This window comes from Nonomuraea sp. NPDC004186, from assembly GCF_053603495.1.
In genome coordinates this window covers 1-57,671 of the sequence record NZ_JBSGFQ010000026.1, presented here as the reverse complement: position 1 = coordinate 57,671, position 57,671 = coordinate 1, and the positions used below count along the sequence as shown (strand labels likewise).

General features: G+C 68.4%; 36 protein-coding genes, 1 tRNA gene and 4 pseudogenes (1 of these 41 running past the window's edge). 29 read left to right on the top strand and 12 right to left on the bottom strand.

The window, feature by feature from the left end; translation table 11 throughout:
• From ACWEPL_RS21975 to ACWEPL_RS21940, 8 genes are all read left to right on the top strand, one after another.
• Positions 1-946, top strand: partial view of an amidohydrolase family protein gene (locus tag ACWEPL_RS21975; RefSeq protein ID WP_452437292.1) — the 3' portion only. Its footprint begins 125 nt before the window's first position; the window shows 946 of its 1,071 coding nt (coding positions 126-1,071); its start codon lies off the left edge, out of view; the stop codon is at positions 944-946.
• Positions 947-957: 11 nt separating this feature from the next.
• On the top strand, positions 958-1,251 hold the full coding sequence (locus tag ACWEPL_RS21970; protein WP_452437291.1) for an iron-sulfur cluster assembly protein: 294 nt from the start codon (positions 958-960) through the stop codon (positions 1,249-1,251).
• Between the two features lie 283 nt (positions 1,252-1,534).
• Positions 1,535-2,755 (top strand): cytochrome P450, encoded by a 1,221-nt coding sequence (locus tag ACWEPL_RS21965; protein ID WP_363969103.1) that lies wholly within the window; start codon positions 1,535-1,537, stop codon positions 2,753-2,755.
• Positions 2,755-2,952, top strand: coding sequence for a ferredoxin (locus tag ACWEPL_RS21960; protein ID WP_355205604.1), 198 nt, complete (start codon positions 2,755-2,757; stop codon positions 2,950-2,952). The genes ACWEPL_RS21965 and ACWEPL_RS21960 overlap by 1 nt, the downstream gene beginning before the upstream one ends.
• A gap of 90 nt (positions 2,953-3,042) precedes the next feature.
• Entirely contained in the window at positions 3,043-3,789 is a 747-nt protein-coding gene (locus ACWEPL_RS21955) for a glucose 1-dehydrogenase (protein WP_452437290.1), read from the top strand.
• 149 nt (positions 3,790-3,938) lie between these two features.
• Entirely contained in the window at positions 3,939-4,739 is an 801-nt protein-coding gene (locus ACWEPL_RS21950; RefSeq protein WP_452437289.1) for a hypothetical protein, read from the top strand.
• A 2-nt stretch (positions 4,740-4,741) separates the two neighbouring features.
• Entirely contained in the window at positions 4,742-5,365 is a 624-nt protein-coding gene (locus ACWEPL_RS21945; RefSeq protein ID WP_452437288.1) for a cytochrome c oxidase subunit 3, read from the top strand.
• A 10-nt stretch (positions 5,366-5,375) separates the two neighbouring features.
• The gene (locus tag ACWEPL_RS21940; RefSeq protein ID WP_363969096.1) at positions 5,376-5,654 is read left to right on the top strand and encodes a cytochrome C oxidase subunit IV family protein; all 279 of its coding nucleotides are present in this window, start codon (positions 5,376-5,378) and stop codon (positions 5,652-5,654) included.
• A 983-nt stretch (positions 5,655-6,637) separates the two neighbouring features.
• Here the strand turns inward: ACWEPL_RS21940 and ACWEPL_RS21935 are convergent.
• Together ACWEPL_RS21935 and ACWEPL_RS21930 are read right to left on the bottom strand one after the other, a co-directional pair.
• Entirely contained in the window at positions 6,638-7,210 is a 573-nt protein-coding gene (locus ACWEPL_RS21935) for a hypothetical protein (RefSeq protein ID WP_452437287.1), read from the bottom strand.
• Positions 7,211-7,285: 75 nt separating this feature from the next.
• A complete protein-coding gene (locus ACWEPL_RS21930) occupies positions 7,286-14,173 on the bottom strand; it encodes a DNRLRE domain-containing protein (protein ID WP_452437286.1) in 6,888 nt (2,295 codons plus the stop codon).
• Positions 14,174-14,740: 567 nt separating this feature from the next.
• On the opposite strand from ACWEPL_RS21930, the gene ACWEPL_RS21925 reads away from it, so the two are divergent.
• Positions 14,741-16,048 (top strand): site-specific integrase, encoded by a 1,308-nt coding sequence (locus ACWEPL_RS21925; RefSeq protein WP_452437285.1) that lies wholly within the window; start codon positions 14,741-14,743, stop codon positions 16,046-16,048.
• 72 nt (positions 16,049-16,120) lie between these two features.
• Here ACWEPL_RS21925 and ACWEPL_RS21920 read toward each other — a convergent pair.
• Together ACWEPL_RS21920 and ACWEPL_RS21915 are read right to left on the bottom strand one after the other, a co-directional pair.
• Positions 16,121-16,215 (bottom strand) — tRNA-Leu (locus ACWEPL_RS21920).
• Positions 16,195-18,780 (bottom strand): annotated as a pseudogene (locus tag ACWEPL_RS21915) (BTAD domain-containing putative transcriptional regulator); the annotation flags it as partial. The gene ACWEPL_RS21920 and the pseudogene ACWEPL_RS21915, both read right to left, overlap by 21 nt.
• A gap of 964 nt (positions 18,781-19,744) precedes the next feature.
• Here ACWEPL_RS21915 and ACWEPL_RS21910 point away from each other — a divergent pair.
• Positions 19,745-22,627, top strand: a complete 2,883-nt coding sequence (locus ACWEPL_RS21910) for a BTAD domain-containing putative transcriptional regulator (protein ID WP_452437284.1) — start codon at positions 19,745-19,747, stop codon at positions 22,625-22,627.
• A gap of 317 nt (positions 22,628-22,944) precedes the next feature.
• Here the strand turns inward: ACWEPL_RS21910 and ACWEPL_RS21905 are convergent, their stop codons facing one another.
• The 4 genes and pseudogenes from ACWEPL_RS21905 to ACWEPL_RS21890 form a co-directional block, all read right to left on the bottom strand.
• A complete protein-coding gene (locus ACWEPL_RS21905) occupies positions 22,945-26,610 on the bottom strand; it encodes an nSTAND1 domain-containing NTPase (protein ID WP_452437283.1) in 3,666 nt (1,221 codons plus the stop codon).
• Positions 26,611-26,959: 349 nt separating this feature from the next.
• Positions 26,960-27,097 (bottom strand): hypothetical protein, encoded by a 138-nt coding sequence (locus ACWEPL_RS21900; RefSeq protein ID WP_452437341.1) that lies wholly within the window; start codon positions 27,095-27,097, stop codon positions 26,960-26,962.
• 22 nt (positions 27,098-27,119) lie between these two features.
• A pseudogene (locus ACWEPL_RS21895) lies at positions 27,120-27,302 on the bottom strand (tetratricopeptide repeat protein); the annotation flags it as partial.
• Positions 27,303-27,839: 537 nt separating this feature from the next.
• On the bottom strand, positions 27,840-28,103 hold the full coding sequence (locus ACWEPL_RS21890) for a hypothetical protein (RefSeq protein ID WP_452437282.1): 264 nt from the start codon (positions 28,101-28,103) through the stop codon (positions 27,840-27,842).
• A gap of 753 nt (positions 28,104-28,856) precedes the next feature.
• Here ACWEPL_RS21890 and ACWEPL_RS21885 point away from each other — a divergent pair.
• The 11 genes from ACWEPL_RS21885 (at position 28,857) to ACWEPL_RS21835 (ending at position 42,553) form a co-directional block, all read left to right on the top strand.
• Positions 28,857-29,129: a hypothetical protein gene (locus ACWEPL_RS21885; RefSeq protein ID WP_452437281.1), complete on the top strand. Its 273-nt coding sequence runs from the start codon at positions 28,857-28,859 to the stop codon at positions 29,127-29,129.
• A gap of 137 nt (positions 29,130-29,266) precedes the next feature.
• Positions 29,267-30,562 carry a YcaO-like family protein gene (locus tag ACWEPL_RS21880; protein ID WP_452437280.1) on the top strand — a complete coding sequence of 432 codons (1,296 nt, stop codon included), beginning with the start codon at positions 29,267-29,269 and terminating at the stop codon, positions 30,560-30,562.
• An 8-nt stretch (positions 30,563-30,570) separates the two neighbouring features.
• Entirely contained in the window at positions 30,571-31,194 is a 624-nt protein-coding gene (locus ACWEPL_RS21875; protein WP_452437279.1) for a TOMM precursor leader peptide-binding protein, read from the top strand.
• The gene (locus tag ACWEPL_RS21870) at positions 31,191-32,075 is read left to right on the top strand and encodes a hypothetical protein (RefSeq protein WP_452437278.1); all 885 of its coding nucleotides are present in this window, start codon (positions 31,191-31,193) and stop codon (positions 32,073-32,075) included. Before ACWEPL_RS21875 ends, ACWEPL_RS21870 begins: the two co-directional genes overlap by 4 nt.
• Positions 32,076-32,157: 82 nt before the next feature.
• Entirely contained in the window at positions 32,158-32,391 is a 234-nt protein-coding gene (locus ACWEPL_RS21865; protein ID WP_452437277.1) for a thiomuracin/GE37468 family thiazolyl RiPP peptide, read from the top strand.
• Positions 32,392-32,614: 223 nt separating this feature from the next.
• On the top strand, positions 32,615-35,011 hold the full coding sequence (locus ACWEPL_RS21860; RefSeq protein ID WP_452437276.1) for a lantibiotic dehydratase: 2,397 nt from the start codon (positions 32,615-32,617) through the stop codon (positions 35,009-35,011).
• A gap of 1 nt (position 35,012) precedes the next feature.
• Positions 35,013-35,882 (top strand): thiopeptide-type bacteriocin biosynthesis protein, encoded by an 870-nt coding sequence (locus tag ACWEPL_RS21855; RefSeq protein WP_452437275.1) that lies wholly within the window; start codon positions 35,013-35,015, stop codon positions 35,880-35,882.
• A 95-nt stretch (positions 35,883-35,977) separates the two neighbouring features.
• A complete protein-coding gene (locus ACWEPL_RS21850) occupies positions 35,978-37,216 on the top strand; it encodes a SagB/ThcOx family dehydrogenase (RefSeq protein WP_452437274.1) in 1,239 nt (412 codons plus the stop codon).
• Positions 37,213-38,922 carry a hypothetical protein gene (locus tag ACWEPL_RS21845; RefSeq protein ID WP_452437273.1) on the top strand — a complete coding sequence of 570 codons (1,710 nt, stop codon included), beginning with the start codon at positions 37,213-37,215 and terminating at the stop codon, positions 38,920-38,922. Before ACWEPL_RS21850 ends, ACWEPL_RS21845 begins: the two co-directional genes overlap by 4 nt.
• Positions 38,922-40,841: a TOMM precursor leader peptide-binding protein gene (locus ACWEPL_RS21840; protein WP_452437272.1), complete on the top strand. Its 1,920-nt coding sequence runs from the start codon at positions 38,922-38,924 to the stop codon at positions 40,839-40,841. Before ACWEPL_RS21845 ends, ACWEPL_RS21840 begins: the two co-directional genes overlap by 1 nt.
• Positions 40,842-40,900: 59 nt before the next feature.
• Positions 40,901-42,553 (top strand): ABC transporter ATP-binding protein, encoded by a 1,653-nt coding sequence (locus tag ACWEPL_RS21835; RefSeq protein ID WP_452437271.1) that lies wholly within the window; start codon positions 40,901-40,903, stop codon positions 42,551-42,553.
• A gap of 831 nt (positions 42,554-43,384) precedes the next feature.
• Here ACWEPL_RS21835 and ACWEPL_RS21830 read toward each other — a convergent pair.
• The 3 genes from ACWEPL_RS21830 to ACWEPL_RS21820 form a co-directional block, all read right to left on the bottom strand.
• Positions 43,385-44,956, bottom strand: a complete 1,572-nt coding sequence (locus ACWEPL_RS21830; RefSeq protein WP_452437270.1) for a hypothetical protein — start codon at positions 44,954-44,956, stop codon at positions 43,385-43,387.
• Positions 44,957-45,404: 448 nt separating this feature from the next.
• Entirely contained in the window at positions 45,405-45,557 is a 153-nt protein-coding gene (locus ACWEPL_RS21825) for a hypothetical protein (RefSeq protein ID WP_452437269.1), read from the bottom strand.
• An 843-nt stretch (positions 45,558-46,400) separates the two neighbouring features.
• The gene (locus tag ACWEPL_RS21820) at positions 46,401-48,326 is read right to left on the bottom strand and encodes an FG-GAP-like repeat-containing protein (RefSeq protein ID WP_452437268.1); all 1,926 of its coding nucleotides are present in this window, start codon (positions 48,324-48,326) and stop codon (positions 46,401-46,403) included.
• Between the two features lie 301 nt (positions 48,327-48,627).
• On the opposite strand from ACWEPL_RS21820, the pseudogene ACWEPL_RS21815 reads away from it, so the two are divergent.
• The 3 genes and pseudogenes from ACWEPL_RS21815 to ACWEPL_RS21805 all read left to right on the top strand — a co-directional run.
• Positions 48,628-49,947 (top strand): annotated as a pseudogene (locus ACWEPL_RS21815) (BTAD domain-containing putative transcriptional regulator); the annotation flags it as partial.
• Between the two features lie 875 nt (positions 49,948-50,822).
• Positions 50,823-51,050: pseudogene (locus ACWEPL_RS21810) on the top strand (tetratricopeptide repeat protein); the annotation flags it as partial.
• A 96-nt stretch (positions 51,051-51,146) separates the two neighbouring features.
• Complete coding sequence (locus ACWEPL_RS21805) at positions 51,147-51,329, top strand: hypothetical protein (protein WP_452437340.1); 183 nt, start codon at positions 51,147-51,149, stop codon at positions 51,327-51,329.
• A 151-nt stretch (positions 51,330-51,480) separates the two neighbouring features.
• On the opposite strand, the gene ACWEPL_RS21800 is transcribed toward ACWEPL_RS21805, so the two are convergent.
• Positions 51,481-51,936 carry a hypothetical protein gene (locus ACWEPL_RS21800; protein WP_452437267.1) on the bottom strand — a complete coding sequence of 152 codons (456 nt, stop codon included), beginning with the start codon at positions 51,934-51,936 and terminating at the stop codon, positions 51,481-51,483.
• 155 nt (positions 51,937-52,091) lie between these two features.
• On the opposite strand from ACWEPL_RS21800, the gene ACWEPL_RS21795 reads away from it, so the two are divergent.
• From ACWEPL_RS21795 to ACWEPL_RS21775, 5 genes are all read left to right on the top strand, one after another.
• Positions 52,092-53,423, top strand: a complete 1,332-nt coding sequence (locus tag ACWEPL_RS21795; protein WP_452437266.1) for a LamG-like jellyroll fold domain-containing protein — start codon at positions 52,092-52,094, stop codon at positions 53,421-53,423.
• 87 nt (positions 53,424-53,510) lie between these two features.
• A complete protein-coding gene (locus ACWEPL_RS21790) occupies positions 53,511-54,350 on the top strand; it encodes an AfsR/SARP family transcriptional regulator (RefSeq protein ID WP_452437265.1) in 840 nt (279 codons plus the stop codon).
• The gene (locus ACWEPL_RS21785; RefSeq protein WP_452437264.1) at positions 54,334-55,482 is read left to right on the top strand and encodes a hypothetical protein; all 1,149 of its coding nucleotides are present in this window, start codon (positions 54,334-54,336) and stop codon (positions 55,480-55,482) included. Before ACWEPL_RS21790 ends, ACWEPL_RS21785 begins: the two co-directional genes overlap by 17 nt.
• Positions 55,479-56,102 (top strand): tetratricopeptide repeat protein, encoded by a 624-nt coding sequence (locus ACWEPL_RS21780; protein WP_452437263.1) that lies wholly within the window; start codon positions 55,479-55,481, stop codon positions 56,100-56,102. The genes ACWEPL_RS21785 and ACWEPL_RS21780 overlap by 4 nt, the downstream gene beginning before the upstream one ends.
• Before the next feature lie 245 nt (positions 56,103-56,347).
• A partial coding sequence (locus ACWEPL_RS21775; protein ID WP_452437262.1) for an FG-GAP-like repeat-containing protein occupies positions 56,348-57,671 on the top strand: 1,324 nt, incomplete at its 3' end.

The window sequence follows — 57,671 nt, the reverse complement described above, 5'->3', positions numbered from 1 at the left end:
CGAGGAGCACCGGGACTTCCAGCTCGGCCGGGAGGAGTTCTTCTCGGACTTCCCGTACGAAGCCGTCGCGGACGCGCTGTTCGTTGAGAGCCCGGTCGACCTGGCGGTCATCCACGCGCTGCCGAACCTCGGCTTCGCGAAGGGGCACGTGACCGACCCGGAGCGGGCGGCGGCGTTCCGTGACCGCCACCCAGATCGGTTCCGGCTGTACGCCACCGTGGACACCCCCGTGACCGATGCGGCGATCGCTCAGTTGGAGCGGCAGGTTCGCGAGTTCGGCGTGGACGGGCTGAAGCTCTATCCCGCGTTCTTCTACGGCGGCAGGGGAGAGGGCTGGCGGATCGACGGGCCCGACTTCGCCACACCGCTGCTGGAGGCGGCGCGCGACCTCGGCGTCCGCCATGTGGCCGTGCACAAGGCACTCTGGCTACCGCCGGCGCCGCGCGGCGCGTTCGACGTGGACGACCTGGAGGCCGCGCCGGCGTGCTTTCCCGAGCTCACGTTCCAGATCGTGCATGCCGGTGCGGCGTTTCTGGACAAGACGGCGGCGCTGCTGGCCCGCCACCGCAACCTGTACGCGACGCTGGAATCGGTGTTCGCCTACGCGGTGGTCCGGCCGGACGCGTTCGCCAAGATCCTCGCCACGCTCGTCGGCGCGGCCGGCGTCGACCAACTGCTGTACGCGAGCGGCGCCAACCTCAGCCACCCCGCGCCCCTGCTCGCCGCGTTCGACGGGTACGAGTTCCCCGAGCGTGTGCTGGCGGAGCACGGCATCCCGCAGCTGACCGCCGCCGACCGGAAGAAGATCCTCGGCGGCAACGCGCTGCGGATGCTCGGGCTCGACGAGGACGAGGTACGCGAGCGGACGGCGGCCGACGAGTTCGCCGCGCGGCGGGTGGCCGGACCTGGGCCGTGGAGCCGGCTCCGCGTTCCGAGCGGGCGGTGAGCGTTGTGGCGATGCCGTCGGAGGAGACGATTCGCGCCCAGTTGAGCAAGATCCCCGAGCCTTGCGGGGTTCTCATGCGCATGCCGCTGGACATATGCCAGATGGGACTGGTGGACAAGGTCGAGTGCGCGGACGGCCGTGTCCGGGTCGAGCTCGTGCTGACCGACTCGTCGTGCGTGCACTTCACCGGCCTGCGCCGCTACATCGTCGACGTCCTGCGTGAGCTGCCCGGGGTTGAGACCGTCGAGGTCACCGTGTCGACGACCACGTTGTGGACTCCTGATCGGCTCAAAACAAACAACTGATTGTTGTTGTCGGCGGTGTCGGCCATCGAGTCGGCGGCAACGCGATGTTCGCCGATCTGCGATGCCGTACGCAAAGATGCACGTCACTGCCCCAGCGGGCGACTCGACCTCGGCTCTGCCCGAGTCTCCCATGGGCCCAAGTCGCCCGGCCGCTATTGACACGACCTTAGCCCTAGACAAACATTTGTTTCGAGCATGTGACACCCGCCACACCCCGGCCAACCGGTACGCCGGCGGGGCGAGCACCGGCATCTCCATGTCGAGAACCCACGGAGGGCTCCTCGTGACCGCGACTCAACCACACTCGACCCGAGACCACTTCCATGACTTCGACCTCGACTCGCCGGAGTTCAACGACGACTTCGTCGAGGTCATCGACGACCTGGTGCAGCACTGCCCCGTCGCGAGGAGCAACGTCGGGCACGGCTACTACGTCGTCAACCGGCAGGAGGACGTCCGCACGGTCGGCCAGAACTGGGAGACGTTCAGCAGCGCGGAGGGTTTCCAGCCGAACCGTCCTGAGGGAATGCCGTTCATGTACCCCGAGGAGTCCGACCCGCCGTACCACAACCGGTGGCGCAGCGCCCTCAACGGCTACTTCAGCCCGCGTGCCGTGCGTTCTTACGAGGGGTCGATCCGCGAGCACGCCAACCACCTGATCGACCAGTTCGTCGAGCGCGGAGAGTGCGACTTCGTCGCGGACTTCGCCGCCACCCTGCCGGGCCGCGTCTTCTTCTCCAGCTACATGGGCGTGCCGCTGGACGACCTGCCGCCGCTGATCAAGGCGATCGACGACGCTCTGTTCGGCCCGCTCGAGGGCCGAGCGCAGGGCTGGGGCACGGCGCTGGGCTATATCAACGCCTACCTTGAGCGCCGCCTGGGGGAGGAGCCGAGGGGCGACTTCGTCGACGCCGTGCTCAAGGGCGTGCAGCTCGACAGCGGTGAGCCGTGCCCCTGGCAGCACAAGGTCAGCGTCGTCACCGACCTCCTGGCCGGCGGCCTGGGCACGACCACCTACCTGCTCGCCGGCATGACCTACCACCTCGCGACGCACCCGGATGACCGGGCCCGCCTCGCCGCGGATCCGGCTCTGCATGACAAGGCGATCGAGGAGTTCGTCCGCGTGTACGCGCCCGTCGTGGCCCTCGGGCGCACGGTCAAGGAGGAGGTCGAGGTCGGCGGGCACACCTTCAAGAAGGGCGACTGGGTGATGCTGAACTACGCCGCCGCCTGCCGGGACCCCCGCGCCTACGAGAACCCGAAGACGGTCGACATCGACCGGGACCTCCCGGTGAACGCGGCATTCGGATTCGGCCCCCACCGCTGCATCGGCTCCCACCTCGCCCGGATCGAGGGCAAGGTCGTCATGCAGGAGCTCCTGCGGCGCATCCCGGACTTCTCCCTGAAGCCGGACGCCGAGATCACCTACACCACCGGTCTCACCCGCGCGATGAACAACCTCCCACTGGTGTTCGAGCCCCGCCGCCGGGAGGACGCGCTCTGATGAAGTACGCGGTTGACGGGTCTCTCTGCTCCGGGCACGGCCGCTGCTACATGCTCGCGCCGGAGGTCTACGAGTCGGACGACGACGGGTTCAACCTCCATCTCGACGAGCCCGTCGAGGTTCCCGCCGGCCGGGAGACGGCCGCCGCCACCGGGGCCCGCGGATGTCCTGAACGGGCCATCACCGTTCACGCCTGACCGCCGGGCACGCGGCGTACGCCGCCTGAACCGACAGAAAGGGGCCGCCCCGAACGCGGCGGTCCGTAATCCAGCAAGGAGAGGCACACCATGGGCAAGCTCGATGGCAAGGTGGCCATCATCACCGGCGCCGCGCAGGGCATGGGCGAGGCGCACGCGCGGCGGTTCGTCGCCGAGGGCGCGAGAGTCGTGCTGACCGACGTCAACGAGGAGCGCGGGCAACTGATCGCCAAGGAGCTCGGGGACAACGCGCTGTTCATCCGGCACGACGTCACCTCGCCGGCCGACTGGCAGCAGGTGCTGCGGCAGGCCGAAAGCACCTTCGGGACAGTGACGATCCTGGTGAACAACGCCGGGATCCTCGGCCCGATCTCCGGGACCGCCGAGCTCGACGAGGCCGAGTACCTCAAGGTGTGCGCGGTCAACCAGCACTCCCAGTTCTACGGCATGCAGACGGTCATCCCGTCGATGCGCAGGGCCGGCGGCGGCTCGATCGTCAACATCTCCTCGATCGCCGGCATCGTGTCCATCGTCGGCTCGCCGAACCTGGCCTACGTGGGCAGCAAGTTCGCCTCCCGGGGCATGACCAAGCACGTCGCCGTCGAATGCGGCCCCGACAACATCCGGGTCAACTCGGTGCATCCGGGCTACATCAAGACGCCCATGATGGTCGCGGCCACCGACGAGGACGGTGGCGGCATCACCGATCAGGTCCCGCTGCGGCGCATGGCCGATCCGGACGAGGTCTCCAGCCTGGTGCTGTTCCTCGCCTCCGACGACTCGTCGTACATCACCGGTCAGGAGCACGTCATCGACGGAGCGCTGACCGCGCAGTAACGAGAAGACCGCGCACGAGCACGTCTGCCGCCGAGCGGCATCCGCGTACCAGGGCCGAAGTGCCCTGCCTCGCACGCCGGAGGGCAGGCCTCGATCGAGCACCACCCAGGTCTGCCCGCGCAACAGTCGACCGAGGGAAGGAGAACCTCGTGAGCGCCGCCGATCTAGCCCCGACCTCCGCAGGAAGGGACCCAGGGGCACTGGTCTCGACAGAGGCCGACCGTCGCAGTATGAGCCGCAACTCGCAGCTGCTCATCGCATGGTGCGGCCCGGCCATGGTGGTCCTGTTCCTGATCGGGAGTGTCTGGCTCGCCAGATACTTCCCGCCCGCGATTCACCCGAGCGATTCCGCTCAGCAGGTCGCGCAGTATTACCAGGAGAACGCCACCGCTATTCGCGTCGGGCTCGTTTTCTCGTGTCTGGCGTACGCGCTGATGGGCGTCTGGGGGGTCTGCATGGCCGTCCAGACGCGCCGTAAGGAGGGGCTCTTCCCGGCTCTGACCTACGTTCAGCTGACGTGTATGGCTGCGGGCACCGCGCAGATCGTGGTGAACTGCGGCCTGTGGGCGACCGCCGCCTTCCGGGCCGGCGAAGTGTCACCGGAGATCACGCAGGCGTTCAACGATGCGGCGTACATCATCCTGCTCGGCACCTGGATGCCGTTCACGATCTGGGCCGTCGCGCTCGGGCTGAACATCCTGCTGGACAAGACCGACGCTCCGGTGTTCCCCCGGTGGACGGGCTACTTCAGCATCTGGGCCGGCGTGTGCTTCATCCCGGGCGGCACGGTCTGGTTCTTCAAGGACGGACCGTTCGGCTGGACCGGTGTGGTGTGCCTGTGGGTGCCGTTCGTCGTCTTCGGTATCTGGGTGCTGTACTTCAGCTACCTGTCGATGCGGAACGTCCGGGGCGGCTTCGTCCACGAGCAAGAGCCGGCCGCCGATTCATGACCATGAATGCCTGGCCGGCGGACCCGTTCGCCTCCAAGCCCCCGAGGGCGCCGAGCCGGCGCCTTCGGGAGCCCGGCCACGTACCAGGCGAGATCGGCATCTGGGTCTTCATCTTCGGAGACCTGCTCATCTTCGCCCTGTTCTTCGGTGTGTTCGTCTATGAGCGGTCGCGGAGTGCCGGACTCTTCGAGCAGGCCCGCGAGCACATGAACCTCATGTTCGGCGCGGGGAACACCTTCCTGTTGCTGACCGGTTCGCTGTTCGTCGCGCTGAGCCTGAACTCGTTGCGTCAGGGCGCCTCCGGCCGCGGCTCCCGAATGATCCTCGTGACCTTGCTCTGCGGTGCCGGTTTCGTCGTCAACAAATTCCTGGAGTACTCGAGCGAGCTCGGAGCCGGTCACACGCCGTCGACGAACAGCTTCTACATGTACTACTTCGTCTTCACCGGCATCCACCTGTTGCACCTGCTGCTCGGCATGGTCGCATTGGTGATCATGTACCTGATCGCTCGCAAGCCTTCCCTGGGAAGAAGGGATCTGCGAAACCTCGAGGCGGGAGCATGCTATTGGCACCTCATCGACCTGCTCTGGATCGTCCTGTTCGCCCTGCTCTACCTGATGAGGTGATGAGGTGCCCATGCCCTCCGAGACTTCGAGCAGCGCGAACCGGGCGGTTGTCGCCTGGCTCGTCCTCATGGGTGCGACCGCGGTCTCCTGGTACCTCGGGGACGGCCACGGGGCCCGGCAGTTCGCCACCGTGGTCGTGCTCGCTGTCGCGTTCGTCAAGGTCTACCTCGTCGGACGGTACTTCATGGAACTGGGACAAGCCCCTCGAGCGCTCCGCCTGCTGTTCGGCGGGTGGATCGTGGTGGTGTGTGCGGCTCTCATGACGATCTTCATCGTCGCCGGCCATTGAAGCGTCACTGAGCCCCTGTTCAGAGCCGCGGCCGAGGGCCGTCCGGACACACTTGCCATTGACATTCGGCACTCTGCCCATCCTCTCGCCAGTGTGGGTGGACGGGGACCTGGAGGGCGTTGCATAGCCGCTGAAGTTCGAGGCCGGACGCGGTGGGGTTGGCGAGGCGAGTAGATCTGGCCGATAGGGCGACGTGCGGGTAAGGCCGCGGCGGCGTCACCCCTACGCTCGCACGACGTGCTGGAAGAGAAGAACAAACAAGCTCAAGGCCCGGATCTGGGAGTTGGAACAAGAGCGTGACACCCTACAGCGGGCTGCGTCGGGCCTCACGCCCGCCAGGGCTTGCCAGGCGCCCTTGCCCGCTCGCCACTGGGGGAACTCGAAAGCCCAGGCAGGCCGTGGCATCTGTTCCGGGCCGGACTCGCGAAGCAGGATGAACGACCAGCGGACTGAAAGTCCGCTCGGCCACGACGGGAGCACGGACGACGTGGTATTGAAGAGTAGGGCGGGCGGGACTTGAACCCACGACCCACGGATTATGAGTCGGTTCGATTGGTGCCGCTTGGTGTCGCGGGATGATGTTTTCTATCGCTGTGTCCGAGATCATCCCTGGCATCGTGCCGGGAAGTGACGGTGGATGCCGCGCCGTACCGCGTACACGCGAGCAACCACCGAGCAACCATGCGCCCTTGACCATCGCGATTATGTGCCATTTGCCCACCATCGCAGTACGGCTGTCATAGGCCGGGATCTCGTGACCAGGCCCCAGCCCCACTGTAGATCGAACGACTGCGAGCAACCGTCGAGCAGCCATTGGCCGACGTGGCGCCCACGAGTCCGCGCGACGTCTTCTTGGCCTCCCTATTCGTCGCCGAATCCGCCGAGTTCTGGCTCGGCTCCTCATCTCTGCTGCCAATTCCGTCTACCATGTGCCGCTTTCTGGCCCTTCACTCAACCAGCCCGTGTGTACGGGTGGGAGAGGCTCACCAGCGAGGCCAGGCGCCCTTCGGAATGCGGTAGAGGACCCGCTGCGCCGCGAACCATTCCCGGTCAAGGAAACGACCCGTGATCCGCCCTGCGAGTATGAGGTAATTCTCCACCTCCTCCTGAAAGCTGGTGTACGAGTCCAGATCGCGCGCGTATTCCTGGAACCCCTGTACCCCGATTATGCCCATGAACTCTCCATCGTGGTAATAGATCATTCCCTCATCGCCGGTCTCGCCCAGTTCGGCCATGTGCCAATAACTGATGATGAGCCTTCCTTGCGAGCTCGCCCCCTCCCGGAGTGTGAAACTGCCGTCCATGGTGATCGCGACGGACCAGCCCGGGGAGTGCGTCCCGATCCACACGAGACTGTCTTGCTGGTTCTCGTATGCCAGTTGGAATGCTGCGCTGAGATCGCAAGGGATTCCGGAGCTCGGATCTGCACGGAAACGCCCGGCGATCTCCTCGACGTCCTCCGTGTCGATCCATGCCGCATCGAAGCGGGCGTTCAAGGCGTACTCGTCCAGCAGATCCCACTGGCTCTCAGTGGGCAGTGCCCGCGTCATGTCCATCGTCTTGCTCCTTTGGCTTTCTCAACGGCATGGGGTGGGGACGATCATACGATCATCCCCACCCCGCAGACTTGACTAACTCACGACTTTGACCCAGAACTCTTCCCCGGGCACGACCCGGTAGTCGGAATAGAATCTATTGAGAGCGTCCCCGTGGAGGAGATTGTCATCTTTGGCAACCGCTTGAATGGAGTAGTTGCCGTCCTGCTTGCCGGCGCCTTCCTTGGTCGACGCGAACGGATATTCGTCACAATGAATCCAGCCTGCCTGCGGAACCCCGTGGAGCCATCTCGTCGTTACCGCGTACGTGTCGAAGAAGTGGTACTTGCAGTAGTTCACTCCCCTGAGCTCTCGTTCCGGCACCTCGACGTCGTCATCGACGTCCGGCCAGCGTTGCTGGTTGGTGGCGCCCTTGTCCGTGATGAACCGGAGTCCGGAGAACTGCCTTCGGTTGATACCCGCGTCGTTCGTGTTCACCTTGGTCAGTGGCTTGCTGGAGATATTTGACCAGTCTCCGGGGATCACCTTGTTCACGGGAGTCGCGATGCTGATCTTCGCGGGCGGCAGCTCGGGCTTGGTCCAGTCGTGGCCGGGTCGTTTCGGTGGGGAGGTGTCCGCGTTGCTCCGCTGCTTGAGCGCCTTCTCGATGTGATTGATGACTTCGACGAAGTCCGCGTTCCTGCTCTTGGACATCACGAACACCCGGGGGGCAGAGGGGATGATGCAGCCCCCGATTCGGGTGGGGGTTCTGGGCCCTCCGAGCTTTTGCCAGTCGCACTGGACCTCAGGCACCAGCTCTGTGTACGGATAACCGTCCCAGTCGCTGACGGGAATTCCCGAGCCGTGCCGGAGAATCTTGTCCTGTTCGAGAATGTAGCGGGTGTCGACGAGTTTCCGGTTCCAGAGCGGGATGGCCAGGCCCGTTCCCGTGTCCTCGCCCGGGATGAAGGCGACGACGCCGACCTCGCATCGGTGGACCTGGTCCTTGGCGATCCCGTCCGGCCACCCGAACAGGAATTCAGCGTCGGGGGTGTCATGCCATGCGGAGACGTCCCGCTCCTTTCTCGGCCCGCTCTGGTAACGGCATGCGCCCATGCCCTGGCCGGGGTGGGACGCGATCTCGATCCCGCTCAGGTCACCCGACGGCACCTTCACGCCACCGTCGCTGTCGACGACCGCGAACTGGTCGAGCCGGGTGAACACCTTGAACGACGTCGCCGACAGCTGACCCTGGGAAAACTCCTTTCCTCCGGTGCCACCGAGATAGGTGTGCATGACCCAGGTGGCGCGGAACCGGAACGCGTCGTCGTCTTCGACCTCGACCGCCTGCCCGTTCCTCGTCTTCGCCTTCTTGAGCAACGACCGCTTCGCGGACCTCACCATTCCGCCCGTGAACGGGTTCTCGGCGAACTCCAGGACGTAAATGTAGGACGACCAGCAGTAGTTGTAGGTGGATTCATGGATCCGGGACTGGCCGAAGGCGTACTCCCCCTTCATCCAGGTCACGTAGCTGTCAGCCGTGTCCCCGTCGTAGTTGTCGTCCAGGGCCAGGCAGTCCTCCAGCTTGACCCGCTTGTAGAAGTCGTCGTCGCTGGCGACGGACGAGGCGCCCGCCGTCGTGGTGGGAGCCGGACGGGCCGGGGTCGGCTCCGCAGAAGGCGCTGCCGGAGACGGGGTGGGCTGGGGCTGGGTGAACAGCTCGGCGACTCCTGTCCCAGAAAGCGGCCGCTGGTAGATCCTGACCTCGTCGATGCCGCCGGCCACTGCTGCGCCGATCAGCAGCGGGGCCTGTGCGTCCCAGGCGGGGAGGGACAGCTGTGCGGTCCCGGCCTGTGCTCCGTTCAGGTACAAGGTGGCCGTCCGGGTGGCTGCGTCGTACACGCCCGCCAGGTGGAACCACTCATCGACCGGCGGCTCCACCCCCGACCGGAGTCCCTCGACCGTCGCGTCCGCGGCGTCGGCGTTGGTGAAGGTGAACACCAGACCGTGTTCGGCGGTGTTGCCGAGCCGGAACGGCGCCTGGTGGGTGCCCTTCTGTTCGAGGACGGTGTAGTCGCCGTCCTTGTTGCTCCAGCGCAGCCACGCGGCGGCGGTGAAGCTCTGGTCGGTGCGGATCACCGCGCTGGCCGTCTGGGCCAGGGGTTCCTCGCCCGGCTGGATGATGTCCACGGTCACCTGCTGCCAGTCCGACCAGGCCGAGGAGGTGTCGCCGACGACCGCGCGGAGTCGCCAGCGGACCTTCCACCCGTCGGCCAGCTTGCCGACGGGAACGGCGATGCTGGACTGGGTTCCGGAAGCGACGTTGTCCACGCTGCCGGTCCAGATCTGGCCGGTACCCTGTCCGGTTGCGGTCGGGTCGTGCTCGACTTCGGCTTCGGCGCGCAGGGCCTGGCCGGTCGGGTGGGTAAGGGTGGCCTGCAGCGCGGGAGTGAGCGTGTCGGTCACCGTCACTCCGTCCACCACTTTGGAGGGAGCGATGGTCAGGCCGGTAACGGTGGGCTTGGGCAGGTTGATGGTGAAGGTCTGCCAGTCCGACCAGGCCGAGGTGGCGGTGGCCGAGACGGCGCGGGCCCGCCATCGCACCTTCCACCCGTCGGTGAGTGTGTCAGCTGGGACGGCGATGCTCGCCTGTGTACCGGCCGGTACGTTGTTCACGGCGCCGGTCCAGATCTGGCCGGTGCCCTGGCCGTCGGGTGCGGCCGGGTCGTGCTCGATCTCGGCCTCGGCGCGCAGCGGCGTGCCCGCCGGGTCGCTCACCTGGGCGAGCAGCGCCGGGGTGCGGGTGGGGGTGACGGTGGTGCCGTCCACCTGTTCGGACGGGGTGACCTGCAGCGCGCCGACGGCTGGTTCGGAGACCGGGTCCGGCACATCGATGGTCACGGCCTGCCAGTCCGACCACGGCGAGCCGACCGTGGTGGTCGTGTTAACCGCGCGGACACGCCAGCGCACCTTCCACCCGTCGGTGAGTTTTCCGTCGGGGATAGTGGCCGTGGCTTGGGTGCTGGAGGTGACGTTGTCGAGGGCGCCGGTCCAGATCTGGCCGGTGCCCTGCCCCGCGGGTGCGGTCGGGTCGTGCTCGATCTCGAACTCGGCCCGCAGCGGTTGCGCGGCGGGGTCGGTGACCGTGGCCCGCAGGGCCGGGGTCAGGCTGGTGGCCACGGTGATGCCGTTGATCACCTGGGAAGGGGTGGCCTGGAGGGCATCGGCGGTCGGGTTTGGTACGTCCACGGTGGCCGTCTGCCAGTCCGACCACGCCGAGGCGGCCGTGGAGGAGACCGCGCGGGCCCGCCAGCGGATCTTCCAGCCGTCGGTCAGCTTCCCGGCGGGGATGCTGACGGTGGCCTGGCCGCCGGAGGCGACGGCCGGCGAGGTGGCGGCCCAGATCTGGCCGCTGCCCTGCCCAGAGGGAGCGGCCGGGTCGTGCTCGACCTCGAACTCACCTGTGAGGTCGCCACCAGCGGCGTCGGTGACAGTCGCGGCGAGCTGCGGGGTGAGCGAGGTCGTCACCGTCGTGCCGTTCACGGCCTGCGCCGGGCTGATGGCTGGCGCGGATACGGTCGGCGCGGACGGCGGGCCGCTGGTGGTGAGGGTCAGTTTCGGCGGGCTGCCGAACTCATCGGTGTTCTCCGCCGAGGTGAAGACCCGGTAGTTGTTGATGTTGGCCTCGCCGGGGGACTTGAGCACCAGGCCCTGGTCGGCCGCACCGGCGGCCCAGTCCTGGGCGATGCCGGTGACATTCCACTCCATGCTGTCCGGCCAGGTGGCGCAGTCCATGGTGACGCCCTTGAAGTTGGTCGAGGCGTCCTCGGTGGTGAATGCGCGTTTGTTGGCCCAGTGCACGTTGGCGGGGTCCCAGGCGCCGGTGAGGCGGGCGACCTGGATGCCATTGGTGAGCGCGGCGCCGCAGTTTTGGGCGTCGATGGTGTTCATCGACAGCTTGGCGTCGGTGACGGTGGAGCCGGTCAGGTTCGGGGTGTCGAACTTCAGATGCACCCGGTACTTGAACCCGCCGGTTCTGGTGCCGGCCATCATGTACGCCGCTGCCGGGTCAGCCGGAAAGTCGGCGTCGCTGTCGGAAGTCACCTCCACATCGGCGGTCACCGGCAGCGTGACCGCGGCGGCCAGTCGTACCGGATAGGTGGTGCTGGAGTCGGCCAGGAACGCGTGGTCCGGCTTGAGCAGCAGTTCCGTGTGGCCGTCCTTGGTAACCACGTCGGTGTCGGCCACGCCGCGGTTGATCGACGCAGGGCGGCCTCTACCGCCGCCACTGTCCGCCATGGCGGGCCGGGTCATGTTGGCAACTGGCTTCTTGTCCTTGCCCTTCAGTAGCAGCCGGCCGCCCTTGCCCTCGGTCATGGTCAGGCCGTCGTCTTCGACGCCGATCCGCAGCTCCACCTGCTTGGCGGGCCGCTGGCGCAGCATCACCTCGTGCCTGAACCCGGTCGGCAACGCCGTTACCACCAGGTCGGCTCCGACCCCGGCGGCGTCGGTGTAGGTGGCCACATTGCCCTTGACCGTGGGCTTCGGCAGTGGCGTCGGCCAGCGCAGCGCGTACGACTTCCCGTCGACCGACATCTTGACGAACGGATCGGTACCGCCGGCGGTGATCTCGAGAGCCGCGCCCTCGGCGAGGATCTTGGGCCGCAGCTTGCCGCCCTGCTCGGCCAGAGTGGTGTCGATCGGCGCCCAGCCGCCGCCCTGCCAGCTGCGTACCGGGCCGGCCGTGACCTCGGTCTTGAACGTCTTCCCGTCCGGCTGGGCGTAGGTGATGCTGGTCGCGGTCGTCTCACCGGACACCTCGACAGCCTTGCCCTGCTTGACCGCCGCCGCGGAGGCGACGGTGCGCGCCTGCGACGGCACGTTGGAGATCGCGTTCCCGCTCTTGCCAGTGGTCCACGCCGCCGTGTCGTTCAGGCTCGCGTCGTGGCCCTTCCCTGAGGTGTCGGCGGCCGTACGGCCGTCTCCCTCGTCGAACGTCCAGCGGGCGGCTGCCTGGTCGACTGTCCGGAAGGACCACGAGTAGGGCTCCATCGTGTTCTCCGCGCCGTCGATCGCCCAGGCGACGTCCGCCGAGAACGTGGTGCCCGGTGCCAACGACTGAGCCGGAGTGAACGTCACGATCTTGTCGTCTTCTCTGTAGGCCAGAGCACCCGGGATGGTCGTGCCATCGGAGGCCCGCACGGTAATTTCCACGTTGCCCACCGGCTCGGTGAACGTCACCCGCACCACCGCGTCGAGCGGGACCTCGGTCGCGCCTGCAACGGGCTCGTGGGTCAGGACTCGCGGCGCCAGGACGTCCTCACCGTCACCGCCATTGGTGTCGTCCGGCTCCGGAGCGTTCGGGTCGACCGGCGTGAGCTTGTCGGTGCCGACCGTGTCCGCCATCCCGTTGTGGTTGGCGAGGGTGCCGTCGACAGCTGCATCGGGCACGTCGATCGTCGCGAACTCCTCCACCGTCGTCCCCACACGGGTCGACATGGCGACCGCCTGATCGTAGTCGGTGGGTACGGTGTCCAAGGGCTCCGGCACGGCGATGACGACCGTCTCCTGGCGAGGCGGCGCCGGAGGCTCAAAGTCCACGCTGAGTCGGGGGGCGTGTGCCGGGTACGGGTAGGTGGACTCCCGGGTGCGGTAGCGCCGCCAGTTCGTGATGTCGGACTCGCTGCCCGCGGTGAGCTGGATGCCGTAGTTCGGCTCGCCGTTGGCCCATGCCTGCACGATGTCGTTGACCCAATGGATGAGGTCCCATTCCTTATCCATCGACCCGGTGCAGTTGTCGCTGTTGTAGCCGCCGTACTCGGTGTCCGCGCCCTCGCTGGTGACCGACGGCTGGTTGGACCACGTCATCTCCAGCTCGTCCCAGTCGGAGGTGACACGCCGGGCGGTGATGCCTGATTCGACGTAGAGCCCGCAGTCGCTGGAATAGTGGTTCCACAGGACCAGGTCCGCGTTCTCGATCTTCGAGCCCCAGAACGGGTCGCTCTTCGCGGGCAGCGGGAACTGGATATAGCTGCGCCAACGGACATCGCCGCCGTTGGACTTGCCGACCAGGATACGGTCGAGGTTGAAGTTGGACCAGCTGTCGGGGTAGGTCGAGTCGTTGACGAAGGTGTCCATCGGCTCGCCGTCGTACGGCGCGCTCACCCCGTCGGGGCAGTACGTGCTGGACGGCGTGTCGATCTCACACTCGTACCAGTCGTCATCGACGGCGGCCATGGTCACCGGGTACGTCGTCGCCGGGTCGGCGAGGAACGCCGGGTCCGGGCTGTACACCAGCTCAGAGCCGTCCAGGGCGACGGCCGCTCTGCCGACCTTGGCGGCCTCCAGGTCACCGCTGGGGTCGGCGGCGACCGCGTCCAGCAGGGGCGCCGGCCGGATGTCGAGGAACGCCTTGCCATCCTTGCCCTTCAGCGTCGGCTGGCCCTTGTCGCCCCTGCCGAACGAGATCCCCTTGGGCAGTTCCACCGGGATGCGGAAGGACACCGGCCCGGCCGGGCGTTCCCGGATGACGATCTGCTGCCGGAACCCGGTAGGGGTGGCGGTGACGACCAGGTCGACGCCGCTGCCGTACGCCGACGGGTAGGTTGCGGTGCTGCCCTTGAGGGTCGGTTCGGGCAGCTTGCGGGAGGCATCGACGCGGGCGGTGGCCTTGGCGTCGTTGGTCTTGATCGCCGTTGTGTCACCGCCGGCCGACAGCGTCAGGTCGCCCTTGACCGCCTTGGGCTTGATGACGCCGCCGGTTTCGACGAGGGTCGTGTCGATCGGGGTGAAGCCGTTGCCATCGGCGTTCTTGAACCGGACCGGCTCCAGATTCAGCTCCATGTGGAGCGTCTTGCCGTCCGGATTGGCGTAGTAGGTGGTTCTTTCCGAGCGCATGGACTCGATCTCGACGCGCCGGTTTTCCTTCTTGGCTTGCGCCAGCGCCTTGCTGGTGGGTGTGGTTGGGGTGCTCGGCTGCGTCATGGGAGCGGGAGTGGTGGGGAGTGGCGTGGGGCCTTGGGCGACCGCAGGTGCGCTCATCAGGGAGAGCGGCATGGTCAGGGCCGCGATCAGGGCCGCGCGGCGGCGCGTCCGGCTGGATAAGCCGGGCGACGTTCGTGATGGTTTCACTCGAGACTTTCGAACAGATGTGGCAAAACGGGATGATCATCACATGTGTAGTGATCTTCCGTAAAGATCCTTTTTGGTAACGGAAGAAGTCGGCTCCGCGAGTACTGGACTGCAGGTCGGAAGGACGTCGCGCGGTGACTGGCCGAGTGGTCCAGGCAAGACGTCGACGTTGCGCTTGCGGGCTGGCCGGGGCGCACCGTCGCTGACATCCACCCCGTTCGATTCCCGGGTCGTCATCCCGAAATTGATGACGAGTGGCCCAAGGCGCCTTGAGCGTGGGGCCAATGACCCTGTCCTGGCTTCGGTTCTTTTGAATTGATGTGACCACTTGTCTGGGCTGCCTACCTGAATGTTCCTCTTGTCTGGGTCTGTTGTTGCTCGGTTCGTACGTTGCCTTTGAGACGGTCCTGGAGGCGAGCGATGACAGACAGCGACGACAGGCATTGCGTGGTGTACAAGCGGTGCGGATGCAGCGACGAGGTCAGCGGCAGGCGGCTGGGTGGCCGTTGCGGCCGGTTGGCCGAGGTGGGACATGGGAGCTGGTATTTCGCGGTTCAGGTTGTGGGGGCGTCGGGCCGGCGGGAGCGGGTTCGGCATGGTGGGTTCGCGAGTGCGGAGGCGGCGCGGTCAGCGGGCGGTGAGTTGCTGGCGGCGGAGGTAGACGGGCCGTTCTTCGCCGGGTGCACGGTGGGGCAGTGGTTGCGGTACTGGTTGTCGGTGGTGGAGTCGCGGTTGCGGCCGACCACGCATCGGGCCTATCGGGATCACGTGCGGCTGCATCTGATCCCGTACCTGGGCCGGGTCAAGCTGGCGGAGTTGTCGCGGCGGGACGTGACGCGGATGTTCGTGGCGCTGGGGCGGCGGCGGAATCGGTACGGGCAGCCGATCAGCGCATCCACCTTGGAACGGATCCGGGCGGCGCTGCGGGCCGCGCTGAACCACGCGGTGCGTGAGGACCTGATCGCCGTCAATCCGGCGCAGGGCGTTCGGTTGCCGGCGCCGGCGCGAATGCATCCAGTGGTGTGGACGGCTCGTCGGGAGGCGGCCTGGCGGCGCGGGGGAGAGCGTCCATCGGTGGCGGTGTGGACGGTCGAGCAGCTGGCCGCCTTCCTAAGGTTCGCGCGGGAGGACTCGTTGTTCGTGCTGTGGTGGCTGGTGGCCTTGCGCGGGCTGCGGCGCGGGGAGGTCGCCGGGCTGCGCTGGGTGGACGTCGATCTGGAGCGGCGCGAGCTCACCATCGCCCATCAGCTGGTGCACGCCGGCGAAGGGCTGGTCTGGTGTGAGCCGAAGAGCGCGGCCAGCCGGCGAACGTTGGCACTCGATCCGGAGACCGTGCGGCTGCTGCGCCGGCACGAGCGTGCGCAGCGCCGGCTGCCGGGGGAGCGGTGGTCACCGACCAGCCCGATCTTCACCCTGGAGGGCGGAGCACCGGTGCAGCCGAGCTATCTCACGCACCGCTTCCACAAGCTGGTGACTGCGAGTGGGCTGCCGCCGGTCCGATTGCACGACTTGCGGCACGGAGCTGCGACGTTGGCGTTGGCGTCGGGGACAGAGTTGAAGGTGGTGCAGGGCACGCTGGGGCATGCCAGCATCGTGCTGACCGCCGACACCTACGTTTCGGTGCTGCCGCAGCTGTATCACGATAGCGCCAAGGCGACCGCGCGGCTGGTGCTGAAGGCGGTCCGGGCGACCAACCGGAAGATCGGCAAGGCCCGGGATACGACGTGACTCACATGTGGCTCACCGTGACTCACGATCAGATGACGCGATTACGGATCCGCGTAAAGCCGCAGGCCTACGTGGTAGGGCGGGTGGGACTTGAACCCACGACCCACGGATTATGAGTCCGATTCGTGGAGCAGCCGCACGGCCGTCGTGTAGCTGTCCACCGCCTCGGTCAGCCGACCGGCATGACGGTAGGCGTCGCCTAGCGAATCGTGTGCCGTGCCCGCACCGGCGCGCGGGTCTGCCTTTGGCCACAGTGCCACCAACTGGCGTGCTTCCGCGATCGCCTCGTCGAAGCGCCCCTGCCGGCAGTAGACATGCACCCGGTTGTTGCGGAGCGCGGCCGCGGCCCCCGGGCGTTCGGCGTCGTCGTTGAGCGTCTGAGCAAACTCCAGGTGGGCGAGCGCGTCGTCGAGACGGCCCACGATCGTGTTGATGACGCCGAGGTTGTTGAGCGCCCCGACCTTTCGCCGAGGCAGGCCGGCACGGTCCCAGTCGGTGAGAGCTGTCTGCAATTGCGCGATCGCGGCGTCGTAGCGGCCCTGGTCGCGGAAAACCCAGCCGAGAAAGCTGCGGAGCTGGGCCTTGTCCTCCCACGCCGCGATGCGATCGGCCGCCTCGATGGCGTGCGCGTAGATGTCGGCCAGTTGCGTGTGCCAGCCCTGATAGCAGAAGGGCCAGTGGAGCCCGATGGCCAGGCCGACGGCGGTTGCCGGGTCGGGGCTGGCCAACGCCTGCTGCGCGGCGGCCAGCAGGTTGTCCCGCTCGTCCTGGACCCATCGTCCCGCCTCCGCCGGGTCCTTGAAGGTGATATCGGGCAACTCGACGGGGCGTCGCAGTACGAGGGCATCGCGACTGAGGAGGGTGCTTGCCAGCCAGAGGGTGGTCAGGTAGTGGTGGTGCGCGCGCCGTACGGCGGTGGTGCGTTCCTCCTCCGCGAGGTCCTGGAGCGCGAGTTCGCGGGCGGAGAGGCCGACCAGGTCGTGGAACTGGTAACGGTCAGGTCCGGCCGGTTCGAGGAGGCGGGCGTCCAGGAGGCGTTCCAGGGCGGCTTCGGCGCGGCGATGGGGCCAGCCTGTCAGGGCGGCGGTGGTGGCCGGGGTGTGGGTGGGCAGGCCGAGCAGGCCGAGCAGCGGCAGCAGGTGGGCGGCGTCGTGGCCGGTGGGCTCTTCCCGGAGGTGGTGGTGGCTGACCGCGATGCTGGCGCGGACGGCCAGGTCGGCGTACTCCAGCACGTCCAGGCGGCGGGTGGCGTCGGCGAGGCGCGCTTCCAGGCCGGATAGGGTCCAGTCAGGGCGGGCGGCCAGGCGGGCGCCGACGATCCGCAGGGCGAGGGGGAAGCCGCCGCACAGGTGGACGATCCGCTCGGCCGCCTGCGGCTCGGCGCGCACCCGGTCGGGCCCGGCCAGGCGGGACAGCAGCGCGGCGGCGTCGGCGGCGTTCAGCGTGCCCAGGTGGAGGTGGCCAGCGTTGTCCAGGGTGACCAGCGGGTCCCGGCTGGTGATCAGGACCTTGCACCCGGGACCGGCGGGGATTAGCGGGCGGACCTGACGGACGTCGCGGGCGTTGTCCAGGATGACCAGCAGGTTGCCGGCCGCCGTCAGGGAGCGGTAGCGGGCCGCGGCCTCCCCGGGATCGGCGGGTACGGCGGCGCCGTCCAGGCCGAGCGAGCGCAGCAGGTGGCGCAGGGCTTGGGCAGGGGTCAGCGGATCGAGTCCGGGGGTGGATCCGTGCAGGTTGAGATAGATGACGCCGTCGGTGAACCGGTCGGCCACGCCGTGGGCGACGTGAACGGTCAAGGCGGATTTGCCGATGCCGCCGGCCCCGTCGATGACGGTGACGGAGGGCCCGCGTGCGGGTTCGCCGGACTGGCCGAGCACGTCGCGCAGATGCTGGATCTCGGTGGCGCGAGCGGTGAAGGCGTGGGTGTCGGCGGGAAGTTCGGCCGGGATGTACGGCGCGCCGAGCATGACCTGCTGGTCCGGGGTGGTCAGGTCGAGCGCGGGGTCCTTCACCAGAACGGCCTGATGAAGGCGGCTCAGTTGGGCGCCGGGTTCGATGCCGAGTTCGGAGACCATGATCCGGCGGGTGGCCTGGTAGACGGCGAGCGCCTCGGACGAGCGGCCGCCGCGGTGCAGGGCGAGCATGAGCTGGGCGGCGGGGCGTTCGCGCAGCGGATAGGCCCGAACGTGCGCGGCCAGGTCGACGGCCACCGCGTGATGGTCCCCGGCGGCGAGGCGCAGATCGGCGTGGTCTTCCACGACCGTGAGGTGTTCCTCTTCGAGCCGGGTGGCCTCGATGCGTGCCCAGGGAGCGGCCAGCTCGGCCAGCGGGTCGCCTCGCCACAGCCGCAGGGCCTGGCGGAACAGGGCGTCGGCTCCTTGCGTCTGGCCGGTGCGGGCGCGTTTGGCCAGGCTGAGGAACAGGTGGGCGTCGACGTGGTCTGGTTCGAGCGCGAGCCGGTAGCCGCCGGGCGTGGTCTGGATGATCTCTTCGGTGGCATGCGGTCCAAGGGTCTGGCGCAGTTTGGAGATCACGATGTGGAGTTGTTTGGCCGCGGTCGCCGCGGAGCCGTCTCCCCAGATGTCGGTGAGGATCCGCTCGGTGTTCACGGCCTGCCCGGCGTCCAGGGCGAGTCTGGCCAACACACCGATTCGTCGCTGCCCGGCGAGCCGCACTGGTTCGTCACCGGCCAGGACCTCCAACGGGCCGAGGAACCTGATCTCCAGCGCCATGAGGAGCGTACTTCCCTCCCTAGTGGAGTCGGCATTCTAACGAGATGGCGGGCTTATCCGCGGCAATGACGGGATGGAACACTGTCTTCATGCGAACTTCCGGCATCTTTGGTTCATATATGCATGTCTAGACGTGCAGGCCTACATGTGACTTGCAGGCTACCGATCACCGGGAGAGACCAGAGGTAAGACTGCCCCACGGTATCCGTACCGGCCTGCCAGGAGAATCATCGACCCGATGTCGCCAACGAGTAGCAGGGCAGTTGCTACAGCTTCGCCGTACGCGGCCCGCTCCACCGGGGCGGCTGGAACGAGACCACTTGAACGCGCCGTGCGAGCCAGTCCCGCACGGCGCGTTCACCTGCAGCGCCATTCCCAGAGCACGATCAAACATCGCGAACCAGGATGCAGCGGACCGCCGATCGGTTCTCAGAACCCGTTCTCACGTAAACGCTGGGCAACACCGGTTCTGAGAAATGTTTGTGAGAGCATCGGGCATGACCGACGCCCCGAGCGACGCCGACCGTGACGCTGATGAGGTCGAGCGCCACCCCTACCCGCGCTGCACGGCTGCCAAACTGCTGTGCGTGCCCACTCCGGGCCGAGAACCCGCCCGTCGCCTGGGGGTCAGTATTCACCTGTCGTCGACAGATTCGAACCCCTGACCCCTTCGATTGCGAAGGAACACCGGGAAGTCTGGGGGAGTCGCAGGGCGGTGGCTCCCAGAAGTGGCTCCTCCCTGGGGTGGAAATGGCGGGTCGTTGTCGAGGTGCCAACTCTGGCCATGCCTGACCCCAGCGAGTCGATCTGCGACGCCTCCGAGGATCTGCGTCCGACGTGGCAGCTGAAGCGGCCCGCGCACGCAACGACACGGCGACAGCGTGCCAACACGCGATGTGTTCCGGTAGGTTCGTCACCTGCCGCTCAGAAGATCGCGGAGGAGGCCCTCCAACAGGTAACGGTCATGACCGATGAAACGCTGGTCCTGCCTACGGAGGGTTGTGCGATGGGACTGGGGATCAAGATCTTGGGGCCGTGGGAGCTGACGGCAGACGGCGACGTGCTGCCGCTGACCGGCAGCCGACGGATCGGCCTGCTGACCCGGCTGGCATTGAGCGCCGGCCGAGTGGTCACCACTGACCAGCTTCTCACCGATGTGTGGGGAGAGAGCCGGGCGGCGACGGCGCCGAAGCAGCTCCACATCGTGGTGTCGAAGCTTCGCGAGTTCCTTGCGCCTCGGGCGCTCGACGAGGTCATCGTGACCGCGCCGGGTGGATACTGCCTTGACGTGCCACCTGATCACGTCGATGCTCACCTGTTCATGCGGCTGGTGCGCGAGGCGCGTGCCGGCCGGGCCAGGGGAGAGATCGTTACGGCTGACAGGTCGTTCCGGCAGGCTCTGGCCTTGTGGCGGGGAGAGGCTCTGGCGGGCATGTCGGCGGAGTGGGGCCAGATCGAGGCCACCCGTCTGACGGAGGAACGTCTCACTGCTCTGGAGGATCACGTCGATCTGCGGATGACGGCGGGTGATCACCATGCGGTGATACCGGATCTGACCGTCCACATCGAGGCGCACCCGCTGCGGGAGAGGCCGCATGCGCAGCTGATGCTGGCGCTGTATCGCGCTGGACGGTCGTCGGAAGCGCTCGCGGTCTACCAGGAGACTCGCCGCGTCATGATCCAGGAGCTCGGCATCGAGCCGAGTGCCGAGCTGCGCCGGCTCCAGCAGGCGGTGCTCGCTCGCGATCCCGTCCTCGATCTGGCCACTCCGGCGCAGGATGCCACGCTCGGCCACGCCGTCGCCCCGGCCGAGCTGCCCGCCGACACCCGCGCCTTCACCGCCCGCGATGTCGAGCTCGCCTGGCTCGACAAGGCGCTCACCGCCTCGGAAGCCGGCACGCCGGCGATCGTCGCCATCGACGGTTCTGGCGGGATCGGCAAATCCGCGCTGGCCGTACACCTGGCGCACGCCGTCGCCGACCGCTACACCGACGGCGTTCTCTACATCGACCTGCACGGCGCCACTGACGGGCTCCGGCCTCTGTCGCCGCTCGAGGCGCTCGGCCGGCTTTTGCGCTCGCTCGGGCTGGACGGCTCCGCCGTACCGACCACGGTCGACGAGGCCGCGGCCCGCTACCGATCCCTCACCTCGGCGCGGAACGTGCTGATCATCCTCGACAACGCCCTCGACACCCGCCAGGTCCGCCCGCTCATTCCCGCCGGATCGGGGTGCGCGGTCGTCATCACGAGCCGGCAGGTTCTCACCTCCCTCGACGGGGCGAGCCAGCTGAACCTGCCCGGACTCGACCCGTCCGACTCCACCGCGCTGCTGGCCCGGATCGCCGGTCCCGGCCGGGTCCACGCCGAGCCGGCGGCTGCCGGGCGGATCGTCCGGCTCTGCGGGGGCCTGCCCCTCGCCCTTCGCATCGCGGCGGCTCGTCTGGCCGCCCGCCCCGACTGGACGCTGTCCTACCTCGCCGACAGGCTCGCTGACGCCACCCGCCGCCTGGACACGCTGGAGCATGCCGACCTGGCCGTCCGTGCCGGCATCGCCGTCAGCCTCCATCACCTCCAGGAGGAGCCCGCCGGCCAGGACGCCGCCCACCTGTTCGCCCTGCTCGGCCTCCTCGACACGCCCACCCACACCCCGGCAGCCACCGCCGCTCTCGCTGATCGGCCCGAGCGCACGGTGGAGGCCACGCTGGACCGCCTCCTGGATGCCCGGCTGCTCGAATCGGCGGGGGTGGGCCGCTACCGGATGCACGACCTCGTCCGCCTCTACGCCCACGAACAAGCCGACGACATCGTCCAGGAGAGCGATCGAGCGGCCGCCACCCGCCGCGCGTTACACCATTACCTCGCCACAGCCAGGACGGCCAGCCTTCTGCTCGATCCCACCTCCCCCATTGTCAGAAACCTCCGCGCCGACCAACCGGGCCTTCGCCTGGACACACCGCAGGAGGCGATCGACTGGATCGAGCTGGAGCGCGACAACCTCATCGCCGTCGCCCGGCAGGCCACCACCCGCACCCACGATCCCGGCACGGTCGAAGGCCTCGCCGCCAGTCTCAACAGACCCTTCAGCCACAGAGGCTGGCTCGCCGACCTGGCCGAGATCCATCACCAGGCCCTGCAGGTGGCCGTCCAAACTGGTGACTGGGCGGGCCAAGCCCGCGGGCACAACCAGTTGGGCAGCATCCACAAGAACCAGGGTCGCTTCGAGCCTGCGGTCGAGCAGTTCGAGCGTGCCCTGGTGTGCTGGGATCGAGCAGGTCTGCCCCTGCGTAAGGCGGGCACCCTCCACAACCTCGGCACGACCTACGGCAAGCTGGAGCGCTTCGACGACGCGCTTGCCACCCAGGACGAGGCGATGGCGACAGCGACGGCCAGCGGCCTGCGCGACTACCAAGCGATGATCCTCAACGGCCGGGCCGCGGTGCTGATCAGAATGGGCCGGCTGGACGACGCAATCGACGCGGGCCGAAAAAGCCTGGAGATCTGGGCGGAGTTCGACAATCCCCTCGGCGAGGCAACGGCGACCGACACGCTGGCCGATGCCTGCCGACGCGCCGGCAGCCTCGTTGAGGCCGAGGCCGGATACCGGAGGGCGGTCTACCTCCACCACAAGGCCGGTGCCCGCGCGCTGGAGGCCGTTACCCTGTGGGGGCTCGGCGACACCTTGCACGATCTTGGACGGCAGGACGAGGCACGGAAGTGCTGGCATCAGTCAGCTCGGATTCTGTGTGACGTCCATCTCCTCACCGAGGAGGAGCTGGAGGTCCTGCTCGCCCAGGACCTCCCTCAGCCTCCCGACCCCGTCAAGCACTTGAGCGCGGGAGCGCGTTGATCAGATCGATGATCGCCCGGTAGACGACCGAAATGGGTGCCAGAACCACGCTTGGCCGCCGTCGACGCATGGCGCCCACCGATCGCAAGCGCCTCTACCTGTGGTTTCGCGTGGCCGCCGGATCATGGAGCTGCTCGGAGCGACCTCGTTGAAGATCTCGACGGCGCCCGGGCCGTGATGCTGGACGCCGTCCACTGCGAGCTTCGGCGCAGGATGCGTCCCCCGGTATACCTGACAGGTGGCCGTCGATGAAGCGGACGGCGCGCTCGCCCACGACCGTCACGCTGGACTCCCACGCTCCGGGGCAACGGTGCAGGTCAGGAGTTCGGGCCGAGATGGCTGCGGCGTTCTTCCGCGGTCAGCTCGCGGGTACGGCGCGATCTGGCCAGTTCGAGCACCGTTCCGGCCGGGCCGCACACCTCGCAGGCGCGGGTCCGGACGAGGCTGTCGCCCAGACCGGTCGCCAGCGGGCGACCGAGGATGATCTGCGGGCTCAACCCCCTGACGATCCGCGTACCGTCGGGGCTGAATGCCGCGAGACCGCCGGTCGCGCCCCAGCCGGTCAACTCCAGCGGTTCGCCGCCGCCTGTCGCCCGCCAGAGCCGCAGGTGGCCCGCGGGTTCGTTGGTGACCAGCCAGGTGCCGTCAGGGCTGAACCTCACCTTACGGACGGTGTTCTCGGCGCCCTGCAGCACGGCCGCGGGCTCGCCCCGGCCGCCGGTGTCCCAGAGCCGGATGGCGCCGTCCGCGGCCGCGGCGGCCAGTCGCAGCCCGTCTGGGCTGAAGGCGAGGCCGGTGATGTCCTCCACATGGCCGCGAAGAATCTTCGGCTCGCTCTTGCCGGTCAGGTCCCAGACGACGACGGTGTGGTCGTCACGGGCGTCGGCCAGTTTCATGCCGTCCGGGCTGAGTGCCACGTCGCCGTCGGCGCGGCCCGTGGGCCGGGCCTGCCAGCCCGTGAGCGCTGTCAGCCCGCCGGACGGGGAGATCTGCCACACCTGCGGTTCGGTGTCGAAGGCGCCCGCCACGATCCTCTTTCCGTCGGCGCTGAACACCAGGCCAGCCGGGAGGCCGCGGAAGGGCGCGGGTGTGGTGACTGGCGCGCCGGCGGCGGTGAGGTCCCACAGGCTCAGGGTCCCGGCCCGGCCGATGCCCGCCATCCGCCGGCCGTCAGGGCTCAGCGCGACGAGGTAGCCGGCATCACGCGGGCCGCCCACCTCGGCCGGGGTCGTGCCGCGCCATATCTTGATGCGGACGTCCCGCGGGCTGAGGAGCGAATCCGGCCCCGCGCTGACCGCCACCGTGCTCGTGTCAGCGCTGAGCGCCAGGGGCCTGCCCTCGCTCGGTGTCGGGTCGCCCGCCGTGATGTCCCACGTCCGCAGGGAGCCGTCCGCATCGACGCTGACCAATGACTTCCCGTCCGGGGTGAACGCCGCCCCGCGCGGATTCCCTTTCGGGCTGCGCAACACCAGCGGGTCGGCGTCGCTGCCCGTCGTCCAGACGCGGATCACGCCGTCGGCGCCGTAGGTCGCCATGCGATCCCCGGCCGCGGTGAACACCAGGCCGTTCAGCTTCGGGGGGTGGCCGGCCAGCTCGATCTGCGGGATCCAGTCGCCGGCCGACGCCTCCATCGCGTCCCAGACACGGGGAACGTCGCCTTCGACGGTCGCGACCCATGGTCCGCGCGGGCTGACGGCCACCTGCTCCGGCTCACCGCGCGCGGCCGCGCGCTGCAGAACGGGCCGGTCCCGGGTCATGTCCCATAGTCGCAGCGGCGATCCGTTGCCCCCGGTGGCGAGCAGCCGGCCGCTGGGGCTGAACGAGACGCTCCTGACCGCGCGGCCGGGGACCTTGAGCTTGACGGGCTTGGAGCGTCCCGGCTTCCAGATGCGCACGCCGTCGATGTGCGCGCTCGCCACCCTGCCGTCCCGGCTGACGCTGACGCCGTGGACGCTACCGTCAACGGTCCCCAGAACCACGGGCGGACCGCTTGACGCCAGGTCCCATAGCACCAGTTCTCCTCCGGAGCCTCCGGTGACGAGTTGCCGGCCGTCCTCGCTGAACGCGGCGCTCAGGATGCCGTCCGTCTGATCAGCCTGGAGCACATGGCCGGCCCGGCGCGGCGCGGTACCGTCCAGGCTCCAGATCTCCAGGCCCGCCGGGCCCGCACCGGCGCCCCAGATCGCGATCTTCCGACCGTCCGGGGTGGCCGTCGTTCCTGTGACCCTGCGCAGGCCGACCGGGGTGGAGCCACGCAGCCGGGAGTCTGCAGTGGCCTGGCGGAGCACGAGGTCGGCCTCCGGAGTGGGCTCCACCTCGTACGCCTCGATCGCCAGCAGCAACGCCAGTTCCGGGTCTTGCTGGAGCTGGCGGCGCGCTTCGGCGGTCAGCCGGACCGAGGCGGCACGGTCGCGCTCGACGTTCCTGTTGCCTACCTGGACCAGGACGAGCGCGGCCAGCACGATGACCGCGACGGCGGCGACCGGCAGCCCGCCGAAGGCGAGACGGGTCCGGCGGCGGGCCCGGGCGCGCTCGGCCGCGCTCGAGCGGCAGGCCGCCAGGAAGGATCGCTCCAGTTCGTTCAGCGGTACGAAGCTCGCCTCGCCGTCCCAGAGGGCGAGGCGAGTGCCGCGGTACAGGTAGTCCTCGCCGCGCCCGTTGCGGTCCCACTCGGCCGCGTCAGATGTGAGCCGCTGGTGCCGCAGAAGGGTCTCGCGGTCGGCGGTGAGCCATTCCCGCAGCCGGGGCCAGCCGGTGAGGAGCGCTTCATGCGCGATGTCGACCAGGTCCTGGTCCACGACGATGAGCCTGGCGGCGGCGAGCCGGTCGAGGACCGCGTCCAGCTCGCCGGCGGGTCCGATGCCGGCGAGCTCGTCCCGGTCGAGACCGCGGCGGGTGTCGGAGCTGCCCGAGCCCAGGGCGACGAGCCGCAGCAGCACGGCGCGGAGCAACTGCCGCTGGTCGGCTTCCAGATCGGCGTACAGGTGCTCAGCGGTCCGCGCGATCGCGCCGGACACGCCACCCACGGCCCGGTAGTCCGCCAGCGCCAGCGTGTCTCCCTGCTGCCTGCTCCACGTTTCGCGCAGCGCGTGCGCGACCATCGGGAGCGCCCCCTTCTGCTCGGCGGCCTCGGCCACCACGGTGACCACCAGATCCGGGTCCACGCTCAGCCCTGCCCGGGCGGCGGGTTCGGTGATGATGGCGCGCATCTCCTGCTCGGACATGGGCCCGACCTGCAGGTGAACGCTGTCGAGGAGGGCTGCGGCCAGACCGGGATGCGACATGCAGCGCTCGTAGAAGTCGGTGCGGATCCCGATCACCAGCGCCGGGCCGTCCTGACCGCTGACGAGCTCGCTCAGCGCGTCGAGGAAGCCGGCGCGTTCCCGCTCGTCGGCGCAGAGCGTGAACGTCTCCTCGAACTGGTCGACGATCATCACGTCGGAGCCGTCAGCGTCGGTGGCGCGCAACCGGGACAGCGGGTGCGCACCCGGAGTGAGCAGCGTGACGGTAGTTCCGTCGGCGGTCAGCCGCGCGGCCAGCCCGGCCCGCAGCAACGAGGATTTGCCGCTGCCGGTGGCCCCGCGGACCACCGTCAGCGGTCCTTGCTTCACGGCCTTCAGCAGGACCTCGAGAAGCTCGTCCCGGCCGAAGAACAGGTCAGCGGCGTCGACGTCCAGCGGAAGCAGGCCGGGATAAGGGCAACGGCGCTGCGACCGTTCGAGTTCGGCCGCGACCAGCTGCCACTTCCGCTCCCATTCGGCGGGGTCGCCACCGCAGGCGACGGCGTACGCCAGTGTCGCCTCAAGAGTGGGCAGCCGCGTCCCGGTGGCCGCCTCGGCGAGGGTGCTCCGCGAGAAATGCGCGCGCTGCGCGAGTACGCGGTAGCTCGGTCGCCCGGCCTCGTCCCTGAGCCGGCGCAATTCCCAGGCGAGCCTTTCGACGGGACCGGCCAGCGGATCCACCGGCTGCTCGGGCCGCCCCAATGTGCACTCACCTCTTGTTGTCCGGAGTCTTCGCCGCGTTGTCCTGGACCCACGGAGGGCTATTTCGGACATCCCTGGGCCGCCTTAGACCTTAGATCTCCAGCACGACAAGAGGGGGCAAATAATGAGATTTCACGTACTGGGATCCTTGGAGATCCACACGGGGGATGGAGCCGTCGACGCCTACGTGAACCGGGCCGGGCTCTTGTGCGGCATGGGCGACAGGGTCTACGTCCGGCGCGACGTCGAGACCGGCCTGACGCTCGCGCCGTCCGATCCCCACCTGCTGTGCCTGCGCGGCCGACTCCTGGCCGAGGACAACGACATTCCGGCCGCCAAGGCGGCCCTGTCAGCCGCGGTCGCAGCCGATTCCAGGCCGGCCGAGGCGGGAGCGTCCCGCGATGCGCTCGCCGACCAGGACGGAGACCTGGACGCCCCCGTCCAGTTCTTTGACGTCCACGCGGACGTTGCCGCGGTTGTAGAACACCTCGGGGGAGGGCGGGGGCCAGCCGGGCGGCCTGGTCGTAGTCGTTCAGCGCCTCGGTCAAGCGCCCGAGGTGCCGGTGGAGGGCAGCGCGCTCGAAATAGGCGCGTGACTCGTTGGGGTCGACGGTGATGACTGCGGTGTAGTCGCCGATGGCCTGGTCGTGGTCGCCGGACTGAGCCCGGACGGCGGCCTGGTGCGTAAGCATCACCAGCCGCAGCAGCGCGTACTCGTCCCAGCCGAACGTTTCGCCCACTACGGTCAGCCTTGTCTCGAGCAGACGCAGCGCCTCGTGCGGGTCCGTGCCGGCCTCGATCAGAGACAAGAGGTAGTGGTTGTGCATGTGGCCGGGCCCGCGCTGCCGGACGCTTGCCGCGCGCTGCCACCCACTTGTCAAACTCCCCTTGGGGTCCCCTGTGAGAAGCAACGCCATCACGAGCCTCTGCGCCTTGGCCTTGTCCAGCGCCGTGGCGGCGGCTGGAGCGACGAGCAGGGTGGCCGTCGCCAGGGTGACTTCGGAGCCGCTTGCTCACCCCAGACGGCGCGGTGCTCAGTCGATGATCGCTGGGAAGTACGAGTCGGGTTCCCAGTCGTCCTCGACACCTGAATCCTCAGGGTCACTCCAGTCGTCCGACTCCTGGAGGTCGTTGTGTTGACTTCGACTCCGGCATCGGTGACCTGGGTGCGGATCCGTTCGGTCATCTCCTCGGACATGTAATGGTGGTGCATGTTGAGCCGGTCCAGGTTACGGAAGATCGGGTGTCCAGAAGGACGAGGACAGGTCGAGGGCGGCCAGTCGGGGAGTGATGGGGGCGTGGGCCAGAGCGGTGACCAACTCGTCGGTGTCCTGGCCGTTGCGCAGACCGAGGTACTTCAGAGCGGGGAAGACGGTGCCCGACAGCAGTGGTCCCAGCTCGGCGGGTCTGGCGCCGTCGTTGTCGGCCGAGCCGAGGAAGAGCTCCAGGTGCTCCAGCGCGGGGAGTTCGGAGCCCAGAACGCTGCCACGCAAGCCGGAAGGTCCGGTTCCCTTCGAACGCCATGTGGTCGGCCCTGCGGGTGCCGAATATTCATCCATGCAGGTCGTGGAGGTGATGCGCTTTCTTGTTCTCCCGCTGGGCGCCCGCAGGGCATGATGGCCGATCGTGTTACTGCGCTTGGCGTACCTCACGATGACGACCACTTTCTCGTTCCTGGGGCTGCTATCTCGGACTGATCGGGACAAGGAGATCGAACCGCCTGCCGAAGGACAAGCTTCGACGCCTTGTGCTGCTGGTCCGCCCGGACACCGTCCTGCGCCGGCACCGCGATCTGCTCAAGCGGCATCACGCTCGCATCTGTCGGCCGACGCGACCTGGGTGTCCGCCCACCGTGCGGTCCATCCGCCTGCTCGTTCCGGGGTTGGTCCGGGAGAATCCCTCGGGGGGTACCGGCGGGCACACGGTGAACTCGCCACCCTCGGCATCAAGCTTGCGCGCAACCGTGTGGGAGATCCTCAAGCAGGAAGCACAGACCCTGAACGAGCATCCGTCACGTGGGCGGACTTCCTGCACTCACAAGCCCACGCGCTGCTGGCCTGCGACTTCATCGGGACCGTCGCCATCAACGGGCAGCGCCACTACCTCCTGGCGGTCATCGAGCATGCCAAACGGCGGATCCGCGTCTGGGCACCACCTTCCACCCGACCGCCCTCTGGGGCCTACAGGACGCAGCCTGCCAGGCGCGTTTCCTGATCCGCGACCCGGGACGGGAAGTCCCGGCTCTGATGGAGGAGATCCTCTCCGACGTCAGCATCTGTGCCGTCCTCACCGGCATCCGGGTGCCGCGGCGGCGGCGGAACCGCGTGGTCCAGGCACGCGCCGCGCACTCCGACTACCTGACCAACACGACGACCGCCCGCACCGTCGAAATGTCCATCGCCTCCTGTCTGGCCGATTCCGCGCGCGGCTGGGAAGCCATTCTGGGCAGTCCTTCCACGGCCAACTGGTGGACGCGGCCCGTTCCAGTCCAGAGGCCCCTATGTCAGGCGCCGGCCTGATCGCGGTTCCGGCAATGCGCATTCACGCCGGCGGTTGACACCATCGTCAGCTGGGCAGTGCGTCGTGATGAACCGGTCGCATGTCGGGCCGCTGAGGCCCTTGGTTCTTCTGCTCCTCGGTGGATTACCGTGATCTGATGGATACAGTGGCTGATCGGCTCGAAGCGATGGTGTCGCCCTATGGCGGACTCGTCGGCTCGACAATCCGGCTGCGGACCCCGGAGGAAGATCCGCAGCTCCCCGTCTACGCGGCCACGGTCGGTGACCTCACCCAGGTGCTCCCGTCGGTGGCCAGGGCCAGGCGTGGACATCCTACGACCGGGTCCATCGATGGTGTTGGTGTCTCCTCCGATGAGAAGGAGGCGCGCTGGCTGGCCGTCGCCGAAGCGCTTGAGCGCTACTCCAGTTCCGTCTACAGCGAGGACCAGTTCATCCGGGCGACCGCCGCCGAGCTGGGGAAGGAGGCGCTTGATCTCGATCAGGTGCCAAGGATCTCCGATGCCGAGGCAGCCGATCCCGCCTGCACCCTGGTCCGGCCGGACAAGTATGCCCCCATGCGCTGGGTGCTGGGCCTTTCCCTGATGACCGCCAAGCCTACTTGGATCCCGGTCCCCTACGTCTACCTGTACCTTCGCCCCGCCACTCGAGCAGAGCGGCTGACCGCGCCGATCTCCACCGGTTGCGCGGCCCACACCGACGTGCACACCGCGCTCGCCAAGGCACTATGCGAGGTGATCGAACGGGACGCGATCGCCTTGACGTGGTTGCAGCGGCTGCCACTGCCCCGGCTGGAGGTTGACGACGTGCCGGAGCAGTTCCCCGGCTCTGAACAGGTCGTCACCCACCTGTTCGACGCGACGACCGACCTCGGCGTGCCCACCGTGTACGCAGTGGAGGTCGCGCCGTCCCATCCGACGACGCGCACCCTGGTGACGTGCGCCACGGAGCTCGACCCGCGCGTGGCGGTGGCCAAGGTCCTTCGCGATGCGATAGCGTGCCGCTTCGCCCTGCGGCACCGCAAGCCAGAGCGAACCGACCCCAGGACCTTTCACGACGTCTTCGACGGCGCCCTGTACATGGCCGCCCCCGAACGGGCGCGCACCTTCGACTTCCTGCTGAACTCGCCCCACCGGCGTAGCCTGTCTGAGCTTGCCGTTCCCGAGGTCGCACATGGCCGACCGGCCCTGCGGTGGTTGCTGCAACGGCTGCGGGCGGTCGGGATGGAGGCATACGCGGTCGATTTGACCTGCGAGGAGGCGCGTGAGGTGGGGATGTGGGTCGTCCGCGTCATTGTTCCTGCGCTGATGCCGTTGTCCTTCCTGGGCACTGCGCAGTTCCGGGGGACGCCGCGGTTGTACGAGGCGCCCACCGCCATGGGGTACACAGCCCACTCCGAGCCTGACCTCAATCCCTGGCCCCAGCCGTTCGCATGATCCCGAGGATGTCCATGCTCTCGCCAGATCTCATCGTCGCCGTCGGCGCGTTCGGTGTCGCTGTCGCCCGCTCGTTGACCGGGCCCGCTACCCACGTCGTCCGCGTGCCTGTGAGCGATGACGGGATATCCATCCCTCCCGAGGTCACGACCCTGCTGCTGGCCGCCTCGGTGCCCGCGCCTCACCTAGAACTCCAGCTCTCGGAAGCGGCACACAGCCAGAGCGTGGACTTCATTCCCATCGTGCTGGAACATCCGCGGCTTCGCGTCGGCCCGGTGTCCCACGCCGGATCTCGAGGATGTTCCTCCTGCTATCGCCACAGGATTCGCCAGCACGCGGTCGACCCGCTCGCCCAAGACGCGCTGGAGGAGCACTTCCGACGCGCTCCGGAGGCCGCCGAGCGCGGGTTCCCGGCGCACTGGCCCGCATTGGCGGCCGGACTCGCCAGGCAGGTCGACCTAGCGGACAACGTGCGCGTCCATCATGTGGACCTGCTGTCGAACACCCCGGCGATGAGCAGGCTCGTGCCCGTGCATGGCTGCGGCGTGTGTGCACCGGCCCCCGCGCAGGCGCCCCGGCAACGCAGCGTCGCTCGTCTGGTGAGCGTCGTGGAAGGAACGATTGCCGAATGATCGAGCTGCCGCGCAAGCCGAAGCTTCACCCCGGTCTGAGTGTGCTGCCGTATGAGCGCGGACTCCTTCTTGAGGGTACGGCGGAGCGGAAGGTCTTCGGCGGGTCAGCGGCGCGGACGTTCCTGCCCCTGCTCCTGCCTCTGCTCGACGGCACCCGGACGCGGGAGGATCTCGCCGGTGAGCTGGGCCATCACATGGCTGAGGCCATCGCCTCCGCCCTTCGTCTCCTCCACACCGCCGGCTACCTGCAGGAGGGCGACGGTGATCCCGCGCTGCCCGCCGGCGTACCTCCGGGCGTCGCGCACGCCGTGGGGAGGATGCTGGGCACCACCATGACCTGGCCCAACGTGGAGGCTGCCTTCCAGGCGCTGCACGCCTCGCCCGTCCTGATCGCGGACACAGGAGCACCCGCCGAGCGGGTCGCCGAACTGCTGACGGCGTCGGGCGACCGCGTGATGATGCTCGCACCCGACCATGTGCTGGCGGCCGGTGAGTTCGTCGTCGTCGCGTCAACGGGCGAGGCGGACGCCGACCTGCTCGAACAGCTCGACGCGGCCTGCTTCGACCGCGGTGCGATGTGGCTGCGAGCGTGGCTTGCGGGAGATGTGCTCCAGCTCGGGCCGCGCTTCGACCGTCGCTTCACGCCCTGCCTGGCCTGCTTCCGCGCCGCCGTGGGCACCCCTGGGGAGGGCCCACCCGATGGCGCTCTGGCCGAGCTGGCCTGGGCGATCGTCGCCGGCGAGGTCTTCCATCAGCGCGCCAGGGTGGGGACGCCACTCGCGGCGGACAAGGTCGCCACCTTCAGCTTGCGCGCGTGGTCGTTCCGCCAGGACGCCGTCGTACGGCGAGCCGACTGCGACCGCTGTGGAAGCGCCGCATAGCGGCGACATACCTCGGGCATACCGCCCCTTCCTAGCATCGGCACTACTCGACGGTGCTTTTCGCACACCGAAAGGGGTTCCGATGCCAACCGGCCAGACTCTCGACTTCGATGTCCACGATCTTCCGATGGACGTGTTCGACCTCACCATCAGTGGGTTGGAGGTGCAGACCCTCACCCTGGGCCGCGGCTTGGACGTGGTCGCGTCCTGCCTTTCCACCCGTTGCTACCCCTGCTCTGGCACGACCGGCTGCAGTTCGTGCACCGACGACCCCATGCCTCTTGCCCCCGGTCTCGACGAAGACGAAGACGAGTAAGCGTGTGTGCGGGCCGTCCAGAAGACGGCCCGCACACACGGCCCGTGGCTTGTCTAGCGAGGTGAATGTGGACATCCCTCCGTTGATCCGCGTGGCTGGAATGCCGTCGGAGGTCCTGCGTGAACTGCGGTCCCCTGAGGTCGGACGGGCGGTGGAGAACCGGCTCGAGTCATGGCGGTGGCTGAGAGCCGAAGGTGAGGCACTGAGCGAGGATCTGTACAAGGTGATCGGTGCCCTGAGCGAGGAGCACTCGAAACCGCTCCTCGTCGGACTGCGCCGTGCCCTCTACCAGGTGCGCAAGCCCACCGCACGCGAGTGGAGCCCAAGGACGCGACGGCTGCTCGGCCACGAGCTCGCCGGCCGGATGAACCGGTGGATAGTGACGTACGAGCAGTGGCGAGGGGGCGCCCAGGTCCTCGATGAGCTGATCAGATCACAGACCGCGGCCAGGATGACGCGGCTCCGGGATATCGCCGCCGCCCCCGCCTTCCGGCGGGCGCTGCTGCATGCCAGCCCCGATCTGTCCGCGGACCTCGACAAATGGCTGGCGGATCCGAGCCGCGGCACCCGGCGGCTGGCGTCGGCCGTGACCAGGTACGTGACCCGGGCCGCCGCCAAGACCAGCCCCTTCAGCGCATTCATGGTGACGGGCCGCGGTGCGTGGACCGAGGACGACGTCGCAGTTCGCCAGTGTGTCCAGGGACTGCGTAGCGCGCGAGGTGTGCTGGATCTCGGTCATGTCGCGCGGTCTGACCTGCACGCCGCACTGGTGAGCAGCGAACGCACACGACGCGGCATGATCGTTCGCGTCAATCCCAGCGTGGTCGCCATCGGTGACAGGCTGCGCTTTCTGGGGCAGCCCCCGCAGGAGCCGATGATCACAATCGATGGCACACCGGCGATCCACGCCTGTCTGGAGCTGCTTCTCGACGGCCCCGCGACCACCTTCGGTGACCTCGCCATGTGCTTGGCAGCGGCGGGAAATGCTCAGCCGTCCCAGGCCGGCGCACTCGTTGATCACCTCGTCGAGATCGGTCTACTGCAGCTCGCGCCGCAGCCCGGTGGGCAGATCACCACGCCGGGCGAGGTGGCACGCTGGCTGGGGTCGCTCGGCGAGGAGGTCGCGGAAGAGAGCTCGCTGCTTCAGGCGGTCAGCGAGGCGGTGCGCGCCGCCGTACCGATCGAGGAGCTCGAGCGGCATCGGCGGCGACTGGGTACGGTACGCCGTGGGCTGGCGAATCTCGCCGACGTCCTTGAACAGCCGATCGCACCGGACGACGACCAGGTCACCTTCGACACGGCCGTGACCGACTGGACCTTGGCCGAGTGCGGGGAGCATGCCTGGCGGCCGGTGCTGGCCGACCTGCAGGCCATCCGCCGATGGCTCGCGCTGTTCAGCCCGGGCCAGGATCTGAAGAACGCTCTGGACGGCTGGTGGAGTCGGCACCCCGGCGGGAACCGCCGGATCTCCTTCATGGACTTCTACCACGAGGTCATGAAGGAGGTCGCCGGTGGTTCCCCTGCGGGGAAGGAGATCGGCCGACTGTGGCATTCGGCCAGGGGCCGGCGTGAGAGCGTGTTCGCTCGCGTCAACGAGCTGCGCACCCTCCGCGATGACGCGGCCCGCTTACTCTGGCGCGACGCCGAGCCCGGCGGCGTGGTCAACATCGACCCCGAGGAGTTGACCGACGCGGTGACCGGGTTCCCCCGGTGGGTAGACGATCTGTATTCACTGGGGATGTACGGGCAGCCGCTGGCGGGCGAGTCCGGGCCGTGTTTCGTGGTGAACGACGTCTTCACCGGGTACAGGAAGGGCCTGCGCCGCCTCGACCATCTGCTGGGCGACCATACGGGCCCGCGGGCGGAACTCCCTGGCGGTTACCCGGTGTTCGCTGCCCTGGGCGGGTCGCTGGGGACGTCGTTGAACGTCCGGCAACCCTGCGAGCCGTACGAGATCGTCTATCCCTGGCATGGGGACGCACGGCCAGGTGTCGGCCGGATCGAGCTCCGTGACTTGTGGGTGGAGCGAGATCACGCCCGCGGGCTGCTGCGGTTGCGATCCGGCAGCCTTGACCGGGAAGTATGGCCGCTGCACCTCGGCATGAGCGCCCCGTGGACCCTGCCGCGGGCGGCGCAGCTGCTCGTCAGGGCATTCGGGGAGGAACCCCCCTTGCCGATCAGGAGCATCGCACCCAGGGGGCGCTCGGCGCAGCTGCCGGAGGTGTGGACGGTCCCGCGGGCGCGGGTAGGGCGCGTGGTGGTGCGCCGGGCGAGCTGGCAGCTGGCTCCATCGAGTGTCCCCGCGCCGCGGTCGGGTGAGCGGGAGTCCTGCTACCTCGTACGGCTCGCCGAATGGCGGCAGGAGGCGGGAATTCCGGAGACCTGCTTCGTGAAAGGGCTCTCCAAGAGGCGTTCTCTCGCTTGGCGGAGCGAGCACAAGCCGCTCTACCTGGATTTCGCGAACCCGTTCCTGCTGCAGGCCTTCACCGAATTTCTGCGACGCCCGCACGAGGCGGTCGTGTTCGAGGAGGCGTTGCCCGACCCGATGGCGTCGCAGGAGAACTATGGCGGAGGCCACGTCTTGGAGATGGTGATAGATGTCTCGGCATGGACCCGTTGATGTGAACGACGACCAGTGGGTGAGCGCGCACATCTTCTATCACGGCGATCAGGATCCTGTCATCGTTCATCTGATTCAACTGATTGTGGAGAAACTGGCGGACGGCGGGCCCGACCCGGACTTCTTCTTTCTCCGCTACTGGGACGCAGGCCCGCACGTGCGCCTGCGCGTACGCGCCGAGCCCTGCGACCATGACCGGGTTCGCCGCGTCATCGAGGAGAGGTGCCTCGCGTTCTTCCGCGTCTGTCCGTCCGCCCACGGAATGCGCCAGGAAGAATACGAGAAGTCAGCCGCGCTGCTGGCCCGCGGTGAAGGGGTGGCGGATTTCGCTCGAGAACTGGCGCCGAACAACTCGGTGTCGTTCATCCCGTACCGCAGAGAGTATCGGCGGTACGGACGAGTGGCGATGCGGGCAGTGGAAGAGCATTTCGTGGATTCCAGCACGATCGTCCTGTCCATTCTCTCGAAAGGGGCCACCGCCGAACAGCGGATCACCGCCGGTGTCGCGATGTACCTCATCGTGTGGTTACAGCTCGCCGGAACAGCCGAGTTGGCGCAGCCGGGCGCGGAATATGCCGAGCACTTCGCGGTTCAACGCGATGTCCTGCTCCCTCTGGGCCGACGCATGCGCGCCCTCGTCGACCACGCGGATCGGATGGAACGTGACGACGGCCTGCCGGGCTGGTCGCAGACGACAGGGAGGCTGCGGAAGGCACTGGAGAAAGATCCCCGCCGGTTGCCCGCGGTAATGCTCACGTGCGCCCACCTCGCGGCGAACCGCCTGGGAATCGATCTGCTCTCCGAGCGGTATGCCTCCGCCCTGGCTTCGCGAACCGTCCTGGAACTGTACGAAGAAGGACAGCCGGAATGACGTCGCAGATCGAGGAGACCGTCCGGTTCAGGCCGGACGTAGCCGGAATTGTCGCTCCTGACGCGTCCTATCACCTGCTCAGCTGGCCGCACAGCATGTCCATGGGCCGCTTGAGCGCCGAGCAACAGGCTCTGCTGCACCGGCTGGGACGGGAAACCGTCCCCGTCAGAGAGCTACGGGATTTGGACGCCCACCTGGATCTGCTGCGGGCGGGCGGATGGCTGCACATCACTGTGACCTGCAACGGCCGGGACCTCTACACCGTGGAGCCGGAAGCGCCCGAGGTCCCCCGCACCGATGAGATGTCCCCGGACCTGGCGCTGTCGCGATTCGCGATCGCGCGCAGAGACGGAAGCGAGGTAGTCCTGGAATCCCCACGCTCATGGTGCCGCGTGCGGCTCCATACCCCCAGAGCCCTGGCCTGGCTGGGGCCTTCGCGGCTGGCCGACGACGACGTCCCAGCGCTGCGCAGGTTCCGCCGCGATCTGTGGGGCGCCGGCCTGGCGGTCTCTCAGCCTGACGAGGAGGACACTCGGCTGCCGACATGCCAATGGCAGCCGCACGAGCTGTGGTTCCATCACCGCAGCCGCATCCGGTGGCCCGGAATCCCGCACGGCAAGAGTGACTGGGCGGCCGGCAGGTTCGAGGCGCCGTCGGCGCGCCGCGCGCCACTCGGCGGCGAGGTCGTCGACCTCGCCCGGCCCGATCTGGGGCGCGCGCGTGACAACGACCCCAGCCTGACCGCCGTGTTGGAGGATCGGCGATCGATTCGCCGGCACGACGACGGCAACCCGATGAGCATCGCCCAACTTGGCGACTTCCTCTACCGAAGCGCGCGAAACCGGGGCATCCACAGCGTCAACGGCGTCGATCAGGTGAACCGGCCCTTCCCCTCCGGAGGGGCCGTGCACGAACTGGAGATCTACACGGTGGTCCGGAAGGTCTCCGGGCTCCGGCCGGGGTTGTATCACTACGATCCCCAGCACCATCGGCTGGAACGGATCACCGAGACCACTGTCCAGGTGCGGCGGTTCCTGCGCGCCGGCGCGATGTCGGCGGCCGCCACCGAGCCGCAGGTACTCCTCCTGATCACGGCGCGGTTCGGGCGGATCATGTGGCAATACCGGTCGATGGCCTATTCGCTGATCATGAAGCACGTCGGTGTCCTGTTCCAGACGATGTACCTGGTGGCCACCGCGATGGGGCTGGCACCGTGCGCGCTCGGCGGCGGTGACCACGCCGCGTTCGCCGAGGCCACCGGCTTGGACCCGCTGGAAGAAGGCACGGTAGGCGAGTTCTCGCTTGGCTCCCTCCCTCCGGGGACGGGACGATGAGGCTGCGGCTGCGCGACGACGTCTACATAGCCGCGACCGACGACGGCGTTCGCATCCTCACGCATCGCGGGCTGGCCCGGATCGACGGGACCTCGATCGCGGAGTGGCTCGATCGTCTCACCCCGTTTCTCGGCGGAGAGCACACGATCGAGGAACTGACCGCCGGCTTGCCCTCCGGTCGTGCCAGAGCGGTGAAGCAGGTCATCGAGCTCCTGGTGGAATGCGACGCCGTCCAGCTGGTGCCGCAACAGCAGGACATCCCTGATGACCGTGTCACGCTGATCGCGGGTGTCGAGCCGATGCTGACGCCCTTGGTACGAGCCGCGTCGGCCTCCGAGTTGCGCAACCTCGCGGTGATGCGGCTGGATCTGCTCCCGCGTGGACACACCATCGACCTGCCCGACGGAACCGGCGTGGTGCTCTACGCCGGCGACGGGCCGACAGCACTGCTGCTGGAGCGCACGTGCGCCCATCGCGGCATCCCGCTCGCCTTGATGGTGCACACCGGGGATGCCACGTGGCTCCTTCCGCCCGGGACCGCGATGTGGGACGACGCCCGGCTCCGTATGGGCACCTCGGGGACACATGTCGGCACACCGCCGACGGGAGCCGCCGCGCGCCTGGTCCAGACCACCTCCCGCGCGCTGACGGGTGCCATGCCGCCCGCTGAACGTGGTCGCATCATACGGATGGAGCGCGGCTCGTGGAGGAGCACGTGGCACTCGTGCCTGCCCCACCCCTTCGCCGCAGCGGCGTCCATACGCTCGCGCGAGAAGTTTCTCCAGCGGGTGCGCGATCTGCGGGCAGGCGAGCCGTTCGACAGCGAGGCCTTCCTGCACAGGATCGCGCCCTGTCACGACCAGTACCTGGGACTGTTCACCCTCACCGACGTCGCGGGTCCGCAGAACCCGCTGAACCGCTGCCGCGCCGTACTTCCGGATGGGAGATCCACGATCGGTATCGGATTCGACTACAACGCGGCACGCTGCGACGCCGCGCGTAAGGCGCTGGCCGCCTACGCGGTGCGCATGGTGGATCCACGGAGGCTGGCCGGGGCCGACGGACGCCCGCTGACGGATCCGCGTGCCGATCCGTACAGGCACGGTCATGTCTGGGGGTACGAAATCGACGACCGCGAGACGGCTCGCCTGCTGCCGGTAGCCGACGTGTTCACGACGGAGGGCGCCGGCCTCGCCACTGGTCATGACTGGGAGCACGCCGTCGGCCGCGGCCTGGCCGATCAATGTCTGTGGATGACCCTGGCCGAAATACCGTCGCGCTCCGAGCCCTATCCCCGGGTCGACCTGACGACCGTCGCCTTGCGCGACACGAGGAGCCGGGAGATCCTCGCGCGGCTCGATGAGCTACCTGAGGTGTACGACCTCACCGGTCCACTGGGGGTTACAGTCCTCGCCTGCTGCTCCGGCGCGGACACGATCGGCTATTTCGCCGCCCTGGACCCAGCCGAGGCTCTGGAGGAGGGGCTGAGGGCCGCGCTGCTGCGCCTGCAATCCACGTATGGCCCGGCAGACCCTCTGCCGGATCGGCTGCGTGGCTCATGGCGACAGTTCTCGGCCTCGGCGGTCGACGTGACAACGGTGGCGTCACGGCTGCGTGCCCTGGGCCGGGTGGCGACAGCCGTACCTCTTGATCATGATCCGGCGGTAGCCGAGATCATGCCTTACCTGACCCGGGTGGTGGTGTGATGCGTGAGGTGGCGCTGATCGGTCGTGGGATGGTGCGCGACGCGATCGCCCAAGAGCTCGCGGAGGGCTGGCTCGTCAGCTCTTACGAAACGGCGTCACAGGTATCCGGTGATCCTTGCCTGCTGATCGCGTCCGACGACAGCTGGAACACCGCACGCACCCGAGAGGTGCGGGCGGTTGCCACCGCTCTGGCGGTGCCCTGGCTGCGCGTCCGCGCGGAGCTGGGTCGGGTGGCGATCGGCCCGATGGAGATTCCGGGCCGGGCGGGATGCGTGTCCTGCGCCGAGCGGCGCCGCCGCCGCATCCGCCCTGACCAGGACGGGCACCGGGCCATTTGGCAGCGACATCGCGAGGTCCTGCGTGAGCGCCCGTCTTCGTGGCTCACGCAACTGGGCACCGCTCTGGTGGCGGAGATCGTCGCAGCCGAGGCGGCGCTGCTGTCCGACGGCGGCTCGCCCCACACGCACCAAGCCTTCTTCCTCATGAATCTGGAAAGGCTCGACGTCAGCTTGCATGCCTTCCTGCCTGATGCATTCTGTGGCACCTGCGGCGACGCGCCCCCTGACACCGCCGAATCGGCCGGCCTGATCCTGGAGCCCCGGCCGATGTATCGCGAGGGAAGCTTCCGGACGCGAGAGATCTCCGTAGACCTGGAAAAGCTGTACGTCGACCCTGAGTGCGGGCTGATCGGCACGCTCTCCGAGTGGACGGCGGCCGGGCTGTGCGTCACGTCGGCGACGGTGGGAGCGCGGGGTGGGGGCGACGTGGTCGGCTACGGGCGGGCGGACATCCGCACGCCCAGCCGGCTCATCGCCGTGCTGGAGGGGATCGAACGGTATGGCGGAGCCCCGGGCGCTCGCAGGACGACCGTGAACGCCAGCTTCACCGAGGTCGCCGATCGCGCACTCGACCCGCGCGCTCTCGGCCTCTACCCTCCGGAACGGTACCGGTTACCGGATTTCCGCTACCGGCCCTTCGACGTGAACACGGTCTACGCCTGGGTCTGGGGGTACTCCTTCGCCCGGCAAGAGCCGATCCTGGTGCCGGAGAGCTGCGCGTACTACCAGCACGGTCACGAGCTGGTTCACGAGATCTCCAACGGATGCGCACTCGGCGGCTCGCTGGAAGAGGCGATCTTGCACGGCATCCTGGAGGTGGCTGAGCGCGATGCCTTCCTCCTGACCTGGTATTGCCGGCTGCCCGCTCCGCGCATCGAGGTGCGCGCGGCCGCCGATCGCCTGTTGCCCCTCTGGCACGCGGCGCTGGAGGAGGAGACCGGGTATGACGTGATGCTCTTCGACATCAGCGTCGAGCAGCGGATTCCCTGCGTGTGGGCCATGGCTGTGAATCCTCGTGACGATGGCAGACCCGCGGTGATCTGCGCGGCCGGATCCAGCCCTGATCCCGAACGGGCCATCGCCAACGCCCTGGGAGAACTCGCACCCGACATCGCTCCCATGGCCACTCGATACGCCCGGGAGGCCGACCGGGCAGAGCGAATGGTGGCTGATCCTCGTCTCGTCAAGGAGATGGAAGACCACTCCCTGCTCTACGCACACCCGGCCGCGGCACGGCGGCTCAGCTTCCTGACCGAAGGGTCTGATGTCCGCAAGCCGGCTGACATGGGAATCCCCGGGGCCTTCGCTGGTACGGATCTGACCGACGTGCTCACCGAAACGGTCGGGCGTTACCTGGACACCGGGCTCGATGTGATCGTGATCGATCAGAGTGGCTCCGAGCACCGGGCAGGTGGGTTCGCCTGTGTGAAGGTGCTGATTCCCGGCACGCTGTCGATGACCTTCGGGCACGACAACCGCCGGGTGGACGGGCTGCCACGGCTGCTGACCGTACCCCGGCTGCTCGGTTACCGGGATCTGACGCCCGGTGAGCTCAACCTCTACCCGCACCCCTTCCCATGACGGTCGGCGCAGTGGTCCGGCGCATGCTCACGTGGTTTCGACCACATCGGTGGCGCCTCATGGCTTCTCTGCTCATCGTGGTGATCTCCGTGCCCTTCGGGGTGGTCAACCCGCTGCTGACCCGCATGGTCATTGATCGAGGGTTGCTCCAGGGTGACATCACACTGCTGACGTTGCTGTGCGGGCTCATGATCGTGCTCGGCATCGTGAACAGCGCGCTGGCCGTCGGCAACGTGGCGCTCACCAACAGCATCGGCCAGCAGGTGACGGCCACACTACGCGCCGCCGTCTACGGCCGCGCCCAAGCTCAGGAGCTGGACTTCTACACCGAGGAAAACACCTCCGAGGTCCAGATGCGGCTGGTCAGCGACATCGACGGAGTCGACAGGTTCGTCACCAACACCGTGCAGCAGGCACTGGCCGCCTCGACCGCGCTGGCCGCCACGGGCATCGCGATGCTGGTGCTCAGCTGGCCGCTGGCGCTGCTCTCCTTCGCCATGGCGTACCTGCTGGCCCTGCTCAATCACCGCTTCGCCAAGAAGCGCAAGGACCTGGCCCGGGAGCGGCAACTGCACCTCACCTCGGTGCTGCGCTTCACCGCCGAGGACCTCAGCCTGGGCGGGGTCATTCTGGGCCGGACGCTGCACCGGACGGGCTGGCAGCTCGAACGGTTCATCGACGTGTGCCGGCAACTGCGCGAGGTCACCGTTCGGCAGCGGGTTGTGGGCGCCGTCGCCTACGTGATCATCGGAGCGTCGTTCGCCTGCGTCCCACCCCTGGTGTTCTGGCTGTCCGGCACGGCGGTCACCGGGCTCAGTATCGGGACCGTGATCGTCATCGTGATGCTGCAAATGCAGCTGTCCAGTCCCATCCAGTCGCTACTGCAGCTGTCCAGCGGCCTCCACGTCGCGCTGGCCAAGTTCGAGCGGGTCATCGAATACCTTGATCTGCCGGCCCCCTGGGCGGCCGGGGGCGGCCCAGCCCCGACGTCGAGCGCTGGAGTCAGCGTGACCCTGCGCGGCGTGGGCCATCACTACGGTGCGGGCGAGCGGAGCATCCTCAACGGGATCGACCTGGAGCTGCCCTCGGGGTCGGTGACCATCGTGCGCGGACGCACGGGGTCAGGCAAGACCACCCTGGGGTTGATCGTAGCCGGCCTCCTGCGCCCGGCCGAGGGAGTCGTCCACGTCGAAGGCGCGGATGGCGCGAAGCTACGGGACGTGGCCACGATCGTCCCGCAGCACACCACCCTGTTCGACGCGTCGATCCGCGAGAACTTGATGTACGCCCGCGACGACGTGACCGAAGAGGACATCGTCCGGGCGATCGCCGCTGTCCGGCTGGACGATCTGGTGGCCAAGCTACCGCACGGCATAGACACCCCCATCGGTCAGGAGGGGCATCAGCTGTCAGGTGGCGAGCGTCAGCGCCTTGCCGTGGCGAGGGCGCTGCTTGCCAGGTGGCAGGTGCTCGTGGTCGACGAGGTCACCAGCGCGCTCGACGGCGTCACCTCGGACGAGGTCTACGACGCCCTCCGGACGTACTGCCGGGGAAGGACGCTGATGATCATCGCGCACCGTCTTCCGCGCATGCGGGACGCGGATCGCGTCGTGGAGATGGCGCATGGACGCATCCTCGAGAGCCATGGTCGCCGTACCTCGGGTGCCGTTCCTCCGGCAGCCGCCGAGCACGACCGGCGTCCGGGCACCTGAGCTGCTCCTGCGCCGGCAGTTGCTGGGAGCTTCCGGCGCGAGTGGCCACCGCCATGTGCAGCGAGGGATCGTGGTGTTCGGACATGGCGTGGTCGAGCAGTCGGCGGAAGAACAGCTCCTCGGCGGTGGCCAGGTAGAGCTCGCTCTCGTCGGTGCCGATCTGCGTCACATCGCCACACCACAGCACGTCCGGCGCGACCGCGGTGAACCTCCGGCGGACCAGGTCCGCGGCGGCCGGTCGCTTGCCGTGGCGAGTCAGCGAGCGCGGCGTGCGCCGCCTGCGGGCGACCAAGCCGAGCTCGGCCATCCGCGCGGCGGCGTACGAAGAGAGGCCCTCTGGTGGTTGAAGCGGCGATGGTCCTTCCCCCTCCGCCACGTACAGCCCTGGCTCTGGAGCGCCACGACCAGCGGCGGCAACGCACTCACGGCCTCCGGCCGAGAACGGCTTCGAATTGAGCCTTTCCCGATACCGAAAGCCGTTCGGCGCCCTCAGCCCCGCCACCCTGGACGAAGGTGTCTGCGCTGCGAGCGATATCGCGCGGTGCTCCACAGCTCGACGGCACGGTTCCCATCATCACGAACCGCGCCGTCGACGGCCACCACTACAGCCGCGAGGCGAAGGAGCGCGAACCAGCTCGCCCTGGTCGGCTACGTCCTGCTGGGCATAGCGGTGCCTTCTTTCACCACGGCTCTCTTCGCGCTGACCCGCTCCCCGCTATGAGAAGCTACGGCGCCGCTTCGTATCCCTGCTCTCCGACAACGGCATCCCGCTCGGGGACGAACTGGGGTCCACGGATCGCCGCGTTGGCGCCGCGTTGCACGGATGCCAGATCAAACGAGGGAGCCGAAGGCGGCGAGGTCAGGGTTGAGGTTGGCGGGGAGGTGCAGAGGTTCGATGGCGCCAGTTCGGGCGTCGAGGGAGAAGTAGCCGTAGCGGACGTCCTTGGAGGCGGAGATGTGGATGAGGAGATGATTGTTGTCCACCCAGCCGAGCAGATCGGTGAAGGTCTGCCCCCATGGCATCTTCGGCTCGTGGGTGGCCACCACGTCGCCGGTGGCCGCGTCGGCCACCCTGATCGGGCCGCCGTAGTCGTCGGCGCGGAGTTTCCCGTCGGGGGAGGGAAGGATGCCCGGTACCGTGGGCCCCGACATGGCGGTTTGGCTGCCGTTAGGGTGGAAGGTGAAGGCCGGGGGCGCGTTGTTCGTGTGGCAGCTGACGCCTTCACCGGTGACCCAGAGCATGCTGTCGCAAGCGTGGCGGATGGGCGTGGTCCGACCGGCCCCCAGGTCGGTGAAGTATGTCTCGCCCTGCGCGGTGACGCGGACGGCGATGTACTCGCCGTCTGAAGAGAACATCGGCGTCGAGTAATTGGCGAGCTGCGCGGCGGTGAGTTCGGGCGTGATGTCGCGGATCTGCTTGGTGCTCAGATCCGCGACGACCCAGCGACGCCGGAGCGCGTCCAGATAGGCGACCTTGTTGCCGTCCCCGCTGATCGCCACGGACGGGTGCCAGGTCAACGCCGCCCCGCCGTTGGCGTCCTCACTCAGGACCTGCACCGCCGCGTTGGGGATCAAGGAGCTGCCGCGGCACTCCGGGTAGGAGCCACAGGTCTCATTGCTGATATTTGCGGACCACTCCAGGGTGGTGCGGAACACCAGACCCCACCCAGCGCAGAGCACGTCACCGGCCTTGTCCTTGTCCTCGAACCCGGGGGAGCCGTCCAGGTCGAGCGGGCAACTGGCGGCCATGGCATACCGAATCGGGGCCGTTGTCTGCGGCGGCTCCCAGGCTTTCCACTCATCGCGCGGCAATGCAAACGTCATGGTGAACGTGCTGGGGGAGTCCATAGCGGCGTCCATCAGGCCTTTGTCAACCTCGGTCCGCAGTTCGCCGTCCTTGGTGAAGGCAAATGTGCCCGAGGCGACGATTGCCGGATCCTGGTTCGCCTGCCGAATCCCCAGATAGCCCGCCACCGCTACGGCGACGACGGCCAGGGCGATTCCGACACGGAAGCGCTTTTTCGTCCGTACGGTTCGGCTGGCTGAACGGATGGTGCCGGAGAGGTCGATGACCGGTGGGTCGGGAGGGAGGTCGTCGAGCGACAGCCGATCACGGCCGAGCGAGAAAGGAAACGGAAGGTCGTCGGATGACACGCGATCGTGATCGAACACCACCGAGGCCACGCGATCCACCGACACGCCGTCAGCCATGGCCTTCCGGTAGAGCGCCAGCTTGGCCATCGTCGCGGGCGCGGAAGGGATCCCGCGCCAGCGACTCCCGACTGCGACGAGAGCATGCCGTACCAGGGAAAGGGCCTTCTGCTCATCCTCGGTGAGGAGATAGGCGGACTTGGCCAAGTCGGGACCAAGCCGCCTCGCGAGCTTGATGAAGTCTGTGGTCATGAGGGGCCTAAGCGATCTTCCCGGCCATACAAGCGGTCCTCGCGGCCGCCACCAGTCCATTGATCATCCACTCGCGAAAGTGCTCCATGGCGAAAATACTCCGTTCCATATTTCGACATGAGGCAACACGTTAGGGACGGGCGGTATGTCTCCGGTATATCGCCGTCTTCGGCAACACCAGCCGCAGAGCTGAGCTGTCTGCCCGCGTTGATCAGGCTCTTCCCGGCGAGATGATGTCGCATGGCTGGGCACCTCACCACGCTCATGCTCGGTTGCCCCGGACATGGCCCTGTGGCGGCGGGTCGCGGTTGCCGAAGCGGCGGTAGAGCGTCGTGACGCTCACCCTCCTGCTCGGCAATCTGTTGCAGCGTCGTCTCCGGCCCTATCTCCTCGAGCGCCGCGACAGCGACACCGACGATCCGCTGATGGTTGCGGGCGGTGTCGGCTCTCACCATGTCACCTGTAGCGAGTGCAGGCCGTACACGGCACTGAAGACCTGAAAGTCGGCCTGCTCGTCCGGGTCGGTCAGCGCGAGGCTGGGGAAGCGCTTGAGCAGGGCCGGGGACGCGATGCGCATCTCCATCCGGCAGGTACCGGCCACGATTCCCTCTCCTGGCGCTGCTCTGCCTTCCACCCCGAGTGGGAAATGCCTCCACCTGCTGCGCTTTCCTCGCGGACCTTCGCAGCCGTCGATTCGTACTGTGGTTGAGCGGGCTTCCGCCTGCGCTGATCTGGAGAGGTGGCGCATGCGGAGGCCCGCCGCCAGAAGAGCCCGCCACCCTTTGGCCGGGATCAGGGCGACGGAGAAGTTGCTGAAGGGCTCCGCGTTCATGTGGGGCGCCGTTCCCACGACATGACGTGCGCCGGCTAGTCGGCGAATAGGGAAACATGATCCCAGCCGACCCGGGCTGGCCGCTCGGTGACCTGACCCCCTTCCGTGCACCGGACAAGGGGCTCTGCGCTGGTAGTGACTCGAGTTATTGAGCCCCACAGGGAAGACGGAGAGACATATGAACCGATCTTGCCTGAGCGGCGTCTCAGGTCGACTCCCAGATCAAGCGCCTTGCCGGGTCCGATCCACATGCTCTGGCTGGTGGAGGCGAGGGCGGTGCCGCCGCTGGGTGGCACGACGATCACGAACTCCAGAACGGCCAGCCTCGGTTCGTCCCTCGGCCGGCCGTAACCGGGCGGGCCGCCGCCGCGAACCCGGAGCCGGCCAGATGAGCCTGGAACAGATCACCGGAACGCCGGTTCGCCATCTGCATGTATCGAGCCCTCTGATGCTGGCCACCTTGAACGCCGTTCGCCCACCCGCATCTGGAAGGACGTCCTGGCTCGCGTGGGCCAAGGCGCTGCCGACTCAAGGGCCGCCGGCCCGGGGGAGACCACGCGGCCCCGTCGACTCGCGTGATCTCCCTCGGCGCCGGAATCTCCGGGAAGCCGGTCAGAAGTACGGTTTCCAGCCGGCGCTGACAGTGATGGCCGCCCCGAACTTGTTGCCGCCCTTCCCGTTCCAGACAGTCAGTGTCCCCGTCTCGGCGTGGACGGCGCCGATGTCAGGCCGCCCGTCCCCGTTGACGTCCCCCAGCGACATCAAGGTGGCGGCGTACGGCTCCCAGCCGGGCCCGAGTTCGGCGGCTGAGGAGAACTCGTTGGCGCCTTCGCCGTTCCAGACGTGCAGCCTGCCGCTGTCGTTCTTGACCGCGAGCAGGTCGCTGATGCCGTCCCCGTTGAAGTCCCCTGCGATGGGTCGGCTGAAGGCCTTCCAGCCTCCGCCGACCGTGACGGCAGCTCCGAACTTGTTGCCGCCCTTGCCGTTCCAGACGGTCAACGTCCCGGTGGTGGCGTGGACGGCGCCGAGGTCGGTGCGGCCGTCCTCGTTGACGTCCCCGAGCGACATCAAGGTGGTGGCGTACGGCTCCCAGCCGGGCCCGAGTTCGGCGGCTGAGGAGAACTCGTTGGCGCCTTCGCCGTTCCAGACGTGCAGCCTGCCGCTGTCGTTCTTGACCGCGAGCAGGTCGCTGATGCCGTCCCCGTTGAAGTCGCCCGCGATGGGCCGGCTGAAGGCCTTCCAGCCTCCGCCAACCGTGCCGGCAGCTCCGAACTGGTTGCCGCCCTTGCCGTTCCAGACGGTCAACGTCCCGGTGGTGGCCGAGAAGAGGTCGCCCACGCCGTCGGCGTCGAAGTCGGGTGTGCCGGACATGCCCGTCCCGGCGTAGTGCGGGTTCTGCGCGTGGGTGAGGGTCTCCCAGCCCAGGAAGTGCGACACCCCGACGGGACGCTTCTGCTCGACCCACTGCGTGGCGTACGGGAAGTCGTCGTACCCGAGACGGTGGTGCAGCGCGTTGTAGCCGATCTCGAAGTGTGCCCCGAGGTCGCGGGTGACCTTGCCGCCGCACAGCCACGACGGCACCGTCCCGCCCAGTTGCAGGCGGGCATGGAGGTCCATCGCGCGGCGCAGCCGGTGTTTGGCCGTGGCGTACAGGTCCACGCCCTGGTGGGCGGCCGTCTCCGCGACGTGGGAGATGGCGGCGAGACCCCAGCCGGTGTGCCAGAAGTCCCGGCAGGTCTCCTGGGTCAGGCCGTCCACGAACGTGGTTTGCCCGTGCCAGTAGTCGATGATCTCGGCTTTGGTGTTGTACGTACTGTTCGGCGGTGCTTTGGGCAGCGAGCCGTCCGTCTTGAGGTAGATGTAGGCGGGCAGCCTGCCGCGCCAGGTCGCGACCGCCCGGTCGAAGGAGGCACGGTCGTCCAGGTGCACGGCGATGCCGATGGCGGCATCCGTCATGATCAGTTCCCAGTTGCCGTTGTTGTTCGGCGCGCCGGCGATCACGGTCGGCAGGTACACAGTGCGGAGCTTGCCGGCGAACCGGCTCGCCTGGGCCCAGCCGGCGTAGGTGTGCTTGATGAGCTCGGCGGCGCGGGAGAAGTTGGCGCCCGCCCAGCCGGTCTGGAGCGGCGCGTTGCTCCCGGTGTGGCTGGTGATCGCGGCTGACCAGGCGTCCATGATCTGGATCGCCTTGTCGGCGTAGCGGGAGTCCTTGGTGAGGTACCACTGCAGGGCGTGCGTGTAGGCCGCCATGGAGTCGCTGCGTTCGTCCGAGCAGCCCTGGTCGGGGTTCGACGACGGGCCGCAGTTCACGACGGTGCGGGGCTTGGCCGTGTAGGACAGCGAGGCGTGGGAACTGCCTCGCAGGGAGTTCCAGGCCGACTTCCAGGGCTCGTTGTCGAGGTTGGCTCTGACGAAGTCGAGCTGAGCGCGGCTGACCAGGACGCCGGGGTGCTTGAATACGGCGGCCTGCGCGGGCTGCGGCACGGATAAGGCAGCGGCCACGAGCACGGCGACGGCGAGAGGACGGGCGAGACGCACGGGTTTCCTTCCGGAGGCAGGGAGGACGCCTATTCCGCCAGCCGCCGGTTCCGGCTGTCAATGTTTCCGGCCATGAACATAGCCGCGATATACCCGCTGCATACCGGGTGCGGAGTTAAGGAAAATCGCCTCACTGAATTGCCGAAACCTGCCAGCGAACAAATCGGCCGGATCGCTAGAATTCCGGATCTTCGCTGACGACGGGAGCGTTCGCTTGAGGCTGGAGATCAGGTTGCTCGGCCCGCTGGAGGTCGAGGCCGACGGCAATGCGGTAAAGATCATCGGAGAGCGGCGGATCGGCGTGCTGGTCCGGCTCGCCCTGAACGCGGGACAGGCCGTACCCGCCGAGTTGCTTCTCTCCGACGTGTGGGCGAGCAGCTCCGCCGCGACCGCCGCCAAGCAGTTGCACATCGTGGTCTCGAAGCTGCGCGAGGCGTTCGCCGCCCACGGCGACGCGGAGGCCATCGAGACCGTTCCCAGTGGCTACCGGCTCGCGGTCAAGCGGGATCACGTGGACGTCCACGCCTTCGCCCGCCTGTCCAGGCAGGCCCGCGCCGCCCGTGCGGAAGGCGCCACGGCGACCGCGGACGCGTTGTTCCGCGGCGCGCTGGAGCTGTGGCGGGGGCCGGCGCTGGCCGAGGTGGACGCTCCCTGGGCGAGGATCGAGGCCGAGCGGCTGGAGGCGGAGCGGCTGACCGTACTGGAGGACCACGCCGAGCTGCGCCTGGCCGCAGGTGACCATCGAGCCCTGGCCGGCGACCTCGCCGGGCACGTCCGAGGGCACCCTCTGCGGGAGCGTCCTGCCGCCCAGCTCATGCTCGCCCTGTATCGCGACGGGCGGGCACCCGAGGCGCTCGAGGTCTACCAGCGCCTGCGTCGCGTCATGGTCGGCGAGCTGGGCATCGAGCCCGGCGCCGAAGTACGCCGGCTGCATCAGGCCATCCTCGTCAAGGATCCCGTACTCGACCTGCCTCAGGTGCGGCAGATCACGCCCGCCGCTCCGGCGGAGCTCCCCGCCGATGTCCAGGCGTTCACGGCGCGGACGGCCGAGGTGGAGCGGCTGCGCGCCGACCTGGTGAGCGACGCCGCGGTCACCGTGATCGACGGGCCCGGCGGCATCGGTAAGTCGGCGCTCGCCGTACATGTCGCTCATATCGTCGCCGAGCGTTTCACCGATGGCGTCATCTACGTCAACCTGCATGGTTCCACCGCCGGGCTCGCCCCGCTGGCCCCGATCGAAGCGCTCTGGCACCTGCTGCACTCCCTGGGGCTGGACGGTGCCGCCGTACCCGCCGGCGCCGAGGAGGCCGCCGCCCGCTACCGCTCGCTCACTGCCGCGGGCAACCTGCTGATCATCCTCGACAACGCGCGCGACGTACGCCAGGTCCGCCCGCTCATCCCGGCCGGGCCGGGCTGCCGCGTCCTGATCACCAGCCGGGATCCGCTGGCCACCCTGAACAACGCCCGGCACCTGCACCTCGGCAGGCTCGACGACGCGAACGCGGCCACGCTGCTCGCTCGGATCGTCGGATCCGGCCGCGTGGACGCCGAGCCGCAGGCGGTGGAGGAGATCGTCCGGCTCTGTGGTGGTTTCCCGCTCGCCCTGCGCATCGCGGGGGCCCGCCTGGCCGCCCGTCCCGACCGGCCGCTCTCCGACCTCGCGGTACGTCTGGTCGACGCCACCAGGCGGCTCGACCTGCTGGAGTACGCAGACCTGGCCGTACACGCCGGCATCGCGGTCAGCCACCAGCAACTGCGCGAGGAACCGGCAGGTCAGGACGCGGCGCACCTGCTCTGCCTGCTCGGCCTGCTGGATCTGCCCGTGTACACGCCCGTCACCACGGCCGCGCTGGCCGGCTGGGCCGAGCACCGCGCCGAGACCGCCCTGGAAGACCTGCTGGACGCCCGCCTGCTCGAACCCGCGGGGCCTGGCCGCTACCAGTTCCACGACCTCGTCGGGCTGTACGCGCGGGAGCAGGACGTCACCGAGGAGGAGCGGGCGAGCGCGGTCAGGCGCGTGCTGCACCACTACCTGGGCACCGCGCAACGCGCCGCCGGCGTGATGAACAGTAGCAACGCGCGGGCCGCCGTGTTCGCCGTCGACCAGGCGGGAGAGGAGATCACCACCCTGGAGGCCGCCAACGACTGGCTCGACCGCGAGCGGCACAACCTGCCGGCCGCGGTGCGGCAGGCGGCGCGGGAGGCCGACCGCTCGGCGGCGGGGCTCGCCGACGCGACCTTCTGGCTGTTCAACCACCGGGGCTGGTTCGCCGAGGTCATCGGGGTGAGTGAGGAGGCGCTGCGGGTGGCCAGGGACGAGGAGGACCGGGTCTCCCAGGCCTGCCTGCTGCAGGGCTCGCCTCCGTCCACCAGCAGCTTGGGCGTTTCCAGGAGTCGGTGTCCTTCATGGAGGAGGGTCTGGCCTGCTGAGACCGGGCGGGGCTGCTCGACAGGAAGGCGGGGATCCTCAACGACCTCGGCGTCACGTACACCGTCATGGACCGCTGCGACGACGCGCTCGCCGCGCTGGCGAACGTCCTTGCCATCACCGAGCGGACGGGACGCAGGGACCACGAGGCCGCCGTCCGCAACAACCGGGCTCAAGTCTTCAACCGCCAGGGGAGATATGACGAGGCTACGGAGGAGGCGCGGCGTGCTCTGGCCCTCATGGAGGAGCACGGCGACACCGGTGGCATCGGCCTCGTCTGCGACACGCTCGCCGACGTCCTGCGAGCCCACGGCCTACACGGTGAGGCGGTCGAGGCGTACTGGCGGGCGATCGGGCTCCAGACCGAGGCGGGCTACACCATGGGCGTCGCCGTGTCCCACTGGTGGCTCGGCCACACCTTGAACGATCTGGGCCGGCACGAGGAGGGCAGGGAGTCCTGGCGCGTGTCGCTGCGGCTCCTACGCGAGGCCCGGCTGCTCACTCCCGGAGAGGAGGTCCGCTACCTCGCACAGCCGGTCCCGGACACGCCGGAAGCGATCAGGAACCAACTGTGAGCATTCGGCCTGCGTATGGCTCGGCGTGGTGGGACACCTCGCGTGGACGTGCGGTCTGGTGGGGGTCGGCGAGGAACGCCGACCCCCTGACGTCATAGCCGACGCCGCCCCGGCCGCGAGTTGATCAAAGAGCGGTGCGGGGACAGGTGGATCAGGCGTTGTAGGTGGCTATGCCAAGGGTGTGGCGGGAACTCGTCTTCACGATTCGCCCGGTGTACTGGCAGCTTGAGTCCAGCGGAGCGGCGGCGGTGTAGGTCGTCGTGTTGATGTCTTTGATCTTCGTGCCGCTGCCGAGCTTGCATCCGATCCCGGCGACCGTGAGCTGGAGCTCATATCCGCTGTTGAGCTTCGACGACGGGCCGGCGACGCGTCCCCAGACGTACCACTTGCCGTTGTACTTGCCCTTACGGACTTGGAGGGTGCCGTCGTTCGGCCCGGTCGCGCCTATCCGGACGTCGTCGTACGCCGGGGTCGAGACGCTGGTGGCGCTGCTGGGTGCGCTGCTGTTCCAGGAGATCGCGGAAGCGGACGTGGCGAGGAGGATCGTCACCGCCGTTCCCGTGGCTCCGACGAACGTCGCCTTGCGCAGGATATTTGCCAGTCGCATAGTGCCCTCTCATATGGGGTGATTCGTACTTGGACGAAGACGTTAGTGAGAGGGGGTATGCCGGGAGTATGTTCCGCGGTGATCGGTTTTCACCACCTACCCGGCCTGATGAGACGACATACCGGCGCCATACCGTCGGTTCCTACTCTGTCGCCGTGCAAAGACCTACGACCTGGACACCGATCGGCGCGGGCAGAGCGCTTCGCCTACGTATTCTCGTCGCGGCGGCCCTGGGCGTCTCGACGGTGTGCCTTCCGCACTCGGCCACGGCGAGTTCTGCCGGCCTGAGCGCCTACGACGCGCTGGTGCTCTCGCACCGCCCGGTCGCCTATTGGCGACTGTCGCACCCCTCAGACGGTGCGGAGAGCGACCGCACCGGCAACGGCCACAAGGGGACCTTCCACGGCGTCACCAGCACGGTCCGCCTGCCCAATCAGGACGGCGCCGCCGTCTTCAACGGCTCGTCCGGATATTTCGAGATTCCCACCGCTAAGCAGTTCCACATCTCCACCACGGGCGCCTTCACCATGGAGGCGTGGATCAGGCCGCACACTCTCCAGTTCGCCGACGAGGAACAGACCGGCTACGTCTACTTCATGGGCAAGGGCACGAAGTCGGGCAGCGGCGGCGATCGCGAGTGGGCGGGTCGCATGTACTCGAAGGAGAACGAGGAGAACCGGCCCAACCGCATCTCCGGCTACGCGTGGAACCTCGACGGCGGCTTCGGCGCCGGGGCGTACGTCCAGCAGCCGGTCAAGGTCAACGAGTGGATCCACTACGCCGTCACGTTCGACACCTCGGAGGGTGCGTACGGCAAGGTGCGGATCTACCGCGACGGCGTGCTGGCGGGCACGGACAACCTGGCCTACCGCCCCGGCACGGACGACGAGGTCGTCATCAAGCCCAAGCCGGGTCCGGCGCCCGTCCGGGTCGGCACCCGCGACGGGGCGTCCTACTTCAAGGGGGCGATCGGAAAGTTCGCGCTCTACAACCGCGAACTCTCGGGAGCGGAACTGCGCTCGCACTACGCCGCGATGACCGGACCGGCCACGCCGGACTTCAACTCCGACGGCGTGGGTGACATCTTCTCGGCCGCCACCGGGACGCTGACCGTCTGGAATGGCAAGGGGGCCGACAAGTTCGGCCCGGCCACCACGATCGGCGGCGGCTGGGCCGCCTTCAGCCGGCCGATCGCGGGCGACGTGAACGGCGACAGCATCGGCGACCTGCTCGCGGTCAAGAAGGTCACAGGCACGCTGCACGTGTGGAACGGCGAGGGGGGCAACGAGTTCGGCCCGGCCATCGAGCTCGGTCCGGGCTGGGAGCCGTACGCGAGCACGTTGATGTCGCTGGGAGACGTGAACCAGGACGGTCACACCGACATCGCGGCCACGCGTGACGGCACTTTGTACATCTGGAACGGCAAGGGCGGCAACAAGTTCGGCCCCGACACCCCCATCGGCCCCGGCTGGACACCATATTTCTGAAGAGCGGGAGAAGCCGCCACGGAGTCGTCGCGGACCGTTGCGAGAACATACCGGCGATATACCGCACTCTCGTACGCTCCTTCCCTGATGACACTGGAGATCGGGTTCCTCGGGGCCCTGGCAGATCAAGGTGGACGGGCAGCCCGTACGGCTGGCGGGCCGCCGTCGCGTCGTCGTGCTGACGCGCCTGGCGCTGGACGCGGCCGGCGCGTCACCACGCGTCAACTCGTCGCCGACGTCTGGGGGCAGACCTCGACCACCACGGCCGACAAGCAGCTCCACATTGTGGTGTCGAAGCTGCGTGACGCGCTCACCCCCGGCACCATCGTGACCGTGCCCAGCGGCTACCTGCTGGACCTGCCCCGCGAACAGGTCGACGCGCACAACTTCACGCTGCTGGCCGGCCAGGCGCGGATGGCCCGCGACCGGGGCGAGCCGGGCACGGCCGACGGGCGGTTCCGGCGGGCGCTCGCCTTGTGGCGGGGGCGGGCCCTGTCCGGGCTGGACGACCCGTGGGCGCAGGTCGAGTCCAGGCGCCTGGAGGAGGAACGCCTGGCCGTCTTCGAGGACCACATCGATCTACGGCTGGCCGCGGGTGACCATCACGCGGTGGTGGCCGACCTCGCTCCGCACGTGCAGGCCCACCCGCTACGGGAGGGACCGCGCGCCCAGCTCATGCTGGCGCTCTACCGGACGGCCCGGCCGGCCGAAGCACTCGCGGTCTACCAGGAGGGGCACACCGCCATGGTCGAGGAGCTCGGCCTCGAGCCGGGCGCGCGGCTACGCCGGCTGCAGGACGCCATCCTCACCAGGGACCTGTACTCGACCCGCCGCACCGGCGCAGTCCGGCACGATCGTCCCCGCCGAGCTGCCCGCCGACACCCGGTCGTTCACCGCCAGGCAGGAGGAGGTGAAGTGGCTGCGTGAGGCGCTGCTGCACGCGGACGTGGCCGTCATCGACGGGCCCGGCGGCGTGTGCAAGTCGGCCCTCGCCGTTCATGTCGCGCACACGATGTCCGGACGGTTCCGCGACGGCGTCATCTACGTCAACCTGAACGGCGCCACCCCCGGGCTGCAGCCCCTGCCCGTGCTCGACGGTCTGGGCCACCTGTTGCGGTCGCTGGGGCTGGACGGCTCCGCCGTTCCGGCCGATGTGGAGGGGGCGATCGCCCGCTACCGGTCGCTCACCGCGGCGAGCGAGCCGCTCGTCATCCTCGACAACGCGCTCGACGCCCACCAGGTACGGCCGCTCGTCCCGGCGGGCGCGCGCTGCCGGGCCGTCATCACCAGCCGCGCCGCCCTGACCACGCTCGGCGGCGTCCATAACTTGCACCTGACCGGGCTCGGCGACGTTCGTCATCTGCACCTGGCCGGGTTCGTCGACCGGGATGCCGTCACGCCGCTCTCCCGGATCGCCGGTCCCGACCGCGTCCAGCGCGAGCCGGAGGCCGCGGCGGAAATCGCCGGGCTGTGCGGTGGCTTCCCCCTGGCCGTCCGGGTCGCCGGCGCGCGCTTGGCGCCGACTGGCGGCTGGCCGACCTCCCTGACCGTCTGGCCGACGCCACCCGGCGCCTGGACGCCCTGCAGTACGACGACCTGGCGGTACGCCAGCACCGCGGTCAGCCACCGGCACCTGCGCGAGGAGCCCAGCGGCCACGACGCCGCGTATGTTCTCCCGCTCCTGGGCCTGCTCGACACGCCGACCCACACCCTGGCCGCCCCGGCCGGCTGGCCCGGGTCACGGGCGGAGGCGGCTCTCGAACTACTCCGCGACGCCGGCTCCTGGAAGCCGTGGGCCGCGACCGGTACCGCTTCCACGACCTCATCCGCCTGTACGCCAGAGAGCAGGCCGCCGGCGAGCTGTCCGAGGTGGAACGCGCGGCCGCGCTCCGCCGCGGGTTCCACCACTACCTGGCCACGGTCAACCCCGCCACACAGCACGTGTACCCCCAGGTTCAGGAGCCCTATTACAGGGCGGAGCAGCCCGGCGTCGCGCTCGCCGACGCACGGGAGGCCGGTGAGTGGACCGAGGCGGAGCGGGACAACCTCGCTGCCGTGACCCATCAGGCGATCGAGTCCGCCGACCCGCCCGTCGCCATCGGACTGGCCCTGGGACTGCACATGCCGTTCAACTACCGCGGATGGGTCACGCACCTGGCCGACGTCCACCTGAACGCGATCGCGGTGGCCGCGTGGTGCGGCGACTGGGCCGGTCAGGCGCAGGCGGGGAACTACCTGGGGTGGGTCTACCGCGACCAGGGACGCCACGAGCAGGCGATCGAGCACCTGGAACGGGCAGCGGTGTGCTGGGACCGGGCCCCCCTGCCGCACCGGAGATCCGGATCCTTCAACGACCTGGGCATCATCAACACCATGCTGGGACGGCTCGACCTCGCCCACGCCAACCTGTTACGGGCCTTGGCCCTCGCCGAGGAAACGGGCGACGGCTACGCGCGGGGGGCCATCCTCAACAATCGCGCGCACACGTTCTACCGGCAGGGCCGGTTCGAGGACGCCGTAGCCCAGGCGACGGAGGCGACCGTGGTGTGGACCGGCACCCTGTACGGGGAGGGTTTGTCCCGCGAGACCCTGGCCCGCGCCTACATGCACGCCGGGCGCTTGGAGGAGGCGGCCGACACCTACCGGGTGGCGTTGACGCTCCTGTGCGAAGGCGGATAGCGCATCGGCTACGCCGTCTTTTCGGACCTGCGGGCGCCTTCGGTACCCGACGTCGGGTCGCTTGCGCTTTCCGCCTCCCGCGGCTCTGACCGCGGCATTGCCGCAACATACCAGGCCTATACCGCCTGAACCTACTCTCGAGTAGCGCTTCGACAGAGCACGACGGAGTCTCCTCCGCGTGTCAAGCCTTCCGAACCTTGTGTGAAAGGAACGACGTGCTGAAAACGCGCTTAGCACACGCGGCCATGCTCCTGACCGTCTTTGCCGGTGGCATGGTCGCGACATCGGCTCCCGCCGCAGCAGCCCCGAACTACCAGCTGCCCTTCCCCTGCGGTCAGAAGTGGCGGCTGAACACCTGGGACTCCTCGCACGCCCCCGCCCTGGACATGGTCCGTGAGCCGCAATCGGGCACCGAGGGCTCGTTGCTGGTCGCGCCGGCGTCCGGCACGGTGAACCAGTCGTACTACCACAACAACGCCGGCAACATGATCCAGATCAACCATGGTGGCGGCCACTTCACCACTTACATTCACCTGCAGTCGCGCGCCGTGAGCGTGGGCGACAGAGTCACGCAGGGACAGACCATCGGGCGGGTGGGGCACACGGGTCCCACCTCGAACGGAACCCCGCACCTGCACTTCGAGCAGGGCTATGACGCCGACGGCGACGGGAGCGTCTCCTGGGGTTTCGAGGGCGCTGAGCGCGTCACGGCCAGGTTCGACGGCAAGGCATACGGCCCCGCCCCCGGCGGCGAGTGGCGCAACGTGGAGAGCCGGAACGGCTGCAGCAACCGTATCGGCGCGGATTTCAATGCTGACGGTATCGGCGACATCTTCTCCGAAACCACCGGCACGTTGAACATCTGGAACGGCAAGGGCAACAACAACTTCGCCACCCGGCAGGAGATCGGCGGCGGCTGGTCGGTCTTCAGCAAACCGGTCGCGGGAGATTTCAACGGTGACGGCGTCAGCGATCTGGCCGCCATCAAGAACGGCAGCACGCTGCATATCTGGAACGGTGAGGGCGGTAACGAGTTCGGTCCCGCGGTCGAGATCGGTGGTGGCTGGGCGCCTTATGACGGCACGCTCACGTCTCTCGGTGACGTCAACCAGGACGGCCACGACGACATCGCCGCCATCGCCGACGGCACCCTCTACATCTGGAACGGCAAGGGCGGCAACAAGTTCGGCTCCGCCGTCCGCGTCGGCGCCGGCTGGTCGGCGTTCAGCAAGCCCGTCGGCGGCGATTTCAACAATGACGGCATCGGCGACATCGCGGCCATCAAGAATGGCAGCACCCTGTACATCTGGAACGGTCAGGGCGGCAACGAGTTCGGCCCCGCTGTTGAGATCGGCGGTGGCTGGGCGCCTTATGACGGCACGCTCACGTCTCTGGGCGATGTGAACAGGGACGGTCACGACGACATCGCGGCCATGACCGACGGCACTCTTTACGTCTGGAATGGCGAAGGGGGCAACAAGTTCGGGCCCGCCACCGCCATCGGCCCCGGCTGGCCGCGACATCGACTTCGTCGGCGTCAAGATGGGGGCCAACCCCACGCTCGCCTTC

Coding starts and splice junctions, on each gene's coding strand:
- ACWEPL_RS21970 (WP_452437291.1), top strand. CDS start 958: ATGCCGTCGGAGGAGACGATTCGCGCCCAGTTGAGCAAGATCCCCGAG.
- ACWEPL_RS21960 (WP_355205604.1), top strand. CDS start 2,755: ATGAAGTACGCGGTTGACGGGTCTCTCTGCTCCGGGCACGGCCGCTGC.
- ACWEPL_RS21955 (WP_452437290.1), top strand. CDS start 3,043: ATGGGCAAGCTCGATGGCAAGGTGGCCATCATCACCGGCGCCGCGCAG.
- ACWEPL_RS21945 (WP_452437288.1), top strand. CDS start 4,742: ATGAATGCCTGGCCGGCGGACCCGTTCGCCTCCAAGCCCCCGAGGGCG.
- ACWEPL_RS21940 (WP_363969096.1), top strand. CDS start 5,376: ATGCCCTCCGAGACTTCGAGCAGCGCGAACCGGGCGGTTGTCGCCTGG.
- ACWEPL_RS21935 (WP_452437287.1), bottom strand. CDS start 7,210: ATGGACATGACGCGGGCACTGCCCACTGAGAGCCAGTGGGATCTGCTG.
- ACWEPL_RS21930 (WP_452437286.1), bottom strand. CDS start 14,173: ATGACGCAGCCGAGCACCCCAACCACACCCACCAGCAAGGCGCTGGCG.
- ACWEPL_RS21925 (WP_452437285.1), top strand. CDS start 14,741: ATGACAGACAGCGACGACAGGCATTGCGTGGTGTACAAGCGGTGCGGA.
- ACWEPL_RS21910 (WP_452437284.1), top strand. CDS start 19,745: ATGACCGATGAAACGCTGGTCCTGCCTACGGAGGGTTGTGCGATGGGA.
- ACWEPL_RS21885 (WP_452437281.1), top strand. CDS start 28,857: ATGGAGGAGATCCTCTCCGACGTCAGCATCTGTGCCGTCCTCACCGGC.
- ACWEPL_RS21880 (WP_452437280.1), top strand. CDS start 29,267: ATGGATACAGTGGCTGATCGGCTCGAAGCGATGGTGTCGCCCTATGGC.
- ACWEPL_RS21875 (WP_452437279.1), top strand. CDS start 30,571: ATGTCCATGCTCTCGCCAGATCTCATCGTCGCCGTCGGCGCGTTCGGT.
- ACWEPL_RS21870 (WP_452437278.1), top strand. CDS start 31,191: ATGATCGAGCTGCCGCGCAAGCCGAAGCTTCACCCCGGTCTGAGTGTG.
- ACWEPL_RS21865 (WP_452437277.1), top strand. CDS start 32,158: ATGCCAACCGGCCAGACTCTCGACTTCGATGTCCACGATCTTCCGATG.
- ACWEPL_RS21850 (WP_452437274.1), top strand. CDS start 35,978: ATGTCCATGGGCCGCTTGAGCGCCGAGCAACAGGCTCTGCTGCACCGG.
- ACWEPL_RS21845 (WP_452437273.1), top strand. CDS start 37,213: ATGAGGCTGCGGCTGCGCGACGACGTCTACATAGCCGCGACCGACGAC.
- ACWEPL_RS21840 (WP_452437272.1), top strand. CDS start 38,922: ATGCGTGAGGTGGCGCTGATCGGTCGTGGGATGGTGCGCGACGCGATC.
- ACWEPL_RS21835 (WP_452437271.1), top strand. CDS start 40,901: ATGGCTTCTCTGCTCATCGTGGTGATCTCCGTGCCCTTCGGGGTGGTC.
- ACWEPL_RS21830 (WP_452437270.1), bottom strand. CDS start 44,956: ATGACCACAGACTTCATCAAGCTCGCGAGGCGGCTTGGTCCCGACTTG.
- ACWEPL_RS21800 (WP_452437267.1), bottom strand. CDS start 51,936: ATGCGACTGGCAAATATCCTGCGCAAGGCGACGTTCGTCGGAGCCACG.
- ACWEPL_RS21790 (WP_452437265.1), top strand. CDS start 53,511: ATGACACTGGAGATCGGGTTCCTCGGGGCCCTGGCAGATCAAGGTGGA.